Genomic DNA, 54,783 nt, shown 5'->3' with positions numbered 1-54,783 from the left:
GAACGCCGCCGGAAACCACGGCTCGTTCTTCCGGAGCTGCGCGAGCTCGCGCCGTGTCTCTCCCGTGATCGCTACGTCGACAGCTCGGGGACTGGGGCCGATGAGGGCGAGCTTGCCGACCTTCTCCGGGTGCCGGGCCGCGTATTGCGTCGCAATGTTGGTGCCGGCGGAGTGGCCGAGCAGGTCTATCCGCGGAAGGCCGAGGCGCTCGCGCAGCGCCTCGACATCGTCGACCAGGCGATCGCACCGGTAGGAGGAGGTGTCCTGGGGAATCGCGGACCGGCCGGTGCCCCGAAGGTCCAGGACGAGCAGCTGGCGGTATGCGGACAGGCCGCCGAGGTCGCCGAGGTAGACGGAGTCCGTAGGGCCTCCCGGGATGCAGACGACTGGGTCGCCATCACCGATCACGCGGTATGAGAGCTGGGTTCCGTCAGGCACGGGGAAGGTAGGCATGAGGCGGATCCTGTCAGTCATAACCTGGTAGTACAACCTGGTTATGAGCGAGCTGTTCTGGTGTATAACCGGGTGATGGCAGGCGAAGAGAGCACGCACCAGATCCCCGAGGCGCTGACCGAGGAGCAAGCCGAGCAGATACTCGCCGGCATGAACGAGGTCATCCGTGCGGGCGAGGAGATGCGCAAGCTGCGCGCCGAAATGATCAAGGTGTTTGCAGGCTTCGGCTGGACGCAGGAACGCATCGCACAGCTCACTGACATGAGCCAGCCCGCCGTCTCCAAACAGATGGCGAAGCACAAGGCCGATGAGCTACGGACCCCGATGGAGGTGTCCCTCGATCAGCGCGACGCCCCCTGGCTCGAAGGGCGACTTTGGGGCCTCGCTGAGGAGATCTCTGAGACTCTCGACGAAACCGCGCACTGCACCCGCTACGTCAACGCGCTCACCCGGGGGAGGAAGCGTTTCACGCCCCAGAATATCGACGAACTGCGGCGTCTCGTCGAGGAGGACCTGAGGCTGCACCGGACAGAGCTGTCCGACAGTTACCAGGCCGCGTACGACGAGATCAGCCGCGGCCTCGACCTTCCCTCGAAGGTCACCACCACCACATCAGCATCGGTACGCCGCTCTATCGCTCACCAGATCCAGCGCGGTCTACTCAGGGGTTGACGCGTTAAGCCACTCTCATAAACGAACGTTTATGAGAGTGGCGGCGTGCGTCAGTCTCCGAAGTCGGCTGCGCAGATGACTGGAGTCGGGTGCTCTGAGTACGGCCTCCGCTCGCGGGCCGTCGGCCCTGGGGCTTCTCAGTCGGGTGGGACGGCTGGTTCGATGATCCGGTACCCCACGCCGGGTGTGGTGGCGATGACCGGGGGGTCGCCGAGTTTGCGGCGCAGGCGGCTGATGGTCACCGTGACGGTGTTGGTGAACGGGTCGGCGTGTTCGTCCCAGACCTGTTCGAGGAGGTCCTCCGTGCTGAGGAAGGCGGGGCTCGCGTTCAGGAGGGCTTCGAGTACCGCGAATTCCTTGACAGAGAGGTCGAGTTGCTGGCCGTCGCGGCCGGCGGTGCGGCGCATCGGGTCGAGTTCGATGCCCGCCGCGCGCAGGGTGCGGGACCGGGCGGCGGGGCGGCGGCGGGCCAGGGCGCGGATGCGCAGGACGAGTTCGGGAAAGTGGAAGGGCTTGGCGAGGTAGTCGTCGGCGCCCAGGGTCAGGCCGCTGACGCGGTCGCCGGGTGAGTCGGCGGCGGTCAGCATCAGGACCATCACGCGGCCGTCCCGCTCGGTGATCATCTGGCAGAGGGTGTCGCCGTGGATGCCTGGCAGGTCGCGGTCGAGCACGACGACGTCGTACGTATTGACGTCCAGCTTGGCCGCGGCGTCGAGCCCGTCGTGGGCCACGTCCACGGCCATGCCCTGGTCGCGCAGTCCCTCGGCGATGACTTCGGCGAGGGGGCGGGCGTCCTCGACCACCAGAACTCTCAACGCGCCACGCCCGTCTCTGTGTCGGGGGCCTCCGCCATCGCCCTGCCGTCCGTACGGGGGAGGGTGATGGTGACGCGCAAGCCGCCGTCGGGGCGGGCGCGCAGGTCCAGGGTGCCGTGGTGGGCCTGGGTGATGGCCGCGACGATGGAGAGGCCGAGGCCGCTGCCCCGGCCGGTACCGGTCCGGTCGGCGCCAAGGCGGCGGAAAGGCTGCGTGAGCTCCGCCACCCGCTGCTGGTCGAGGACCGGCCCGCTGGATTCGACGACGAGGGACACCGCGCCCGCGTCGTCTCCTTCGGCCCGTACCGCGACACTGATCCAGCCCCCGGGGTCGTTGTGCGCGATCGCGTTGTCGACCACGTTGTCGGCCGCGCGGCGCAGCAGCGTCCGGCTGCCCCACACCCACGCGGAGTCGTCGATCCGGTTTTCGCGCACGGTCAGGCCCTTGGCCGCGATGTCCTTTGCCCGTCCGGTCAGGGCGGTCAGCGCGAGTTGGCCGAGGGCGAGGCGCGCCGAGTCGGTGAACTCGCCGTGCTGGGTGCGAGCCAGGACGAGGAAACTCTCCAGCAGCCGGTCCACCTGGTCGAGTTCGGCGCGCATCCGGGCGGCCAGCGTGGCCGTGGTCTCGGGTACCGGGCCCGGCTTGGCGAGGGCCACGTCCAGGGAGGCCCGCATCGTGGTGAGTGGGGTGCGCAGCTCGTGGGAGGCGTTGGCGACGAAGAGACGCTGGGCGTCGAAGGAGCCCTCCAGGCGGCCGAGGAGGTCGTCGATGGTGTCGGCGAGGTCCTTCACCTCGTCGTCGGGGCCGCCGATGGCCAGGCGTTCGTGCAGGCTGTCGGCGGTGATCCGGCGGGTCGCCGCTGTCATCACGCGCAGCGGGCGCAGCACCCGGCCGGCGACGAACCAGCCGAGGCCGACCGAGATCACCGCCATCACGCCGAGGGCGATGGCGGAGCCGATCAGGATCTGCCGGGACTGGGTGTCGTGCGCCTGGGCCAGCTGCTGCTCCAGCTCGTCGATGCGGCCCTGGGCCTGTGCCGCCGTGGCGGGCTGATCGGTGCCGCCATCGGGGGCGGTCTGGCTGGAGCGCGATCCACCGGATGCCACCACGGCCGCGATGGCCAGCAGCGCCGTTCCCGACAGCAGGAACAGAGTCACGTACAAGGCGGTGAAGCGGGTGCGGGCAGTGCCACGGCGCAGGCCGAGCCGGGCGGTCAGGCCCGCGAGTCGCCGGGGCGGACCCCATTTCATCCGTATGCTCCCCTCTCGCCACCGCACCAGGACACGTACCAGGCCAGGCTAAGCCGAGGCGCCTAACAGCGAGATGACAGTGACCGTTCGGCCCCTGTAACTCGCTCCGTCACAGGGTGGGGCCCATGAGCGATGAGAGTACGAAGGCGACGATCGAGGTCATCGGTCTGCGTAAACGCTTCGGGCCACAGCTGGCTCTGGACGGGATGACGTTCACCGTGCGGCCCGGACGGGTGACCGGCTTCGTCGGCCCGAACGGCGCGGGCAAGTCCACCACCATGCGCGTGATCCTGGGCCTTGACGCGGCGGAGGAGGGAAAGGCCCTGGTCGACGGGGTGCCGTACCGCACCCTGCGTCGCCCGCTTCGGCATTTGGGGGCACTGCTCGACGCCTCCGCGCTGCAGCCGAGCCGCACCGCCCGTAACCACCTGCTGTGGCTGGCCCACTCACAGGGCCTGCCGGCTCGGCGGGTGGACGAGGTCATCGAACAAGCCGGCCTGGGCACGGCGGCCCGGCGCAAGGCCGGCGGCTTCTCGCTGGGCATGCGCCAGCGCTTGGGGATCGCGGCGGCGCTGCTCGGTGACCCGCCGGTCGTCATGCTGGACGAGCCGTTCAACGGCCTCGACCCCGACGGCATCGTGTGGATGCGCGGCTTCCTGTCGTCGCTGGCCCGGCAGGGCCGCGCCGTTCTGGTCTCCAGTCACCTGATGAGCGAACTCGAAGGCACCGCGGACCACCTCGTGGTGATCGGCCGCGGCCGGGTCGTCGCGGACACCAGCGTGTCCGAACTGCTCGCCGAGGCGTCCGGCGGCCGGGTCACCTTGCGTACCTCCGCGCCTCCGCGCGCCGCCCAGGTCCTGCACGGCGCGGGCGCCACCGTTCTCGCCACCGGCCCCGACACCCTCGGCGTCACGGGCCTGCCCGACGAGGAGATCGTGGCCCTGCTCGCCCGGAACGGGGTGCCGTTCTCCCAGGTGTCCGCGCACCGGGCGACGCTCGAAGAGGCGTACATGGAGCTCACCCGGGACGCGGTGGAGTACCGGGGCATCCCGGCGGGGGAGGTCACGCGATGACCGACACCCTCACGCCTCGCCCCCCGGCCACGAGGCGCGCCGAGCGGGGCGGGTTCCTCAGGACGCTGCACGCCGAGTGGACGAAGTTCCGTACGGTACGCGGCTGGGTCCTCGCCATGGCGGGGGCGCTCCTGGTGACGATCGTGGTCGGCCTGCTCGGCACGGCCGCCCCCGCCCCCGGCGGTCGCGGCGCCGAGTCCGCCTCGTACCCGAAGGGCCCCGGCGGCGAGGCCGTCAACGACAGCTTCTACTTCGTCCGCAAGACGCTCACCGGCGACGGCACCCTCACCGTTCCCCTGCGGTCGCTGACTGGTGTGGCCGACACCGGGACCGGCAAGACGGCCCAGGGCGCCCAGCCGTGGGCGAAGGCCGGGATCATCGTGAAGGAAAGCCTCACCCAGGGATCCCCGTACGCGGCGGTCATGGCCACCGGCGGCCACGGTGTGCGCATGCAGTACGAGTACACGCACGACACGGCGGGCCCTTTCGGCAAGGTCACCCAGGAGTCCCCGCGCTGGCTGCGCCTGGTCCGCTCCGGCGACATCCTCACCGGTTCCACCTCCATCGACGGCTCCCACTGGACCGAGGTCGGCCATGCGAAGCTGCCGGGGCTTGCGCGCACCGTGCAGGCCGGGCTCTTCGCCACGTCACCGCAGGCGAAGCAGGACACCGCGGCGGGCTCGGGCTTCAGCCCCGCCGTGGCCACCGGCGCCTTCGGCCGCCCCGCCCTCACCGGCGACTGGTCCCAGAGCGCGTGGAGCGGCACACAGGTGGGCGGCGACGCGGGCACCTCCGGCAGCTACTCGAACACCACCGAGGGCGGCTTCACCCAGACCGACGACGGCGGGTTCACCGTGACCGGGGCCGGTGACATCGCACCGGTCGTCGGCGGGCCCGTCATGGGCGTCGGCTTCTCCGTCGAGAACTTCCTCGTCGGCACCTTCGCCGGGCTGATCGTGGTGATCGGCGTGGGCACGGTGTTCATCACCGGCGAGTACCGGCGCGGTCTGCTGCGTACGACCATGGCGTCAACTCCCCTGCGGGGCAGGGTGCTTGGCGCCAAGGCACTGGTGGCCGGGGGCGTCGCGTTCGCCATCGGCCTGGTGGCCGCCGCGATCACCCTTCCCATCGGGGAACGCAGCGCGCGCGGCAGGGGCTTCCATGTCTTCCCCGTCACGTCGGCGACCGAAGTGCGCGTCATGGTCGGCACCGGCCTGCTCTGCGCAGCCGCCGCCGTGCTCGCTCTCGGCGTCGGTGCCCTCCTGCGGCGCAGCGGCACGGCGGTCGCCCTGGTCATCGCGTCGATCGTGCTGCCCTTCCTGCTTGCCACCTCCGGCGTACTGCCCCCGGGAGCCTCGGAGTGGCTGCTGCGGGTGACCCCGGCCGCGGGCTTCGCGATCCAGCAGACCCTGCCGCGGTACGCGCAGGTGCTCAGCGTGTACGAGCCGTCGACCGGCTACTACCCGCTGGAGCCATGGGCCGGCCTCGCCGTGCTGTGCGGATACGCCGCGCTCGCCTTCGGTCCGGCCGTGGTGCGGCTGCGCAGGAGGGACGTATGAGTCTCCTGAGCGGTGCACGACTCACGAGCACGGCGGACGGCGCGTGGCGAGGGGACTTCGGCCGCGCCCTGCGCGCGGAGTGGACGAAGCTGCGCACCGCAGGGGACATCGGCAGGTTGCTCCTGCTCGCCGTCGCGCTGACCGTGGCCGTCGGTGGCGGCGCCGCCAAGGCCGTGAAGTGCCCGGATGCGGGGTGCGGCCAGGACGCCGTCAAGCTCGCCCTGACCGGCGTCACCGTCGGGCAGGCGGTCATCGCCGTCTTGGCGGTGCTGGCCGTCAGCGGCGAGTACGGCACCGGGATGATCCGCACCACGCTCACGGCGGTGCCGAACCGGCTCACCGTCCTCACCGCCAAGGCGACGGTCCTCGCCACGGTCGTCCTGACCTCCGGGACGGCTGCCGTCCTCGCCTCGCTCCTTGCCGGCCGCCACATCCTGCCCGGCAACGGATTCACCGAACAGCACGGCTATGCCCCGCTGTCCCTGGCCGACGGCCCGACCCTGCGCGCGGCCGTGGGTTCGGTCCTCTACCTCGTCCTGATCGCCATGATCGGGCTCGGCGTGGCGACGGCGGTACGGGAGGCGGCGAGCGCCATCGGGATCGTGCTCGGGCTGCTCTACCTTTTCCCGGTCGTCACCCAGGTGGTCAACGACCCGGAGTGGCAGCGCCACCTCCAGCAGATCTCGCCCATGACCGCCGGGCTCGCGGTCCAGGCCACCGTCCGTCTGCACGAGCTGCCCATCGGCCCATGGGCCGGCCTGGGCGTGCTCGCCGTGTGGGCCGCGGCCGCGCTGCTGGTCGGCAGCCTGCTGCTGCACAGGCGCGACGCGTAGCCGAATCGAGCCGACCACGAGCGCGGCGGCTTCGGGCCCCTCCCCGGCCCGGCACCACACCCGGTCAACGATCCAGCCGACCGGGAGCGACGCCGGGCGGGCGGGTCTTCAGGATGCCGACCCGGACCCACCGTCCGCCGCCGATCGGGCGGCCTCCGCCTCGGGCACTGTGCGGGGGCCGGGCACTACGGACGCGGCGAGGGCGAGGTGTGAGTTCATGTCCAGCTCGAACCGGCCGTAGGGGTTCACGTGGGTCCAGAACAGCGGGGACAGGGCCCGCCGGTCGGCGTCGGTGAGCCGCTTCTGCCTGACGTGCACCAGAGCGGACTGGAGCAGGTGCAGGGCGAGCATGGACACCTCCTGGGACTCCTTGTCGAGCCGGTCAGGTCACCGTCCTTGCCGTAGAACAGGTCGTGGTTGGCACTGTCCCAGTTCTCCACGACCTCGGGTGTGAGTAGTTGCGGTACAGGAAGTGCCGTTGAGATTGATCTTGCTGGTGTGCGCGGGTCCGAGAACGGGCTTCGTGGGTTCTTCAGGTCGTGTGCCAGGGCGCGTCCGGCCTGGTGGGGCGCGTGTCCGGGGCGAGTCGAAGGGCGTACACCGGTCGTTGGCCGGGGACGGGGCGGAGGTAGTGGTGGCCGGTCATGTGGCACCAGGCGGGAAGGTCGAGCGGTGCGGCCGGGTCGGTGGCGATGACGTGGACGACGATGCCCGGCGCCGCGCCGTCGATCTCCTTGCGCAGGCGCAGCAGGAGGGTGACGCAGAGCAGGCCGGTGCCGTCGACGGTGATGCCGGGCGCGGTGGTTTCAGTCATGCTCTCCTGCTGCTCGTCGGTTCCTCTTGCGTCGGGCCATTCGGCCCGGTCACTGCGCGGCAGCTGCCCGGATGAGGGCCGCTACCGCCATCTCGGTGTCCTCGGCCGTGCTCCAGCGGCCCAGGGACAGCCGCAGCGCGCCGAGCGCGCGGTCCGGGGCCAGGCTCATGGCGGTGAGCACCGGGGAGGGCGTGTGAGTGCCGGTGTGGCAGGCCGATCCCGTCGAGGTTGCGATCTGGTCGACGGCTGCGAGGAACTCGTGGCCGAGGACACCGTCGACGCTGACGTTCAGGGTGTTCGGCAGCCGGTTCTTCTCCGGGCCGTTGAGGTGCACGCGGCCGGGCAGGCCGGCTGTCAGCCGTTGGTGGAGGTCGTCGCGCAGGGCCGCGATGCGGGCCGGGGTGCCGGAGGCCAGTTCGTCGGCCGCGAGTTGTGCGGCGGTGAGCGCGACGGCCAGGGCGACGTTCTCCGTGCACGCACGCAGGCCGCGCTCCTGCCCGCCGCCGTAGACGACCGGCTCCAGCCGAACCCCGTCACGCAGGGGGTACAGGGCTGCCGCGCCCTTCGGCGCGTACATCTTGTGCCCCACGACCGTGAGCAGGTCCACTCCCAGCCCGCCGACGTCGAGGGGGATTTTGCCCACGGCCTGGGCGGCGTCACAGTGGAACAGCGACCCGTTCTGGTGGGTGAGCGCAGCGAGTTCCGTGATCGGCTGGAGGGCACCGGTCTCGTTGTTCGCCGCCATCACCGACACCAGCACCGTGTCCTCGGTCAAGGCTGCGGCCAGGGCAGTCGGCTCGACGAGCCCTTCACCGTCGACCGGCAGCACGGTCAGCCGCGCGCCGTGCAGCCGCTCAAGGGTCCGGCACGTCTGAAGGACGGCCGGATGATCGGTGACCTGAGTGATCACATGCGGGTGCGGGCGTCCGGAGGCCAGGACCGCACCGCGCAGGGCGAGCAGATCGGCTTCGGATCCGGATCCGGTGAACACGATCTCGCCGGGCGCGGCGCCGATCAGGTCGGCGACCTGGGCGCGTGCTCCGGCGAGCGCCGGCTCCTGGGAAAAGGGGTGACTGCTGGAGGGGTTGCCGAAGAAGTTCGCCAGGTACGGCCACATCGCTGCGGTGACGCGTGGGTCGACCGGGGTGGTGGCGTTGTAGTCGAGATAGACCGGTCCGCCTGCCAGTGCCGGATGCGGTGGGAGGTCGCCGCCTGGGGCGGTCACGTCAGGTCCGAGGCGTCGACGGGCAGCTCCGACAGGCGCCACTCCAGCATGCCGTCGTTGAGGCGGATCGCGCGGCGGCCGAGGTCGGTGAGAAGCCGTACGGCGTCGTAGGCCAGGACGCAGTACTCGCCCCGGCAGTAGACGACGATCTCGGTGTCCTCGAGCAGCTCGTTGATCCGGTCGGCCAGCTCGTTGACCGGGATGGACAGGGCGCCGGGGATGTGTCCGGCAAGGTACTCCTCCACCGGCCGCACATCCAGCACCACGACATCACCCTCCGCGACGCGGGCGCGCAGTTCCTCGTGGCTCATCTCGCCGGTGGTGTCCTCGCCGAGGTAGGCGTCGCGGGCGGCGGGCACGGCGGCCTGGTGGGCTTCGGCGACCTTGCGCAGCAGCGCGAACAGCTGGGCGACGTCGTCGCCGGCGAGCCGGTAGTGGATGCGCACGCCTTCACGGCGGGTGGCGACGAACCCGGCCTGCTTGAGGGTCTGCAGGTGCGCGGAGGCGGTGGTCAGGTTCAGCCCGGCCGCCTTCGCGAGCGCGTCGACGGTGCGCTCTCCCTGGGCCAGCAGATCCAGCAGTTCCAGGCGCTTTCCGCTGGCCAGTGCCTTGCCGCTGGTCGCGAAGGCGTCGTAGAGGGCGGCCTTGGCGCCGCTTGTGGTGGCATCCCGCATTGCTTCCTCCAATAATCTATGGATTATTGTAACTGAAGGCTGGCAGCGATGACTGCCGCCAGGTTGTTCCGTTGGAAGGACACAGGATGGGCTTCGCCGACGACCACCTCATACCTCTGGTCGACCAGGGGCTGGGCAACAGCGCCTACCTCGTCGATCTCGGCGACGGCCGCGCGCTCGCGGTGGACGCCAGCCGCGATCTGCGGGCCCTGAAGGCAGCGGCAGCCCGGCGCGGTCTCACCGTCGCGTTCGCCGCCGACACCCACCTGCACGCCGACTTCCTCTCCGGCGCCGTCCAGCTCGCCCACGACGACGGAGCCGAAATCCTCGCCTCCGCCGCCGGGCGGCGGGCCTTCGGCCACCGGGGCCTCGCAGACGGCGACGAGGTCGATCTCGGCGGCCTGACCCTGCGGGCCCTGGCCACCCCCGGCCACACCGACGAGCACCTCTCCTTCCTCCTCCACGACGGCGGCCGCGAACTCGGGGTGTTCACCGGCGGCTCGATGATCGTGAACTCCGCCGCCCGCACCGATCTCCTCGGCCCGGACCGCACCGAGGAACTCGCCCGCGCCCAGTACCGCTCGCTTAAGCGCCTGATCACCCTGCCCGACGCCACCGCCGTCTGGCCCACCCACGGCGCCGGCTCCTTCTGCTCCGCCGTACGCGGAAACGAGCGCACCTCCACCATCGGCGCGCAGATGCAGACCAACCCCCTGCTCGCCGCCGCGGACGAGGACGCCTTCGTCAAGCAGCTGGTGGCCGGCCTGGGCAGCTACCCCGACTACTTCGACCGCCTCGGCGAAGCCAACCGGCGAGGCCCCGCCGTCCTGAGTGCCGCCCCGCTGCTGCCCGCGCTCGACACCGGACAGGTCAAGGCGCTGCTCGCCGACGGCGCCCAGGTCGTCGACGTCCGCCCGGCAGCCGACTACGCGGCCGGCCACATCCCCGGCTCCCTCTCCATCCCGCTGCGCGGACAGTTCGCCACCTGGCTCGGGTGGCTCCTGCCGGACACCGACCCGGTCGTCTCCGTCACGGGCGACGGACAGGACCTCGCCGAGATCGTGTGGCAGTCGTACAAGATCGGCTACGAGCGTCTGGCCGGACGGCTCGCGGGCGGCATGGCGGCCTGGATCGCCGACGGCAACCCGCAGACCACCACCGCCTTCCTCACCCCCGGCCATGCCGAGGGTCGCCCCTACGTCGATGTGCGCCAGGACGCGGAGTTCGCCGCCGGGCACGTCCCCGGCGCCCTGAACATCGAACTCGGTTCCCTCGCCGCAGCCGCCGTCGACGCCCCCGAGGGCGCGGTCGTGGCCTGCGCCCACGGCGAGCGCGGCATGACCGCGGCCAGCGTCCTGGAACGTGCCGGCCACACCGACATCGCCGTCCTAGACGGCGGAGCCGCCGAGTACGCCCAGGCCCACGGCCAGCAGCTCATCCAGGGAACCGGGGACACCACCTCGTGAGCACCACGCACCCCACCCCGACGACCGACGCCCACGGTCAGCCCGTACGGCTCGGCCTGCGCGAGAACCGGCTGCAGTTCACGCTGCTGGTCATCGTCAACATCTGCGTCGGTGGCCTGGTCGGCCTCGAGCGCACCACCGTCCCGCTGATCGGCTCCGAGACGTTCGGCCTGACCAGCGACCTGGCCGTCTTCTCCTTCATCATCGCCTTTGGTCTCACCAAGGCGTTCACCAACCTCGCCGCCGGCGCCCTCACCGCCCGTTTCCGCCGCAAGCAACTGCTGGTGGCCGGTTGGGTCCTCGGCATTCCCGTCCCCTTTGCCCTGGCCTACGCGCCGTCCTGGGGCTGGATCGTCGCCGCGAACGTGCTGCTGGGCCTGAACCAGGGCCTGACCTGGTCGATGACCGTCAACATGAAGATCGACCTCGTCGGCCCCTCCCGCCGCGGCCTGGCCACCGGCCTGAACGAGGCCGCCGGCTACACCGCGGTCGGCGTCACCGCCCTGCTCACCGGCTACCTCGCCACCAGCTACGGCCTGCGCCCCGTACCCGAACTCATCGGCGTCATCTTCGTCGTCGCAGGCCTCGCCCTGACCCTGGTCGTCCGCGACACCGCCGCCCACGTCGCCCTCGAACTCGCCAACCACACCAAACCCCTGCCCACCGGCGAGGACACCGGCCTCAAAGCCACCTTCACCCGGACCTCCTGGCACAACCGCTCCCTGCGCGGCGCCAGCCAGGCCGGACTGATCAACAACCTCAACGACGGTCTCACCTGGGGCGTATTCCCTCTCCTGTTCACCGACCACGGCCTGGGACTGGCCGCCGTCGGCCTCATCAAGGGGCTCTACCCGATCCTGTGGGGGCTCGGGCAGATCCCCACCGGCCACCTCGCTGACCGCATCGGCCGCAAGCCTCTGATCGTCTACGGCATGCTCGTCCAGGCAGTCGGCTTCGTCCTCGCCCTCGCTCTGCTGGAGCGCCCGCTGCTCGCGGGCGTCATCTCCGCGGTCTTCCTGGGCCTGGGCACGGCCATGGTCTACCCGGCCCTCATCGCGTCCATCTCCGACCATGCCCACCCCGCCTGGCGGGCCAACTCCCTCGGCACCTACCGCTTCTGGCGCGACATCGGCTACGCCGCCGGCGCCCTCGTCGCCGGCATCCTCGCCGATGCCCTCGGCCTCAACGCCACCGTCATCGCCGCAGCCGTCCTCACCGCCGCCTCCGGCCTGCTCGCAGCGCACTGGATCACCGAACAGCCCAGCAAATCCCCGGCCACCAGTGCGGACGACAGCTGACACGGAGCAGTGCCCGCACCTTGATGGGAATCTCTGAAAGCAGAAAGCGGCAACGTCCCAACCCAGGTCTCTCCCCACCCAAAGCCGCATCCCAGACTTGCAACCGATACCCAGGTACAGGTTTACCGTCGGAGGTGTCCCCGGCCTGCGGTGACGTGATGACGGGAGTGAGCGCGATGAGTGATCTGGCGTGGGTGCCGCAGTCCTGCACGCTGCCCACCGAGGAGTGGCCCCTGCGGGTCGCCGAGTGGGACGCGCTGTTCGCCGAGCGGCTGACCTCGCTGTCCCGACCCCAGCCGTTCCACCTGCGTCTTGACCTGGCTGGCGGGCCGGGCGTCGAGGAGCAGCTCCGTGACCTGGTGGAGCGCGAGAGCGGCTGCTGCTCGTTCTTCACGTTCACCGTCACCCTCGGCCAGGACCTGATCCGGCTGGACATCTCGGTGGACCAGGCTCACGAGCCGGTCCTGGACGCCCTCGCCGCCCGGACCGCTGCCGCTGGGGAGCAGCGGTGAGCACGGGTCTGCGCAGCGGGCAGGTCGCCGAGGCGGCCGGAGTGAACATCCAGACCCTGCGCTACTACGAGCGGCGCGGCCTGCTGGCCGAACCGGAGCGCAGCAACGGCGGCCACCGCCTGTACGGCGAGGAGGCCGTGACCGCGCTGAGGGTGATCAAGGCCGCCCAGCGGCTCGGGTTCACGCTGGAGGAGGTCGCCGAGCTGCTGGAGGCTGGCCGCCACCGGCACGGCCGCCCCGTCGCGGGCCTCCAGGACCGCGCTGCGGCCAAGCTCGCCGAGGTCGACGCGAAGATCGCCGACCTCGCCACCATCCGCACCGCCCTGGCCGCCGCCGTCGAGGCCGGCTGCGACGACCTGACCGTATGCGCATCCAGCACGTGCTGCCCCATCCCCTTCACCGACCTCGCCAAGGAGCGTCATGCCGGACCCTGCTGTTGACCCCCGCCCCCAGCGCGCCCCGAAGACGCTCGGGGGACTCGCCGCGCTGGCCTGTGTGGCGTGCTGCGCGCTGCCCGTCCTGATCACAGCCGGGGTCATCGGCGCCGGGGCCGGGGTGGTGGTGGGCTGGCTGCCCGCCCTCGCCGTCGTCCTGGCCGTGCTCGCCGCCGGTACCTGGTGGCTCGGCCAGCGCCGCCGCTCATGCTCCAGCTCGCCGAAGACCGCAGGTGAGGGTAACTGCGGCTGCAAGACGGCCGGGGACCCACTGAAGATCGGCGGCGCGGGCCGCCAGTAGGGTCACCAGCATGGTTGTCGCCCGCTCCGTTGCCCTGTTCGTCGTCGCCGCTCTCTTCGAGATCGGCGGCGCCTGGCTGGTCTGGCAGGGCATCCGCGAACACAAGGGATGGATCTGGATCGGCGCCGGCGTCATCGCGCTGGGCCTGTACGGCGTCGTGGCGACCTGGCAGCACGACGACAACTTTGGGCGCATCCTCGCCGCCTACGGCGGGATCTTCGTGGCCGGGTCGATCGCCTGGGGCATGGTCGCCGACGGCTACCGCCCCGACCGCTGGGACGTCATCGGATCCCTGGTGTGCCTCGCGGGCATGGCCATGATCATGTACGCACCCCGCAGCCACTGAACTGCGCCTCGTCCACACTGGCGGTGAGCCGCTGCTGTCCACTCACCACGTAACGGGCAACTCGATGAGGCTGCCGGTCAGCACGTCACTACGGACCCGCAGGTCCTCGACCGGCACGGCAATCCGCATGCCGGGCAGGGGTGCGCTGATGCAGTAGCGCACGCCGTGCCCGAAAGTCCGGTGCGCTGTCGCCCACCGGATGACATCGAAGCGGTCGGGCTCGGCGAAGACGCCTCGTCATGGTTGGCGGCGCGACCTGCCTCCAGCCCCGGCCAAAGCGCGGACGAAGTCGCGGTCGAAGGCCAAAAGCGATGGCTCGCTGAAGGAACAACAGAGGCCCGACGATTCAGGCTTATCTGAATTCAGGATCACGTGTACTGTTGTGGTGTGCTGACTGTTGCCTCCGACATCGAGGTGCTGGCCCGGTTCGGCCGCGCGCTCGCCGACCCGATCCGCTGCCGCATCCTGCTCGCCCTGCGCGACGCCCCTGCCTACCCGGCCGACCTCGCCGACGCGATCGGCGTTTCCCGTACCCGGCTGTCGAACCATCTGGCTTGCCTGCGGGACTGCGGTCTGGTCGTCACCGTCCCCGACGGGCGCCGTACCCGGTACGAGCTCGCCGACGAACGCCTCGGCCACGCGCTGGACGACCTGCGCACTGCCGTCGTGGCCGTCGAGACCGACCGCACCTGCCCGGACGCCGACGAGAAGGGCTGCTGCTGACCATGACCGCCGAGATATCGATATCCCTCGGTCCTTCCCCGGCCCGCCGCGACGTACTCACCCGCCGGATACGCTTGCTGGTCGCCGCGACGATCACCTACAACGTCGTCGAGGCGATCGTCGCCATCACGGCCGGCACGCTCGCCTCCTCCACCGCCCTGATCGGCTTCGGCCTCGACTCGATCATCGAAGTGTCCTCCGCCGCCGCGGTCGCCTGGCAGTTCTCCGCCGCCGACCACGCCGTCCGCGAAGCCCGCGAACAGCGCACCCTGCGGATCATCGCCGTCTCCTTCTTCGCGCTCGCCGCGTACGTCGCCGTCGACGCCGTCCGCGCGCTCACCGGCACAGGCGAGGCCGAACGCTCCATCCCCGGCATCGTCATCGCCGCCCTGTCCCTGGCGATCATGCCGTTCCTCTCCTACGCCCAGCGCAAGGCCGGCCGCGAACTCGGCTCCGCCTCCGCGGTCGCCGACTCCAAGCAGACGCTGCTGTGCACGTACCTGTCCGCCGTGCTGCTGGTCGGCCTGGTTCTCAACGCCACGCTCGGCTGGTCCTGGGCCGACCCGATCGCCGCCCTCGCGATCGCCGCCATCGCGGTGAAGGAGGGCCGCGGCGCCTGGCAGGGCAAGGGCTGCTGCGCCCCCACCGCCCACACGCCGGCCCCCGTCGGAGCGGCCGCGGCCGAGGCGGACGCGTGCGGCTGCAAGCCGGACTGCACCTGCTGCTCGTGAACATCTCATTGCCGCCCCGCCCTCCCTCTGGGTGCTCCATCGATACTGACCCGGCAAACACGAAGCGGCGGGGGCAGCGGTGGAGTCGACGATCTGGGCCGGGTTCGCGGCCGGCCTGCTGATCTCGACGGTGACTGCGCCGGTCGGCGTGTCCGGGGCGGTCTTCCTCTTACCGGTCCAGCTCAGCGTCCTCGGAGTCCTGAGTCCCGCCATCACACCGACGAACCTGCTGTTCAACGTGGTGGCCGGGCCGGGCGCACTGTGGCGCTACCGCCGCGACGGCGCTCTGCGCGGCCCACTGGCCCGCCGCCTCATCGCCTGGACCCTGCCCGGCGTCATCGCCGGCGCCGCCATCCGCGTCTTCGCCCTCCCCGGCCCCGACGTCTTCCGCATCCTGGTCGCCGCGCTCCTGCTGCCGCTCGGCACGTGGCTGTGCCTGCGCACCCTGCGCCCCGCCCGGCGGCGGCCGGACGCGGCCGAACCGTCGGCGTCCACACTCGCCGCTCTCGCCCTGACGGTCGGCATGGTCGGCGGGATCTACGGGATCGGCGGCGGTTCCCTGCTCGGGCCAATCCTCGCCGCGCGCGGCATGCCCATGGCCCGCCTCGCACCGGCCACCCTCGCCGCCACCTTCACCACATCCGTGGCCGGGGCCGCCGCATACGCACTGTTGGCCCTGGCAAGCCCCGGCCCTGTCTCCCCCGACTGGGCGCTGGGTCTGGCCTGCGGCGCCGGAGGACTGATAGGCGGCTACCTCGGCGCACGGCTTCAGCCCCGCCTTCCCGAAACCGTGCTCCGGCTCCTGCTCGGAACCCTCGCAGCTGCCCTCGGCACGGTGTACGCCGCCCAGGCCCTGGCTTGATCCCCGAGGCGGCCGACTCACACGACGAAGGCCCCGTGAGCGGACTACGGCTCCTGACGGGGTGCTTTCAGATAGGTCAGGAGCAAGGCTCATCGCGACACGTTGACTTGACAGGGAACCACATAGGGCGTCGCCGGCAAAGGCCTCAGGGCCCCGTGATCGCGGATCGCGCGGTGCCCGATCACCTCACCGTGGGTTCCGTGAGACTTCGCCCGGCGCAACGGCACCCAGGCGTTGAAAGCGTCCAGCTCCTCGATGGAGGAAAAGGACCGTCCCGCCAGGACATGGTCGCGGACGATCAGGACCTGCCGCTCGACCCGGCCCTTCCCGGTAGGGCGGTAGGCGGCCAGCACGTCGATGTCGAAGTCGTAGTGACCCGCGAATCCAACCGCTTCCGGGTGCAGTGGCACCGCCTCGCCCGGGGCGACGTGGCGTCGGACCACGGTCTTGGTTCGGTCGTAGACGATCGACATCGGCACCCCGCCGAAGTGGGCAAACGCTTGTCGGTGGCAGTCGAAGAAGGTGGCCAGGTCCTGGCTGGTAGTGAAGCAGCAGAACGGATCCCGCGAGTAGGACAAGGTCATGTGGAACGAGTAGACCTTCGGGATGCCGACGTGGGCGAGGATCTGCCCTTCGTCTCCCCAGTCGACCTGGGCCTGCGCTCCAGGAACGACCCCGAACCTGCGGTGCAGCCCGGCCAGCTCGCCCGGGCTGATGCCCATTTCCTCCGCGATCCGCGGCCGGGCCTCTTGCATGTAGAGCTTGACCCGCTGGTAGGTGCCGGTGAAGCCGTACTCGGCCACCAGCCGCTCGTGAACCACGGCACCCTTGATCAGAATCTCGGACCGCAGCATCGCGTCGATCAGAGGCGCAACCTCATCCACCATCCGCCGACGGCCATGTCCGGGCGCAACCCGACGAGGCGGCGCAACCGGGCCTTCAGGGGAGAGGTACTGGCGGACCGTGCGGCGGTTCAGCCCGGCCTCCTTGGCGATCTCCGACAGGCTCATCGCCCCGGACTCGAACAGCCCGCGGAAACGTCGAAGCTCCATCCACCGTTGCGGGTCCAAGACCACGGTCAGCCGCCCTCCGCCACCCTTCACAGGCCGGCAGCAGACTGCCCACGATCAACCCTCGGTACGTCCGGAGGTGGGCACGTTCATCAGCTCTGTCGCTGATCTTGTGATGCCAGCAGATAGAGTCGCCGAACAGATTGAGAGGTGTGACCGGTGAGCTCAACAGGGTTGTGGGTTGTCGGTGTCATCCCTGATGAGGAGGCCCGGGCACTACCGGATCGCTACATCCATCTCATACGGCAAGGCGACTGGGACAGGCCGCCGGGTTTCGGTGACACGCTTGCGTGGTGGTCGAACGGCAGTGACCAAGAGCCCTTCTTCGAGCACCCCGCAGATCCTTCCGGACCCTTGATACCCACGCCGGCCGCCCGGCGATTCGCGGACTTCGTCGACGACGCCAACGCACCCACAGAGGCAGCGGAAGCCATGCGGGATGCGAGCATGGCACTCATGCCCGAGACAGATGGCGCCGGTCTCTTCGTCGCGACTGCCCGCAAGGCGAACCCGGCTGCAGCCCTGTGCTACGGCCTCGGCGCAGAACGATCAGCGATGCTCCCAGGCTGGTTTGGCGATTTCCTGCTGTCCGCCGATGAAGTTCGGACCGCCCTGCCCCGGGCCGAGGAAGCCCTCCTCCTCTCCGACACACAGCGAAGCGAGGTCCTCACCCGGATCACCGCCTGGATGGCCGCGGTGGGCGACGCCCCCGACTTCGATGCGGCGGGACTCATCGACGCGCCACTGCGGGTTCTTCGGCTCGCTGCGGAGACCGGATCCGGCGCTACCGCATTCAGCCGCTGGTACTGACCGCGGATCTCGTGATCGGCTCCTAAACGCACGAAGCGTGTCATCACCCATCCCACGTGAGTACACAACGTCGTCACAAGATCAGCGACAGAGCCGATGAAGGCTCTGGCTCAACTTCTGTGGTGTGGCCACGCTGGTTTGATCAGCGGATGCCTGGGGGCACTGCGTGTCCCTGAGTCAGAACGGTGGGTCTTCGGAGTAGCCGCCTGTCCCGTCGGCCGCCCACCAGGAATCACGTTCCGCCTTGAGACGGGCGTAACGCTTGCGGGCTGCGATGTCGTCCGCGTTCTCCAGGTCGCTGGTCTCGTGGCCCCATGCCGTCATCGCGTCCAGGACGCGGTCTCGGTTGTAGCGGTCGGTGCTGGTGGCCAGCAGACGACGGGCATGGCCGACCAGCTCAGCCCGTTGCGCGGTGAGCACGGGGTGTTCTGCGAGGGGGATCGCGGCGACGAAAGCCGCCTCGCGTACCTCCGCGTTGTCGTGGCCGAGAAGAGGATGGACAGCGGAGAAGATCGCCGGGCGCAGGTCCCGGAACGCGCTCATCTCCTCGTACTCGTTGAGGAACTCCTTGCCAAAGTGGCGTTCGCCGATGGCGGCGCACTTGTCGCCGGCGTCGTAGGCGGTGGCGCTGAGCCACTCAAGCAACCTCACGAGGGTGGGGCGACGCGGTGGTGTGTCGGCATCATGGCCGAAGTCGCCTGCCTCGATTGAGCCGCGCCGATGTCATATGTGTCCGCGACCTTGGCCTTCCAGTTCACCTCGAAGCCGTCGAGCAGGTCAGGTGCGTGCGCGGCTATCGCCGCGTGCAAAGCGGGGATGCTGCGCTCTGGCATCGGGGGGACACGGTGGGGGTGTCCCGGGGCGGTTGTCACGGCGGTCCCTCCAGGGTCGGCACGCCTCACGATAGTAAGGTGCCCGTTCTGCGGAACGGTTTTGCGCGAAGAGCGTCGCAGGGATCGGCACCCGGAACTGCTCGGGGCCCGCGGCCCGGGGACGTGCCCGCAACAGCAGCGTGCTGTGTGGTCGTCCGACCCGGCTGCTGCGGCCTTGACTGTCCGGTTTGCCGCCTCGTCGCTGTTCCTCCGCCGTGGTGCCGCCGCCTCCGCTGTCCCTGGGTGGTGGGCCCCGCCCGCCGCCGTGCAGCCCCGCTGGTCAGTCGACTGCCGGTCACCGTCCGCCTCTCGCCCCCAGCAGCTCTCCCGCCGCTTGGCCGCCAAACCGGTTGGTCGGCCGTTAGCGCGGATCGTCGCGGCTGTGCAGAGCACCTGCCCCGGGTCAGGGCGCGACGTGCTCCTACTGCTGCCGCATCGTGGGAACCGGACGGTGCTGCCGTTCTGCCCTGCCCCCTACGGACAGGACTCCTCGCACTTCACAGCCTTCATGGACACTGGCCGTCCCGTCAGTTCGGTCCTGCTGCCTCTCGAACTGCGAGGCATCGGTGGGCCGACGGGAACGTTCATGCACGCGCGGGGGCGGCGCACCCCCTAGGCTGTGCGTGGGGGGCTCCAGGTGAGGGGACCCAGGGGGGCGGGAACAGGATGTCCGTAGAACGTCATATAGCGGGGATGCTCCAGCAGATCGCCCGTCAGCAGGACATCGTCGAGATCGCCCCCCAGGGCTCCACGCCGAAGGCGGCCGCCCTGGCGCACGTGGCAGAGCAGTACGGCTACACATACGGCATGGCGTACAGGACCGGGTTCAAGAACTCGCTCGTCCAGGTCCGGATGTACCGGGACTCGCAGCCCGACGCGCGCGTCCGCGAGGCGGCCACCATCACCGCCCATCCGCAGGCGGGCAACCGCGGGACAGTGCCAGGGTTGCAGCAAGGCTCCCTGAAACCGCGCCCCGAAGCGGTCGCTGCCGTGGCCGTGCTGAAGGACCTCATCGCCTTCGACGTCATGGCCCAGTACGTGGCCAACCGGAGCCAAAAGGTGGGCAGCTACCTCGCCTGCGCGGTTCTAACTCTCCTTCTGCTCATCGACAGGTCGCCGGTCGAAGCAATCGCCTCCGGCGGGGCGGTCGCGTTGCTCTTCACCGTGGCGTTCAGCGTGGGCGCGATCCGCCGCAGGAAGATCGCACAGCGGCTGACGGACGCCGGATTCCTCGCCGTGCGTGACGAACAGGGCGGCCAGCGGTTCCTGCGCCCGGGCCAGCAGTTGCCCGGCCACACCAACCCGTTCGCCGCCTGAGGCTTTGTTCTGCGGCGCAGGCAGCTGAACCCGGGCCATCTGGGTTCTTGGGATCCACACTGCACTGTCGTGGCTCCCGGGGTTTTGCGGCGGCGTACGCCGCTCCGGCGACGCAGGCCGCCAAGGAGTACGTGCCTCTCTACATCCCCGTCCAGCCCGGCCGCCATCCCCGTCCAGCCCGGCCGCCGCGGCCGGGCGTCACACCTGTGGGTCAGCACGCAGGACCACGCGAAGTACCTCGACGCCACCAGCGACTCCGTAGCAGATCCGCAGCCGGGAACCGTTGACGACAGCGACCCCGCCGCACCGGAACGCCTCCCGCTGAGCCGCCAATGCTCCTACCAACAAAGGCAGCAGGAGAAGGAGGGCCGCAGCAGCACGCCCCGGGACACCGTCGCCATCCTGCCCGCCGGCATCACCGTGCCGGATCCGGGCGCGCTCATCCCCTCTCAGACTTTCGGCGGCGACGCACGCCACTTCGGCCGTTACGGTCCCGGCTTCCGCGCCAGCACTGCCGCGTCCGGCCGGCCCCCCGCAGAGCCCACTGCCGCGGGGGCCGCATCGCCATTACCGCCGAACCACGGTCCAGCCCTTGAGTTGCCCGCCGAACACGTCGGACCGTGCGCGTCCTGCCGAGAGCCCACCCACCATGCACCCCCTGGCTCGCCTGCGACCTCACGTTCCGGCCCTCGGTCGACGGTCCACCATGGGCCCTGATGGACGACAAGCGCCCCCGGGTGCTGGAGCTGTGCCAGAACATTGCCCGCGACAAGTCCCTGGCATGGCTGGGAGAGCGGGGCAGGGTGAGGACTTCGTCCCAGGTCAACTTCTCCCGCCAGGCGAGGAGCGCTGCCGCTGTTCGCCTTCAGGGTCTCAGCGCCCACCAGGCTGGTACCCGGAAACGGACGGTGCTGACTACCTGCGCGGCCTACGGCGGGTCTGGCGGGATCTAAGCGGGCCCGCGTCGGTTGCACCGGCCGGGACGAGGTTGCGAGGTTGACGCAGACGGAAGGCGTCGCGTACGGGGTGGAGAAGTACGTGATCGACTTCTGGCCGAAGGTCTGACGTGCGGCCGGCGCCCGGCGCGCCGCTGCGCGGTCACGTCCTCGTTGGCGAGGCGCTCGAAGGACAGGTCGTAGTCCCTCATGTGTTCCCACGAGCCAGGTTTCTGGTCGCGCATCAGCGAGCGGGACATCAACAGCAGCCGCGCCAGATCATGGTGTCCGACGCGCACGGTCCGCGTGTCGTGGTCGTAGCCGTACGGGCTCTCGGTGCCGGTCTTCTTGGGCATCGCGCTTTTCCTCATCCGCTGACGGTGCCGAGAAAGGGAGCCTTGCGGCTGCGGCGAGTGGTGACCATCTGCCGGGCCTCCCCGATGCCGAGGGTGTTGTCCTCAAGGGCTGCCTGCTGGTCAGGAGTCAGTTTCAGGAGCGCAAGGCGCTGAGAGGCCGTCGCCGGGCTCCACCCCAGACTTCGGGCGAAGGCGTTCTGGCTTTGCGTCTGTCCCGGCGCGTTGAGCGCGGCATGGAACAGCTGTGCCTCGTCGAGCGACCCCAGGTGGTCGTCGTGACCATGTCTGCGCAGGACGAAGGCAGCGATGGAGTCAGGAGGCATGCTGCGGACCCATACGGGGACATGGGGCAGTCCGAGGGCCCGCGCGGCCTCCAGCCAGTGGTAATCGCTGATCGCTACGTAGGAGAAACGCCGCGGGACAGAGTTGGTCTGAGTCGGCAACCTCTGCAGGTAGTCGTCGCGAGAGACCACCGTGACGGGGTGCTCCACCCCGTACTTGACCACCGACTCCATGAGCCGCGCTGCCTTGGCCGGGTTGTGGCGGGGGCGCTCAGGCCACGAGATCACCTCGGATACGGGCTGCTCTTCGATAAGTCTCGTCACGCCGTGGCCAACGAGCAGGCCCTGCCCCTTGTCTTAGGCCATCCGGGTCTGCCTCACTTTACGGCAGGGACGATGTACGGTTCGTTACCGTGCCAGAACGTGGCTCGGAGCCTTGGTGGTCGTGATCGTGGCGGGCGCGATGTTCGTCTTGCGGGACCGGAAGGAAGCGGTGGAGCGGGAATCGCTTCGCCTCGCCGCCGAGAGCATCTTCCAGGCCAGGGCCGACAAGAAGGATGCGGAGTGGCGGCGGCATGCCGCCCCAGCCGGACGTGTGTGGAGTGAGGCACGGGCGAAGGTCACATTGAACCGGGTGGAGATGCAGGGGAAGCACGCCAAGGTCTGGGTCCAGGAAATCACCACGCCCTATACGACCAACAGCTCCGGCGCCGATCTGCGGCCGGACGTTCCCTACGCGGGGCAGTACATCTATGTCTTTGAACCGGCCGGCGACACCTGGACGCTTGTCAAGGACGTCACAAGGCAGGAGTTCATCGACAACGGACCAAGGGCTCGAGAATGCACCCGAAGCGACAGGGCATCGCACCGGCATCCGGGCCCAGCCGAGGACCGTGGACGGTGCAGACGTTGCCGCGGCGGGCATCGGTAGGCTGCGGCGGAGCCGGAGGAGGTTCCGGGAGGGCGGCTGTCACCAAGTGGCTAGCCGTGGGCTTGTTCCTTCGGATTTTTCATTCTGGGGAGGAATGGTATGAACGTGAAGTTGGCCGTGGTGGTGGGTGCTGCGGTAGCGATGGCTGCATCACTGCTTGCAGGGCCGGCAGCAGCGGCAACGGCCCCTGGATGGCGAGACTTCTCTGGACCGGCGGACGGTTACGGTGAACTCGTCGTCATCAACCCGGACAGCAGTGCCTCGTTCTTCTGGGGGAATGGTGCCGGTGGGCTGCGCGCCCACCCCGTCTACTGGGGCGAAGGAGTGGGCTTCAACCATTTCGTTCCCTTCAGCGACCTCACCGGGGATGGGTGCAACGACCTTCTCAGCCGACGGACGAACGGCGACCTGTACCGGGAGGAGATTCTCTGCTCACCCGGCATGCGCGGGCAGGTGGAAACGAGCCGACGCCTGGGCACCGGCTGGAACCAGTTCAACGTCCTCACTTCGCCAGGAGACATGACGGGCGACCGCCGAGCCGATCTCATCACGCGCCAGACCACGACCGGTGACATGTACCTGTACGCGAACGACGGGACAGGCGGGCTCAAGGCCAAGGGCCGCATTGGTACGAACTGGAAGCTCTACCGTGCCGTGCTGGGAGCCGGCGACCTCAATGGGGACAACATTGGCGACCTCCTCGCGGTCGACCGGAACGACTCACTGTGGCGCTACGACGGAACTGCCGCCGGAACACTCAAGCCCCGCGCCCTTGTGTTCGGCAACCGGTGGGCCACCGGCCGCAACGCGTTCGTGGGCGTCGGCGATATCACCGGAGACGGACGGCCTGACCTTATCTCCCGGAACGCCGCAGGCCAGTTGCTGCGCAATACCGGCAGCGGAACCGGTACATTCCGCTCCACCGTGAAGATCGCCACCGCCGGCTGGGACCGTTACAAGGCACTGTTCTGAGCACAACAAGTCGTCGTGCGGGGCCAGCCGGTTCCGCACGCGGCTGACACCCGCCTGACGGGACTGAGCACGCACCCAACACCGCCCGCGCATGCTGGACTCCGAGCCGACAGCGACTCGGCGGACCCGCCACTCATCGATCGCGCACGCGAAACGGGCGCTCGGACGGCGCCCCGGTATCGCCGATCTCGTCGGCGTCCGGTGAACCTGCCGCCGGCGGCTCCGCCTCCCGGCGTAGCCTCGCCCGTCCGTCCTGAAGCTGATTGCCCCGAGCGTGTCCGTCGCCGTGCCTCCGCCTTGACCGTGCCCGTCGCCCGCCGCCCGCCGTCCGCCGTTTGCCTGACGGGCCGTTGCCCCGTGCACCGGAGCTGGCGTCCGACCTGCAGACGATGTGCGGATCGGGCAACCGGTGCGGCACAGCGCCACGATGAGGCTCATTTGGCAGAACGCTCCGGTATCGGCAGGATGCTCAAGTCCGCCGACAGCGTCCTGGAGCTCTCCTGTGTCCCAGCCTTTTCCGCACACGCCCCAATACGGGGGTTTCCCGCCCCCTCCGTCCGGTCCTCCCCGTCCGGTGCCGTCGCCCGAGCCGCCGCGGCGGCGGACACCGGCAGTGGTGGCGTCCGTCGTCGCCGGGGCGCTTCTCGTCGGCGGTGTGGGGTGGGCTGTCAGTGACCGCGGGCGGGCGGATGCCGACGCGTCCTCCGACAAGCCTGCGGCGGCCAGTCCCTCCCCCAGCGTCCCGGCGGGACCTGTTCGTGCCGCGCCGGCGTGGGAGGTGCCTGCGCCCAAATTCGGTCCGGACGAGCGACCGGTCTCCGCTCATGGGGCGTGGTACGTCGACGGGACGTACGTCACCGGGGTCATGCGCGGCGTGAAGGGGTACGACCCGGCTTCCGGCGCGGTGAGGTGGACCGTGCCGCTCACCGGTGACCTGTGCGCCGCGTCGCCGACAGCCACCAGCAGCGGGCAGATCGCCGTCTCCTATACCGCCGATACCGGAGTGAAGTCGCCGTGCTCGGGCTTCGCCGTGATCGACGCGGCAGCCGGAAAGGTGGTCTGGAAGACCAAGCTTCCGGGCGTGCGAATCCGGGGACTCGGACTGAGCGTCGCGATCAGCGAGACCACCGCGGCCGTCGGCTGGCCGCGCTCCAGCGACGCCGAGGGCGGGGGGTCGTTCGGGTTCGACCGCGCCAAGGGCACGGTGATCTGGGACAAGTCCGCACCTGGCGGGGACGGCGAGGAACACCGCAGCGCCGGCCAGGGGCTCGTCACCCACAGCTTCGGCCCGGAGCACGAAGACCTCGCGATCCCGCGCGAGCAGCGGTTCGGTGTCCGCGATGCCGTGACCGGTAAGGCGACGTGGCAGTACACGACGCGCGGGCTGGGGGCATGGATCGTCTCGGCCGATCCGCTGATCGTGGCCGTCGACACCGGCTTGCAGGACTACCCCTACGATCCGAACACGCTGCGGTCTCTCTCCGCGGACGGGACCGTCCAGGCGGAGTGGACGCTGCGCACGAAAGCGCTCGGCAGCGACCGCTACATCCTGGGTTGCGGAGATCACAGCTACCGCGCCTGTGCCAGCGCGGTGACCGCGAACGGCATCCTCTACCTCGCAACGGACAACCCGGTCGGCACCAAGGGCGAGATCCATGCCTTCGACGCCCGGACGGGCAAGCGCCTGTGGGCGTTCACTCCTGAAACCGATCACCGCAGTGTCGGGCTGGTCCCGCTGGCGGCGGACGCCGAGAGCGTGACCGTCATGACCCGCCCGGACAGCATGCGCGGCACGAAGGTGTACCGCGTCTCGGCGCGGGACGGATCGGCACGTCTGCTGTTCGAGACCATGTCCTCGACGTCCGGCTCACTGCCCGAGGAAGACATGTACGGAAAGTACACAGAAGACCCGGTCATCTACGCCGACGGACGCCTGTTCTTCCACCGCAACGACTTCCAGGACCTCATCGCCGCGCCCATGACCATGGCCCTCGCGGCCACCGACGATCGCCGGTAGGCCGTGCGGACGGTGACCGCCCGCCGGCGGTCTGCCGGGCAAGGTGACCGCCTGCCGACCGTCCGCCGGGCACCACGCCACCATCCGGTTGATCCGCCGCCGGTCAGGGTCGCGAAGAGCTCGTAACAGGATCACGTGCTGTGACTGAGCGTCACAGTTGGCCGGGTTGGCCAAGCAGCGCGCTCAGGGCGCCAGCTTGGCCCGCCCTGAGTTGCTCGATGCCCGAGTCATGCGGTACTGAGATCGGTCGGCCAACCTCCCTCGATGGCCGGATCGCTGCCCGCGGGGACGTTCACGGCCACCAATGCTGCGGCCTCGCGAGCACTGAGCCGAGTTCCGAGCACATATGACTGAGCCACCAGCTTGTCCAGCGCGCCACCCGCGACACCCTCACTCCCAAGGCAGCAGGGACGGACGATCCTGTTGGCTGATGCTGGCGACACCGTGGCCGGGACGGCGGATTGCATCGTCATACCGAACCTCACGCGCGGCGGCCGGGCCATCATGCTCGTGGAGAACGTCGTGGTGGCCAGCTCTTTCCAGCGGCGTGGTGTCGGCCGTCAGCTGATGGAGTCCGCCGTCCAACTGGGGGAGTCGGCTGGCTGCTACAAGGTCCAGCTGCTGGCGGCGGATGACGAGTACGTCCACACCTTCTACGAAGCGTGCGGTTTCAAATCCCTGGCAGAGGGCTTCCGCCGCTACATCTCTCAGAAGCCTCGCCGTTGAGGCGAGGCCTGCCGACGAGGCCCTGCTCTCATTTTCTACACCTGCCACCGCCTACTGCTTGCCTCGCAGTCGCGCGGCGTGTACGCGGGCTTCCGCCGCTTGCTCGGCCGCCCCCGGGGGTGCCGTCCTCCAGGGCGATCCGCTCCAGGAGGTTCGCCTTGCGCTCGATGACTGCGGCTCGTTCGGCGTCGCTGGCGTCGGAGTCCATCAGGCGCTGGATGGCGGCGAGAACCTGGTTCATCTCTATGACGGCCCTTCGGAGGGCCAGACGCTTCCGCTAACGCCAATGTGTCCGTGGGCGAAGCCAGCGGAGCGCAGCTTCGCCCTGAGCCCGCTGAAATCCACGCAGGGTTGGCAGCCCCGGCGGGGCGACCTGGACGGACTGGCGAAGGAAATAGCCAGCCATGGCGATCAGGACTGTGGTGACGTCCTCTGGATGAGCACCTTGGGCGTCAAGGTGCTCATCGAGGAGGTCGATCGCGTCCGGGGCACTCTGCATGATCACACTCGGACCCATAGCGAGCACGTCGAACCACGCGGCTCCGACCGCGGCCCAGGGCCACGACCATGACCTGGTCCACGGTCAGCAGCACGTTGTCCGCCCGCAAATCTCCGTGGACCAAGGCACTACCAGCTGCGGCTGCAACCCAGCCGCCTTCTCGCTCGACGAGACGTTCGAGATTGCGCCGCGCCCAAGGGTCGAGCCAACTCAGGTCGTCAGCCCCCTCCTTAGGCGCAGCCGACAGACGGCGCCAGCCCTGGAACTTCTCACGGAATCGATCAGCGACTGTTGGCGCCTCATGGCCAAGCTCTCCTTGCCCGGCCCCGACCCCGCGGACATCGACGTCCCCCGCCTGCACCAGCTCGTCCGGCAGCGCAGGCACCCCGTCCACCATGCCGCTCAGGTCCTCGGCACGACCATCGACGCGGTCCGGCACGTTCTGGATGAACACCCTGCCCCCGAACTCCCACCGACGGAGAACGCCGTCAGAGCCACCGGCCGCATCCGCCAGCAAGCCCGCCAACGCCTCCCGAAAGAACACTTCGCCCAGCTCTACCTCGATGAACACCTCTCCATAAGATCGCCACCCTCCCAGGCTTCTCCCGCAAAGTGCTGACCGAACTCGCCAAAGAGTACGGAATCGCCCTCCGCAACGGTCTGCAGGACTACAGGCACCGAAGGATCATCGAACGGGACTGGCTGATCGAGCAGTACGTCCACCGCCGCCGAACCTTGCCCGACCTGGTCGGGGAGACCGGCATGAGCACCGCGAACATGGCCCGATGGGCCCATACCCACAATATCCCCCTCCGCCCCCGCGGCAGAGCCAGCCACCACACCGCTCTTCGCCTCTCCGACTGGGCCGCAGACCTCCCCACAATCTTGCGAAAAGCGTTCACCGGCCCCCACGCAGGCCAGCGACTCTCCCGCTTCCTCGCCGTCTACTCCTACCCCACCCTCACTGAAGCCGCCCGTGACCTCGGCATCCACGAGACCACGCTGGTGATCCAGATCAACCGGCTCGAACGAGACCTCGGCCAGCCCCTGCTCGAACGAGCTCAACGTGGCACGGCCATGAAGCTGACCCGCTTCGGAAAGCGCGTCGTCACGGCGGCCCGGAAGATTCCGGCTGAGACGGACCTGTTGCACGGCGCTAGAGTCCCACAAGTGGAGGAGGGAAGATGGCGCTGAACAAGAAGGGTTCCCGGCGCATAACCGTTGACGGGATCGAGTACCGCTGGCGGATCCGCAGGAAGCCCTCCTACATGCAGGGACTCTGCTGGACGGCAATGACCTACGCAGTCGAAGCGGCCGGCGCCAGCCAGCCGGGCACGACCTTGATCGTCACCAGCGGCCAGGCCCACCCCAGTAACTGGGTGGGCGTCGAGACGGAGCCCATTCGTCCAGCTTACGTTGCTGCCAGCATTCGAGAAGCACGGGATCAAGGCTGGAATCCAACCCGGGTCGGCTCTCCTTTCCAGCTCGACCGATCCGCTGGATTCATCGCTCAACCATGAGACAGAGCGGAGTAGCGCAAGGCATCTGGCGCGGCATCATGGCCAGGTGACCACATGGATGCGCTGCTACTGGGACGAGGACGACACCTGGTTCTACTTCGAGGTCGACGCCGACGGCTGGGTGATCCGGCAGGTCGAACTCGAAGGGCCTGAACTGATCCCGATCGCAGCTGCCTCCCTCGCCGAATGGCAGGGGGCCTGCGACGCAGGCCGCCTCGACGGGTACGACAGCAGGTTCGGGATCACAGCCGAGCTGCCCGTCTCGGAATGGGAAGGCCACGACCCCGAACTACTCACCTCCGAGGAGTTCGAGGAAGTCTGGGGGACTGCCCGTCGCCAGGTTGCATCCCCGCCCGGCTGACCGCTCGGCCCCGCGGAGGCTTCTTGGCATCATCGCGGCATGAGCCCGACCCTTCCCCGCACCGTCCGAGCCGTCGACACCGCTCAGCTCCTGGACCTGGCCCAAGAGGCCGCCATGCATGGCTTCAGCCAGCGGCTCCCGGTCGACTGGCTAAGAGAGCACCTCGCCGCAGAGGCGACGCACTACCTGTTCCCGACGCTCGTGCAGCGGCTCACGCACCGTCCCGAGATGCCGCTGCAGTGGAGGTGCCAGCAGCTGCTGACCGTCAGCACCGGCGAACAGATCTGGGGTCTCCTCGACGTCCTTCCCGACACCTTCGACAAGATCCCGGAGACCCTGGACACGGCCTCCAAGAAGGACATTGTCAACCGCATCGAGCAAGCAGTGAAGGTGCGGGAGTGGATGGAACGGACGGTCGCCGATGCAGGTTCATGAGGTCCGGCGCAGCTGGCTGGACGGTCTGAGGAAATGACACCGCTCTGAGACAGCCGTTAGCCGACACAGCGTGAGACTGAACGGAACGTCCAGGTCGCAGCGTCGGCGCATGACACCGAAAGTGAGAACTTACAGGAGACCGTGTAGCGTCTCAAATTTCGTGGCACAGTCTCATTCGATCTTGGCACATGGCGGCACATCCATGAGACGAGCAGGTCAGGAGCCTCTGCCCTCTCGAAGCCGTTGAGGAAGTGCCACGTTTCGTGAGACTGAGCCGTGGGCCATCGCTGTGAGACAGCTTGAAATCGCTGGTCATAGGCCCGGCCTGCGCCACGGACCGCGAGATCCTACAGACCTGTAAAATCCGTGATTTCGTGCGGACTGTCGGCGGATCACGAGCACCGTTCGAGCAAATCCGGGCGACCATGAGCGATGCTGATGTTCCGTAGTGGTGAGGAGCCGGAGGCGGCTGCGGCGGCTGCCGATCCGTGCGTCCCTGGCCGGCGCTCGCCCGGCGTTACCGGGCCACTGGGCTTCGCGAGCTTGATTGAACAGTGCTGCTGCTTCACCGAATACCTGTGGGCGCACGACTTCGCCCCGCTGGATAGCCGACGGGGCGAAGTCACGAGGCGCGAATCGACCAGCGTCCGTGGTCAGGTCAGGCCCCTGCGAGGTTACTACGAAGCGCCGATCAGCGAGGGGGCGATGCCACGTGCTCGTTCCGCCATTCGCGTTGGATCACCACCGCGACTCCCAGTACAGGGCATGGCCAGCCGCATGCACGGGGGGTGCCCCATTCGTCGTGTGCTTCCAAGACGACCCGAAGTTCGAGTAGTACAGGGATTTGGCACCAGTGGACAGCACACGCAGCTCGCTGTGATCGATTTTTTCGGACTTGGCGTAGCGCACGAGGTGTTGCGCGCCGTCGGTCGTCGGGGCAGCGCTACGGAAGTTACGGATCCCCACAGTGGTGTCGGCGTTGGACCCGATGAGCGTCCAGTCGGTCCCCTGGGCAGATTGCGGCAGCTTTTCGGATTGCAGCCAGTTTATGAACCCGGAGCCGATCTGCATCTCCTTGCATTGCAAGGACCACGACCAGCAATCGCTGCGTAACCCGTGGTGCGGAGTTCCAAGGGTCACTGCGTCCTCGACGAAGATGTAGTCAGGCCACCTTTCCGTTGCTCCGTAGCGCTTGACACCGAGCAGGGCGGCCCGCACGATCAGTCCACCCATGGAGTGGCCCACCAGGTCAACACTCTTCCCCTGGCTGGAGTAATTGTCGTAAATATCCCAGGCCAGGCGGCGGCCGAGCTCCTGCAGGGAAACGTCACGAGTGCCGTCAAACCGCGCTAGGTTGACGTCGCAGCCGGTGTCGAACCGGTAGAAGCCGACTTTGCGAAACTGAGACTCTTGTGCCCACCCCCCCCGACCTCATCGCTTCGGTGAAATCGTCCCACCGGCTCGGGCAGCTAACACCCGGCGGCAAGAACTGCGCGGGAAAGAAGCCCTTAACGAGATAGACCGTCTCGTTGGAGCTGTTGTTGCGCGGCGGTGGCGTCGGGCCGGGAGCCGCGGTCGCGCCATCGTTCCAGCAGTACTCCGGCCCTTGGGCTCGCGCATACATCGACCGGCCATGCAGCGCGGGCCGAGAAAAGAGTTGTCCGGGGCGTAGGGCGCTAGGTCGTGTCTCCCAACTCTTCTTGGGCACTGAGGCATGACGGTCTTCGCCGTGCTCGTAGGCTTATGACGTGGCATTCATGAGCACCCCGCACTGCTGCTTCCTGTGAGGGGAAGGCGCTGAGAGCGACGCCGGATGGCGTCGCCCTCCTTGGTGTGCCTGCTGCGCGAACCGCGTCCCGATGCTGCCGTTCCTTTCTGAGGCAGTGACGCTTTGATCGCGCAGGCACGATCCCTTCCCTTCACCTCTTGCCAGGAGTGTCTCGTGCCCGTGTCGCTTCCCCCTGCCTTCGATCTGTCCCTCGACCTGCTGCGTTGCCCGGCGTGCCGTATGCGCCGCCTGTACCCCGACCACGGTGCACTGCGTTGCCCGGTGGGCCATACTTTCGACATCGCCCGGCACGGCTATGCCAGCCTGCTGACGGGCACCCGCGTCACCAGTGGACGTGGGGTGCGGCACGGGCTACTACCTGGCCGGCATACTCGACCAGCTGCCCGGCGCCCGCGGTCTGGGGATGGACACATCGGGGCGCGCACTGCGCTTGGCAGCCCGTGCCCACGACCGAGCCGCCGCGGTGGCCTGGGACGTCTTCCGTCCCTTCCCGCTGGCCGACGAGGCGGCCGATGTCGTGCTGAACGTGTTCGCCCCACGCAACCCGGCCGAGTTCCGCCGCGTCCTGCGCCCGACCGGCAGGCTGATCGTGGTCCGACCCACCGGACGGCACCTGGCCGAGCTGCGTGGGCAGGTGCCTGCGATGGTCACGATCGACCCGGCCAAGGAACAGCGCCTGGATCGGGCGCTCAACCCGTTCTTCGAGGTCGCGGTTACCGAACAGGTGGAGTACTGCGCGTCCTTGACCAGGCTGGATGCCCTGAACCTGGTTGCGATGACACCGAGCGCACGCCACGTGAGTCGTGCAGACCTGAATGACAGCAGCGTCCTGCCCGACCAGGTCACCGTCTCCGTGCTGGCCACCGCTTACCAGCCTCGGTGACCACGAGCGGGCGCATGCGCCTGCTGACCGACGAGCAATGGGCACGCCTGGCGCCCTGCCTTCCCCGCAGCGCGGGGAAGGCAGGGCGCCCGTTCGCCGACCACCGTCGCATCATCGAAGGGATCATCTACCGATACCGCACGGGCATTGCCTGGAGAGATCTGCCCCGCGAAGCATTCGGTCCCTGGCAGATGGTGTGGAAGCGCCATCGCAGGTGGGCGGCCGACGGCACCTGGGACACGGTTCTGGCTCGACTGACCGCCCAGGCGGACTCGATCAACGGGATCGACTGGAGGGTCTCGGTCGACTCGACAATCAAGCGGGCCCACCAGCACGCCACAAACACGGCTCGGCCTGAGACGGACACCAGCGCCGCCACCTGCCGCAGCAAGAGCGAAACTCCTGCCACCGGGGGCGAGCCAGCCGTCCACGCCATAGGCCGATCCCGTGGCGGCCTGACCACCAAGATCCATCACGCCCTGGACGGCAACGGCCGCCCGCTGGCCGTCGTAGTCACCCCTGGCCAAGTCCACGACGCACAGGTCCTCCCTCTCTTGCTGGGCGACATCCGAGTCCCGCGACTTGGGCCTGGCAGGCCGCGCACCACACCAGAGGCGCTGCTCGCAGACAAGGCGTACTCCTCCAAGCAGGTCCGCGCAGACCTTGCAGGCCGTGGCATCCGCATGGTGATTCCTGAGCGTGCCGATCAGCAGGCCAACCGCAAGAGGAAAGGCCGCGCGGCGGACGGCTCCGGACTCTGGACACGGAGACCTACAAGCGCAGGAACGTCGTGGAACGATCAGCCTGCTCAAGCAGTGGCGGGGTTTGGCCACCCGTTACGACAAACTCGCGATCGTCTACCGCTCCGCAGCCGTGCTGGCGGCGATCATCGTCTGGTTACGGAGCTGAGAGACACGACCTAAGCCCCACCACCGGAGCAGCCGAGAGGCTGGTCCGGCCGCCCTCGTGAAGGAAAGGATTGCCATGGCGAAACGTAGGAGCATCCCCAGGAAGTGGCGGTGCAAGCTGTGCCGGAGTGGGCGGTACGTCGTGCCTGCGTGGCGCATTGGAGCAAGTGCACCCTGCCACGGGTATATCTGTAATCGCTGCGGTCATTTGCGGTCGGCAAGTGAGATTGAAGAAGGCCAGTAAGGGCCTCTCCTTCTTCAGTACTGGGCCCCGAAACGGGCCTTTTCTCTTGGCCCGGTGCCGTCGCCGGGCTCGTCCCGCAGCCGGGCAAGATCGCGCCGTGCTGGGCCCTATGAGTGCACCTGCCACCAGCGGTCCGCCTCAGCGCGAGCCACTTCGGCGTCGTACTGACTCGCGTCGAAGTGGAGCTCTGGCGGAGGGTAGGGCATGTCGGTGTGCGCCGCCCATGGAACCTCCCGCTCCGACCACTGCACGATTTCCCCGCACCGCTGCACGACCACGGTCAGGAAGCCGCAGCACCCGCCGGTGCACTCGCGCTCCCCCAGCTCCAAGCGGCGAGCCTCATCGGTCGCCCGCAGAGGGCTGGGCTGCCCCACCGGCAGCAGATCGGCGGCGTACGGTCCGCGGCCGCCCTCGTCGACCGCCTCCGTCCACTTTCTTAAGCTCGACAAGGAAGTCCCGGCCGCTTGAGGTCCACCTGGTCCTGGACAACTACGCCGTCCACGAGACCCCGGCGATCAAGACCCGGTTGCTGGCGCATCCCCGGTTCCACCTGCACTTCACACCGACTGGATGGTCCTGGCACAACCTGGTCGAGCGATGGTTCGCCGAGCTGACGAACGAACAGATGCGCGGTGCACTCGGGCACCAAACTCCGGACAGCTGTGGTTATGGGAGGGTGTCTTGGGCCCAGAGCAAGAGGAAGGACTCGGCGCCTGTCCCTATCTTGAAAGCGGCCCCGTACAGAAGGTAGGCAACGGCTGCGCGCGGGGACGGTCGCCTGAAAGCTTCTCGCGCGTGCTGTGGTGCTGGCGCCGGTGCGGGATCGGGGGCGGAGTTTGTGGTGTCTTCGGGCATGGCAATGGCTTCCTTCGTGAGAGGTGGTGGCTGCCGCCTTGCGTGTGCTGGTCCGCGCGCGGCCGCAGGCCTGGGTCACGCGTAGGTGAAGCCGCCGGTCTTGGTGGCGCTGCCGCCGGCGGTGGTGACGATGACGTCCTTCGCGCCGCTCGTGCTGGCAGGGGTGGTGACGGTCAGCTCGGTGTCGCTCTCCACCGACAGGCCGGTCCCGGCCGCGCCGCCGAAGGTCACGCCGGTCGCGCTGCCGAGGTTGGTGCCGACGATCGTGACGACGGTGCCGCTGGTGATCGAGCCCGTGCTGGGGGTCACGGTGCTGACGGTCCGTGAGGACGTACCAGGGCATCCGTGTCGTCGCCACCCTGGACGGCCAACCGCAGCGGCAGGACGCTCTCCTTGGTCTTGGCGAGCTCCTTGGAAACGCCCTCCATCTGCATCGTGCGCGGGATGACGTAGCGGTAGTGCTTACCGCCGTCGATGACCTCCATGCATGCAGCGATCTCGGTGCGGCCGCCGATGCGGGGCGGGGCGAACCGGAAGTGCTGCGGACCGCCTCCTGACGGGTCACGGCCGTGATGGTGCCGCCGCCGTACACCGCCCGGAAGTTCCGGCCGGACCACTGCTGCAGGTCCACCTCGACCGTTGCCGCGTCGGTCGTCTGGAACGTGCGGGTGGGGTACGAGGACTGGGCGCTGCGGACCTGCTCGAAGTTCGGCTCAGAGTTGAACTTGAGGCTGTCCTCGGTGAACAGGCCGACCGTGTACCACCCTGCGGGCATGGCCACGGTGGCGTTGGCCGGGGCGGACCGTCCCCACGGGAGCCAGCCACATGCGGCTGAGCTGAGGGATGAGGATTTCGTTGTTGTTCGTGGTCTCGCCAGCCAGGCGGGCTTCTCCTTGGTGTCCGGTGCTAAGGCGCGGACACCTTGGAGAGCCGGGGTGGTTAACGTCGCGTCGTCACGGGTGCAGGGTGACGGACAGGTTCATCACCCACCGGGGGTGGCCGTCGACGAGGGGGCTGCACACGAGCAGCCCCGACGGCTTGATGCTGCTGATCACCGGCCGGCCGGGGACGTGGGGTGCCTCCACCAGCTCCTAGGCGGCCTTGGCGCAGCGCAGCAGGATGCGCCGCAGCTCGGCCTTGCCCGGCCATCCGCCCGGGTCGCCATACACCTCGAGGGTCACCTCGGGTGCAATGGCCCAGGTCAGGTCTCGCAGGTCCCCGCCGGGGCCGTGGTCGATGCGCAGGTGCGGCCAGGGCGCCTCTTCGATGCCGGACACACGGCCGGGGCCGCCGAGCGCGTCGGCGGCCTCCGGGTGTTCCTGCAGCCAGGCGAGGATCGCGGAGACCGGATCGGCGTCCGCCAGGGTGAGCTCGCTCATCAGACCTGGGTGGCGTAGCCGGGCGGGTAGTCGGTGCCGTCGACGGTGTGGTGGTGGGACAGCGTGACGGTGACCGGGTCGACGCCGACCGGCAGGGCGGGGCCGACGACTGCCGGGGCGGGGGCCGGCTTGGAGGCGGGGCGGGCGGTGGCGGTCTCGGTGACGGCCTCGGGGGATTCTTCCGCCGCGGCGGCGGGCTTTTTGGTGGTCAAGTTCGTAGCCATGATGCGCACCCTGGACTGATGCAGCGGCTAGTGTCGCGCCCAGTACCGCGCGATCAAGGAGACGGCCTTGTCGGGACGTTTGCGGTCGGCACGCAGGTGGTGGCTGGAGACGCCGCGGCCGATCAGACGGCTCGTATATGTCTGCATCCCGCTCGGATCCCTAGCCATTGCGCTGGGGGCGTACGGGGACGGACACGACTGGTGGGACAACCGCAACTTCTTGACGAACCTGGCCTCCAGCTTCGCGAGCCTGTTCTTCGGCGTCCCCTTGGCGCCGGGGAACCGGTAGGCCCCCTGGCGTGCGTAGCAGAGCGGGGCGCAGATGCCCGCCGAGGGGCACGTGTTGTAAGTCCGGCCGTCGGGCAGGGTCCCGGCCCATGCCGGGATCGACCTAGATCCCCTGCCGACGCATGTCTGTGTTCTGGGTGAGTAGCCACCGTTGTTTCTCAGTCATGGCCGCACGGTGGACGCCGAGCGGCCTTTGCGTCGCTGGCTACTACGAGGCTCCGTCCGCGTCCGGCGCCGGCAGCTTGGTCAACTCTCCGTCCGCAACGCGCCACCGGACATCTGCCGCATCCGTGAAAGTGATGATGGGCGGAGGGACAGCTTCTTGCCGTTCAAGTAGCCTTGGTCCCCACCTGACGGACTTGGCAATCAGTATCTGGGCGGCTGGGATGCGAGTGTCTGGTCGAACAGGCAGTGTGTACGCGCGGTTGGGTGTCCATACCGACACACCTCGGGTTCCTCTTCACCGAACAACACACGGGCCTCAGTGATTGGGTGAGGGCTCTTATTGCGGATGAGTACGATCCATCGCTCGTACGGCATCCAGGTGTTTGGCCACGTGGCCGTGTGAACCCGCGCCTCGACGGAGACTTGCAGGGCCTGTGCCCAAGTGCGGTCCCGATGGTCAAGCTGCAGCAGTGCAGTCTGAGCTTGGATAAACTGCCGCTGCTCATCGAGCTGAAGCCACTGACTTCGCATAGTGGAGACTGCCCCAACGGCGGCGACGGCGGCAAATGCGCCACCTAGCCAGGTTGGGACATCCCCCCAGTCCATTGCCCCCATAACGGTATGGGCGTGAAGCGAACGGCGTCTAGAGCGCCCCGACCCTACAGGATCCGCAGGTCGTCCCAGCCCTCCGGGCCGACGCTGAACACCAGCAGACCCGACGTCGAGACCTCGCCCGAGCGGACGGTGTACCAGTCGCTGCCGTTGTCCAAAGTCGGGGCCTGAATCCAGAGCCGCCCCGGTAACGACCTGTGATCAGGATGTCGGCGTCCGCGACGGGCTGGCGCCCGAATGTCTACCCTCTCCACCAGTCGCCGGCCTTCTCCGGCCTTGCACCCGTGGTTCCGGCGACGGTGTCCTCACCACTCAGATAAGGCCGAGGAGGCAACCATGGCATGAGGTCCCCCGGGAGACGGCAACCGTACCAAAAGCGTACGTGGTGCGTACGCAGTGCGTACCCGGGTGCGCGCGAAGTGCCCAGGGCTGGAAACACGAGTGGGCGGCCGACCGGCCTTCCCCCACCGCCTGGTGTGCCAGCGCCTCCACCTGGACAGTGGTCGTAGCCGGCCCGGCTCCCGCCTCGGATACCGTGTTGCTCTACGGGGTGCCATAACGGATGTGACGCCCCCCACCGGAGGTAGTCAGCGTATGAGTTCAAAGCGCAGCAAGAATCCAGCCCTGCCCGTACTTGACGACGCATTCCGACTCGCGTCGGTCAAGGACACCGAAGAGTCCACCCGTGACTTGGCAGCGCGGCTGGCCACCACCGAGCTGCGCCGCGTTTCCCACCCGGGCCGGGTCACCTGGGAGCCCATCGATCAGTCCGAGCCCGTACCGGTCCCGCCGACTGTGGTCGACGGTGACGGTGACCTGTGGCTGCGGGACCGGGGCACTGGCACCTGGACCATGCCCGAGTTCAACCCGAAGGAGTTCCCGGCCCGCTGTGGCGAGGTTCTGACGTGGAGCCAGCTTGCCCGTGAGTTCGGCCCGCTGACTGCATTGGCCGACGACCGCCGCGTCGGCGGCGGCCGGCGTCGCTGACCGCGCAGCCTTCTGGGATGACCGCGCCCCTGAAGCGCCCGTTACGGGTAGCTGGGAGCTCCAGCTCACCGCCGAGCTCGACGATGGCCGCGAGCAGGTGAGCGTGGTGGTGGCGTGCGACGGTCTCGAGCAGCGTGCTGCGGGCCTGGCGCCACCCGATGTCCTCGGTGCGGTCGGCGTCGGTGGACCAGCCGGGTAGCGGTCGGCGTTCAGTTGCCGTGGTGAGCGCGCGGCCCAGCTCGCCGATGACCTCATCGCCACCGCCCGCGCGGTCGACTCGATGTACATGGAGTGGCGACGCTTGCACCGCAACGGCATGCGGCAGGTCCAGGAGGACTGGCTCGCCCTCCACGAGCAGACCCGCCACTGCCGCGTCTACCTCTCCAACGTGCCGCCCGGCTTCCTCCAGACCCCGGCGTTCGCGGCCGCCCTCATGAACTAGATCACCCGCTTCCAGGGCACCCCCGACGACGTCGCCGAAGCCGTCGCCGCCCGGGTCGCCCGCTCCGCTGCGGTTCCTTTACGAGGGCGGGCACCGCTACGTCGTGCTCATGGAGGGGTCCGTCCTGCGCTTCCGCACCGCCGACCCCGAGGCGATGCGCGGGCAGCTCGCACTAAATCTCTGACCAGTGAATTCAAGTGGGCGGAGGCTCGGTGATCACCAACCGGACAGACACATCCGGCAACTGACCGCCCCACGTCAGGTCCGTTCGGAGGTATCCGGGGCGGCTCGGCTGCCGTCGCTGTTGCCCCCGTGGCCGTGCGATCGCAGTGAGGAAGTCGTCGAGCATGGTGATCTGTGCGTCTTCAGGGAATCGGCCGGGATCGAAGAGGGCCTGCACGACGAGGCCGTGTGTGAAGGCGACGGCGCCTGCCGACAGTTGTTCCGGATCGGCGTCTGCGGGCAGCTGGCCGAGGTCGCGCGCGACCTCGAAGTGGGGGCTGATGGCCGAGCGGAGGCGGGTGTATCGGTCGGCCTGTTGCCTGGCCAGTTCATCGTCGGCGAGGGAGAGGTCCCAGAAACTGACCCAGATGCGGTTTCGGGCAGTGTCGTCCGAGGTCAGCGGCAGAATGTCCAGGAGGGCGGCGCGTACGGTGGCGAGGCCGGGTCCGGGACGTGCGCGGCCGGGCCTCTGCACGGTGTCGGTGGCCCCCCGCAGTCCCGGCAGGCCCTCCCAGGAGTTGACCGATTGGAACACTTGCGGGGAAGCATTCGCTGCTGTTGCCATCGCCCACGTCCACGGATGCCTGGCCTGGTTCCTCGGGGCATCTGTCACCGTCCTCACGCCAATCCTGCACTGGCGCGCCATGCCCGCCGAAGACGGCCCCACCCTCGGCGCCGTCCCGCCGGTGCTCCAGCAGTACACGGCAGCAAAGCCGCAATCCGCCGGCTCCAAGCCGCCCTCACCCGCATCGCCGCAGCCTGACCACAGACGGCACGGCCCCGAGCTCGTTTGGGAACCGGTCAGCTATGCCCGCCGACGCGGCCCCCGCCTCGGACGGTGTTGCTATGTTCCCGCTGGTCACAGGTGCAATCCGACATGATCGGAGTTACACCGCTTCTTTTGCAGCCCCAACTCATGCGGCGGCGCGGCGCAGTGTGAACCAGAAAGTCGGGACCGGGTTCGTGCCCGGCGTCACGTCGGCCAGCTGCCACCCAGCGAACCTGGTGTTGAGTTCGTCCGCAGTGACGCCGGACCACGAGTCGTCAAACGCCCCGGGCCCGTAGCCGAACATCAGCAATCGTGCACCGGGGGCGGCGCGCTTGGTGACGCCGGCGGTGTAGGCGTCGCGGCGGTGCGGTGGAATCCCGCAGTAGCAGCTCAGGTCGAAGAACAGGTCGTACGGCCCGGGCATGCCCACCTCGTCGAGTCGGGTGGCGTCCGCGCACAGCACCGTGACGTCCGCTCCGGCCGCGGCGGCCTTCTCCCTCGCCTGCCGGACCGCGCGGTCGACCAGGTCGACGGCGGTCACCTGCCAGCCGTGCTGGGCCAGGTACACCGCGTTGGTCCCGGTGCCACAGCCGAGTTCGAGCACCCGGCCCGCCATCAACGCGCCGGGCCCCTCTATCAGGGCCACGAGCTCGGGCGGCGTGACACCGCTGTCCCACGGCGGCTTACCGTCTCGGTAGAAGTCCTCCAACACGCTGCGCACAGAAGCCTCTTGGTCGAGCTCTGCAGCAGTCCGTGTCTCACTCATCGTTACCCCTCCAAGATATTAGAGTCCATCTCTAATGTCTGACTCTAGAGATAGACTCTCGGTATGGATGTGGTCAAGGGATCCGACGGACAGAACGTCAAGCGCCCCGACAAGAGGGTTGAGCGCTCGCGGCGCACCCGCGAGAAGATCGTTGCGGCGGCGCGGGAGCTGTTCGTCGCGCAGGGGTACGGTGCGACAAGCCTTCAGGAGGTTGCGGATCGCGCGGGCGTGGCAGTCCAGACCGTGTACTTCGTGTTCCGCAACAAGCGCGCGCTGTTCAAGGACGTCGTCGACACGTCGATCGCGGGCGACGCCGAGCCGGTCGCCACGATGGACCGAGACTGGTTCCGCGCGGCGTGCGCCGAACCCACTGCGGCCGGGCAACTGCGCATCCACGTGCGGGGCGTACGCGACATCCTCGGCCGAGTCGCCCCGATCATGCCGCTGATCGCGGCTGCGGCGGCCACGGACCCGGAGATCGCCGCGCAGTGGCCCGTCCGCCCTGACCCGCGCTATACCGTCCAACACGCCGCAGCGAAGGCATTGACCTCCAAGCCCGACGCCCGCCCCGACGTCGATACCGCCCGCGCCGCCGACCTGCTGTACGGGCTGCTCAGTCCGGAGCTATACCTGATCTTTGTCCGCGACCGTGGCTGGTCCCCCGACGCCTGGGAAGAGTGGGCATGTGTGGCCCTGAGTGCCCACCTCTGCACAGACCACGAGTAGGCCACCGGGACTATGCCTTGGCGGTTCGCTCCCGTTCCTTCCCGGAGGTCGAACCGCTTCGGGCGAACCGTTGGTGTGGTTTTGGTTCGCTCTGCATACGCACTTCGTACGCGTTTGGTACGCCTCACACCCACTCTATGCCGAGTTTTCGTAGTGCGTCGAGCTGGTCGGTGCGATCTGTCGGTTTTGTGACAGTGGAGTGAGAGTGCGGCCTCTCGGTGTGGTGTCGGTGGTGGTGCTGGTGTCGTGGTTGGTGTTTTGGTGCTGGTCGGTGGGGTGTTGATGGGAGGGCTGGCATTGTCATGAGGCGAGAGACTGGTCGGTGGGGTCGCTGAGTGAGTTCATATGCGCTGAGGCGGGCCCCGCGGGTGTGATCGTGGGGTGGACCAAGAGGTAAGGATCGGCCGTGGGGCTGTGCTGCCCAGGGGATTGGTGGTGCGTCGTCTGCTGGAGCGGCAGCAGGCGGGGGAGTTGTCGACGCGGCATGTGCGTGCGGTCGCTGAGACGGTGGGTGTTTCGGAGCGTACGGTCTGGCGCTGGCTGGAGCAGACGGGGGCGACCGGGCGGGCGGAGGCGCCAGTCCGGCAGGGATACGCGGTGTCGGACGAGGTGTGGGAGCTGCTGGGTGAGGCGGGGGGAATGTCTCGGAGCTGAGGCGTCGGCTGGTGGCTGCCGGCGGTGAGGTGCCAGTTCCGTCGATGTCGACGTTGTGCCGGGTGATCCGCAGGGACCGGCGGGCGGGGGGGGCTTTACTGACCGGGCGGGAGCCTGAGGTGGCCGGGCCGCGCCGGCCGGATCCCCTCAGTGAGCTGGGCCTGAACGTGGTGGCCGAGAAAGGCGTCGGTGGGCAGGTGTTTCTGCGGGAGCAGAAGCATCTGGCGCAGGTCCCGGTTCTGGTCCCGGATGCCCAGGTGGTGCACACACCTGCCGTTCGGTCGGTGCTGCGGACGGTCGCGCACGCGGCCGCGGTCGCGGCGGTGGTGTGTCTGTACGGCGACGCCGGCCAGGGGAAGACGGTCGCGTTGCAGTACGCCCTGTCCCAGCTGCCGCACCCGGCCAGGGTCCGTCGGGTCCATGTCGGTGTGCACCCGACGGTCCCTGAACCGCGCCGGGTACTCGCGGACGCTCTTGAGCTGGGCAGGCGTCTGCCGCGCGGCGCGGGGGAGGCCGACCTGACGCTGGTGAACGCGTTGAGGCAGCCGCGCGTGCTGGTGCTGGACGAGGCACAGCGCCTTCCGGGGCCGGCGCTGGAGTTTCTGCGCGGGCTGTGGGACCACCCGGACACGGACACGGCCCTCGTGCTGGCGGGTGCGGGCAGCGAGCGGGCGCTGCGCCGGGTGCCCGCGCTGGCCTCTCGGGTGCTGACCTGGGAGTTGGTGCCGCGTCTTCGCCCGGGCGAGGTGGCAGTGGCGATGACGGCCTTCCACCCGCTGTGGGAGGACGTGAGCGAGGACGATGTCGTGTGGGTGGACGAGCATGTGGGCCACGGCAATTTCCGGACCTGGGCGAAGCTGACCTCGCACCTGACCGCCGAGATCTACGGCAAGAGCCGTGCGGTAGTGGACCGCCGGATGCTGGAGCGGGCCTGCGCACGGCTCATGGGGCCGCTGTGACCGGCACCTCCGGACCGGGAGAGGCTGGCGGCCACATGGACGGGCCGCCCGCGCGGGGAGGTCTGCCTTCCTCCTCTCTGTCGGCGCTGCGCGGCCCTGCCGTGCGCCGGCTGCTCGCTCTGCGGCAGGACCAGAAACTGACGACCCGACATGTACGGCTGATGGCGGAGTCGTTGGAAGTGACCGAGCGCACGGTGTGGCGGTGGCTTGCCGCTGCCGAGCGGGACGAGTCCGCGGCCGCGGAGCCCGGAGCGCGGGCCCAGAGTAAAGACCGCTTCTCCGTCACCCCGGAGGTGCGCCGCCTGCTGGCCTTGTGGAAGGGCAACGTCGCGGCGGTTCATCGTGAGCTGATCGCTCGCGCGGCCAGGGGCGAGGGGGATCCGCCTCCGTCGATTCCGACGCTGCATCGGGCGATCCGCCGTGATCTGTCGCCGGGGGAGCGGGCGGGGCTTGCGGGTGGGAAGCGGGCGGCGCGTAAGCATGATGTGTTCCTGGCCCGGCCGCGGGGCTGGCGGAATCAGGTGTGGGAGACCGACCACATGCAGGCCCCGGTGCTGGTCGATGTCGAGGGCAGGGCACGCCGGCCGTGGATCACCTGGTTCACCGACTGTGCCACCAACGCGATCACTGGCGTCGCGGTGACGCCGGTGCATCCGTCGCGGGAGTCGGTGCTGGCCGCGCTGCGCTCCGCGGTCCTGCGCGAAGAGCCTTACGGTCCGTTCGGCGGTTTGCCGGAGAAGGTGCGGGTGGACCGCGGCAAGGACTTTCTGTCCCGGACGGTGACGGCCGCGTTCGATCTCCTGGAGGTGACGGTGGAGGATCTGCCCGCCTACACCCCCCACCTCAAGGGCACTGTGGAGGGCCTGAACCGGGCTGTGGAGAGCATGTTCCTGGCCGCGCTGCCCGGCTACGCCCGCCAGCCGCGCCCCGGTAAGCGGGCTTCCCGCCCGAAGGACGAGGTGCTGCTCGGCTTCGAGTACTTCACCGCTCGGCTGCTGGCCTGGACGCTGTGGTGGAACACCGAGCACCGTCGCCCTTGCGGGGTCGGACCCCGCTTGAGGCGTGGCAAGACGATCCCACCCCGCTGCGGGACGTGCCGGCTGCGGATTTGTGGACGTTCACCCTGGAGGACGCCGGCACCCGCACGCTGACCACCCGCGGTATCCGCTTCAGGAAACGCGACTACGTGGGGCCTTGGATGACCGGCCAGGCCGGGATTCAGGTGCGCATCCGCTTCATGCCCCACCACGACCACCGCATCGAGGTCTACCACGCCACCACCGGCCGCTACCTCGGCCCCGCGGACCTGGCCGACCAGGCCACCGAGGAACAGGTCAGCGCCGTACGGCGGGCACGGGCGACCCGCAGCCGCCGTCTGAGGAAGGACCTGGAGGCTTCCCAGCGCGAGCGCTACGCCGCCGCTACCCGGGCCGAGCCCCCTCGGCGGCTCGGCGCGCTGACCGGTGCGCAGGCCGATGCCGAACTCGCCCAGAGTGCTGACGTCGGCCTGTCGCAGCTCGCGCTGCCCGATGTTGTCCCGCTTGCCGCGCCCCCGGCCGACTGGCGCACCCCAGCTTCCCTGGCTGCGCTGATCACGCTGGCCCGGCCCGCCCCGTGCTCGTCCAGTCGTGACTCCACCGCTACAGCTCCGGACAGCCCGGACGGACGGGCCGCACGTCCCACCACCGACGACGAAGACGGAGACGCCTCGTGACCGCGGCCACCTACCAGTACGTCGACCTGCCCGATGCGTCCGTGGTCACTACCCGCGCTCTGCTCACCGCCCGGGAAAACATCTCTGACACCGTCACGGCCCGCGCCATGATGTGCATCCACGGCGGTGCCGGCTTCGGCAAGACCCTCGCCGTCAACACCTGCCTGCACGCACTCGAACCGCACGAGGACGTCCGCAAGATCACCTTCCGGGCCCGTCCCACCGCCCGAGCGGTGCGCTACGAGCTGTTCACCGCGCTCGACCTGGCTGGGGAGCCACCGCGTCACCCCAGCGAATTCGACCGCCTGCTGAAGACCGCCCTGGCCGAACGCCCCCGTACCTTCCTCGTCGACGAGGCCCAGTGGCTCAACGGCGAGGCGTTCGAGTATTTCCGCTACCTGTGGGACGAGCCCCTCCACCCGGCTCGCGATCATTTTCGTCGGCGGCATCGTCCAGGATTTCCGCCACGGGTGTGCGCCAACCTGATGTGGACGGGCTCCACGCTCTTCCACAACCGCCATCTCAATAACGACGACGACCTGCGCGCCATGACCACGGTGCAGCTCGAAGACATCGAGAAGGTGCCTGTCGAGATGCGCGCGCATCGCGCCCCCGAGCGCGCCCCTCCCGTCGTTGATCCATCAGTCCTCTTCTCACATGGTGGTGTCCAGCCGCGGCTTGCGCTTCATGTCGGTGAGTTTCACGTCCTCCGTCTCCGGAGCCCCGAACACCTCCACGATCACCCCGCTACTGGTACCGGTGACCTCCAGGGCGGCGTGACCGCCCATGAAGCGCAGATCGACGCGAGCCCGGGGCTGGCCCCCGTGGTCCGGCATCCGGTGCACCCGCGCCGCCGGGTAGTCGAGGGCCGTCAGCTTCGTACGCATCGCGTCGTAGCCGTTCGCCTTCTTGTTCTTGAACGCCTCGACGACGCGGTCCGCGTGCCAGTCGCCGTAGCACTTCTCGCTGCTGGGCAGCGGGACCTCGACCGGCTGCTTGGGCTTGGCGGAGCCAGTGGCGGGGCTCGGCGGCTCGGGGACGTCCGAGGGAAGGAGAACGGGGGCCTCCTCCGCGTCGCCCGGAACGGCCGGCGGGGTCTCACCCGGCCCGTATGTCCGGGTGGGCTCCTCCTCGACCACCAGCCCCTCGGGCACGGCCACACCCTCGCCGCCCTTGTCGCTGGGGGCGCCCGGGGAACAGGAGTCGATCGCCTGGCCCACCAACTCGATGAACCGCACCTCCTGGTCTTCCGCGCTCAGGGGAGCCTTCGGGGAGGTCGTCGCCTTCACGGCGTTGCCCGCGGAGGTCGCGTGATCGGTGACGGCCTTCTGAGTGCCGCAGGCGGAGAGGACAAGGCAGCCGAGAGTGGCCACCAGCACGGACTTCAGGAAAGATCTCGCTTGTATGCACGCATCATGCTGACGCCGGCCATCCCGGGGCATGAGCACGCGTACTCACTCCGGCATGAGCTGCCAGCTGTGCAACAAGGGCGTCCTTTTGGCGCCGTCATACGATGTGCCGGTAGGCGTTGACCTTGGCATGCGGGGGCAGGGGTTCCCTGCGTGTGGGCTCGTCGGCGACGCGTAAGGTCGCCGCGCTCATCGCCGTGGCGCTCGTCGCCGTACTGCTGCGGAGCGCGCCGCCGATGGTGAGTGGACACCCGAGCCACCATCCCCGCCCCCTTCGTTCTGCATGCTGACCAGGACACCCTCCGCGGGCGTATCGAGGGGGACACGGACCTTGGTCCTTTCCCGTTCCGTCTCGCATACCTCGAGCCCTACGCCGAGGCGGCCCGCACGTGGCTGCAAGGGGAGGCCGAGGTCATCGACACCACGCACCTCACGCCCGCTCAGGCCGCCCTGTAGATCGTGGAGGCGGACCACAGCCGGTGGCGTTCATAGACGGTCTTCCACGGGCCGAACCGTTCGAGCAGGACACGCCACTGAACGCCCGTCCGCACCCTGTGCAGAATCCCGTCGATCACCTGCCGGTGGGTCTCGCCACCGGCTACAGCGCCTGTTACTGACCGGCAGGAACGGCCGCAGCCGCTCCCGCTCGGCATCCGTCAGGTCACCCCGCCTCATGTCCACATCAACGACGCCGACATGAAGTGGACATGACCGACCGGTCGGCTTCTGGGGGCGGGGGTCCGATCAGGTGGCGGGGCTGGCGATGCCGGTGTGCCTGAGTCCCGCCGGCCGGATCCGACCTAGTTTGGTAGGGAGATCAAAGGAGGCTGCCATGGCCGATCACCCGAGTATCGGGGTGTTTCACCGGGCTTTGGAGGCGTTTTCGGCTGGCGATATGGAGGCGCTGGCGGAGGTGTTCCACCCGGATGTGGTGTGGCATCTCGGCGGCCACGGTCCGCTGGCCGGCGACTACCGGGGGCGCGACGCCGCCTTCGCCTTGTTCCAACGGGAATTCGAGCTGACAGGCGGCACCTACCGCCCCCAGCTCCACGATGTGCTCGCCAACGACGAGCACACGGTTGCCCTGCTGCACGTCACGGCGTCACGCGAGGGCAAAGAGCTGGACATGAACGAGACGATCATCTTCCACATCCGGGAGGGCCGGATCACCGAAGCCTGGGGGCTGTGGTCCGACCAGAAGGCGTACGACGCGTTCTGGTCGTAGAGACGCCGCCCGTTTGCCACGCGCAGGACCGCCCCCGGGACGGCGGCGGTCCGGCGTTCGCGGAAGTCCGGTACCCGCGCCAGGCGTCGTAGACCCGGCCAAGATCCTCCGGACGACGGTGCGGGCAAGGACGGCTGCGGAGCGGGGGTACGGCGCGCAGCATCAGGAGTACAAGGACCGACGTTCGCTCCGGTCGGCGCGCGGCTGATCGGGCAGCCGCGTGCCCGCCTCTCCGGCGCCCACGAGCAGGACGCGCGGCGTACTGAGCGTCTACGGTCGGCCCGGGATGCGCTGCAGATAGTCCTTCGACCGGCAGCCGTCGTCCGGGTCATCTGTCGGGCACAGGGCCGGGTCGGCTGCGTCGCCGAACACGTAGGCGTGCACGGCGCACTCGCTGCCGGTGACGGTCAGTGACAGCACGGCGCCGCGTGCGGCGGTTTCGCCAGCGGTGCCGTCGTCAAACGCCCAGCGGCCCGATGTCAGCTCCGGGCGCGCGACGGGCGGCAGGTTGTCGCAGTCCGAGGCGACGGGCAACGTGTCGAAGTGCTCGCTGGTAAAGGTGTGATCAGCGTGGAACGTCAGTGATGTGCCCGCCTCGCTGGCCCATCGCCCCGCTACCTGATCTGCTGAGATCTCCGTGGCGTAGATTGCCGCCGCGTAGCCGCACGACACCGTCAGCGTCACCGCTGCCACCGCCAAAACTGCCAACCGCCACACCTGCCTGACCACCCCCACCCCTCCCCAAGGCACCCGGGCAACCACCCGAATGCAGGCCGGTACCGGCCCGCACCGACACTGTATTGAACACGCTCAAACCGGTGGCGGCGGCCCACGCCCACGACAGCGATGTGCTGCCGTGGGCAGCACCGGTCGGCCGGACGGAGCTCAAGCCGATACTCCAGCGCACTCCCGCTTTACCCAGGGCGTGCCCCGCTCGGCGGGATGCCACGGTGGACGGCTCCCTTCTGTCTCCCGCGTGACGGAGCGTTTTCGGCTGTCCGGCTGGTGGACCCCGCCGGCAGGGGCATCCTTGCCGTCAGCCGCCGTCCGCCGGCCGCGCGGCGCTCCACCGCCGAGCAGAAGGTCCCCCTCTTGATGAGCGAGCTGAACACGACCCTTCCCGACGACTGCCCCGCCTGGCTGGCCGTGCGGGGAGCCGACACGTATGCCCTGCTGTGGGTGGCCAGGGGCAGCGAGACGGGCATCTGGGAGAGGGAGGAGCGCCGGGTGGGGGAGACGGGAATCGCGCGCCGGGGCGCGGACCTCACCCACGCTGAAGGAGGTCACCCACGGCAGTCTTGAGGCTCTGCACCGCTGGCTCCAACTCGACGACACTGCAGGGCACCTGGGAATCGTCACCGCCGAGCCCGGCGGCCTGCGCGCGCACACCCCCGGGCCACTGGCCGCCGAGCTGATGCACGACCCGGCCTCCGACGAGACCCGGCTCACCGGCCTGCTGGCCAGCTGGTTCCACCGGCGCCATACCGAGGTGCGACAGGGCTCGGCGAGGCCCGAGGCCGGATGGGTCCCGGCGGCAGATTGGCGCGTACGTGCCCTTCGGAGTGGCGAACACCAGTTTTGCGGTGTCGCGCGACGGAAGCCTGCGGCGGCGGATCGTCGGTCAGGTCCGGGGTAGTGAAACGTCCTGGCTAGCTTCTGTGCGGGCGATCTTCTCGGGGTGTGAAGCGGGCCTGGGCTGCCAGGACGGCTTCGGTGTAGCGTCCCGCCCACGCGCCCATCGCACGGATCGGGCCCAGCAGCGCGAAACCCGCCTCGGTGAGTGAGTAGTCGACGCGTGGTGGGGCCTCGGCGTACGCCTGGCGTGCGACCAGGCCGTTGTACTCAAGGCGGCGCAGGGCCTCGTTGAGGACTTTGGGGCTGATCCCGCCGATGCGGGTGATCAGCGTGTGCGGCCTCATGGGCCCGCTCTCGCCGAGGACGTACACGATCACGCTGTCCCAGCGGTTCGACAGGACTTCGAAGGCCACCCTCGCCTGGCAGTCCGCGGCGTATTCGTCACCGCCCAGGTCATCGCCCAGTCCTTGTTCGGCTACCTCTGCCGCCGTGTCGCTCATGCGATCATCCTGCCTGGCCCGATGCACACCATGTGGTGTGCATCGGCACGCCTAGCGTCCTTTCCGTCACACCTCGCACGTCTCGCGACACGGACGACAGGAGCAAACACATGCGCATTGGCATTCTTGGTACAGGGGCGATGGCCACGGCCCTCGGCGCGGCCTGGGTACGCGCCGGCCATGACGTTCGGGTGGGCGGTCGGGACACCGAAGCGGCCTCCCGCACCGCCCTGTTCACCGGAGCCTCCGAGCACGGCACCCTCGCCGAGGCCGCAGCTCACGGGGATGTGGTACTCGCCGCCGTGCCAGCGGGCGCCGCGCCACAGCTGGCCAAGGAGCTGGCCACCCTGCTCGCCGGGCGGACGGTGATCGACTGCAGCGTTCCCATGGCGCCGGGCGAGGACGGCCCGGCCCTGACCACGGGCGGCGCCACCTCCGTCGCCCGGCTCATCGCGGACGCCGCCCCAGGCGTCCATGTGGTGAAGGCGTTCGGGTTGTGCCACGAGAGCATCTGGACCCTGGACCGGCCAGCTTTCGAAGGGTCCCCACTGGCGGTCCCGTTCTGCACCGACCAGCCGGACGCCGCCACGCGGGTGGCGGAGATCATCACCTCCATGGACTGCACGCCTTTGCCCTGCGGCGGGCTCGATCGCGCTGCCCTGCTAGAGGCCACTGCCGTCTTCGCCGTTGGCGTCTGGTGGTCGGGCGCCGAGGCCCGCTTCGCGTTCCCGGCCCCGGCCCTGGCCCCGGGGGCCGTGGACGACTAGCCAGGACCTTTCCGGCCGATCCCGCGCGGGAATGTGGACCGAGTGGCTCCTGCCAAGCCCGTTGCGTTGCGCATGTGAGGCGTGGGCTGGAGAAGTGGAGCAGGGCCGCTTCGGCAGCGGCCTGCGTGTCGTCGTCCTCCTGGTCCTCGCCGTCGCCCTCACCGCTGGCCCCGACGATCCGCCCGTCCTCGTCACGCCGGACGTGGATGTCCTATTTTGGCCCGATTACGCTTGAAGAGTACGCCGCTCTCTCGTTGCGCCAGGCGTCGGAGCCACCATGTTGAGCCGTGCCAACAACGTATCCATCAGATTTGAGCCCATCAGATTCGTGAAGCCTACGGGCCTGGCGTGGTTGCTGCGCATGGGACGCAAGGAAGCCGTTCCTGTTCCCATGGGCCGGGGGTGGCTCCGCATCGGGCGCAAGGAATTCCCGGGCGCCATGGTCACCGAGGAGGAGTACCTCAAAGAAGAGCAGCAGCAACGACGTGAACCGATCCTCATGGGGGTCATAGACGACCGTCAGCTGTGGTGGTTCCAGGACAGGTTCTACTGGGACAACGACTACATGGACGGCGACGATGTCCACGCGTTGCTGCTCACTAGGCACCAGCGGGAACGGCAGCGCATTGACCGAGCACGAGCCATGGTGGCCATGGGCGAAGAGCCTCGCGTCCGCGAGCGCGGGCACATACCGGACGACGTCAAGCAACTTGTATGGATACGTGATCAGGGACGATGTCGAGTGTGCGGCGCTACAGCGGAGTTGCAGTTTGACCACGTTATTCCGGTAACCATGGGTGGTTCCAGTGAGGTCGAGAATCTTCAGCTGTTGTGCGGGCCGTGTAACCGCCGCAAGGGAGCTGGCCTGACGTAGGCGAGTTCTGCATCATGCACCGCCTTCACCGTGGGGGGCCGGTCTCGCCGCGGGACCGGACGCGGTACGCGCACACGACATCTTCGGCAAGCGGGCGGCCCTCCTGGCGCAATCACGACTGGGAGGCCGATCACGTCCAGGCACCGCTGCTGGTCGATGCCGACGGCGACCTGGTGCGCCCTTGGGTGACCTGGTTCATCGACACCGCCACCAAAGTCATCACGGGCACCGCGATCACCCCAGGTGTCCCTTCTAGCCACTGGAGCAGGTTCCGGTCGGGGGGTGGGTGCGCGCCGGGGTAGGGGCGCGTTCGGTACGCCTTATGTCCCGGACCGTACGCCTCCCAGACGCACCCAGTTAGCCGCCGATCAATCTCAGCGGGTTCAGCGCGCCTGGACGGCGGCCGTTGTATCGCGCTACTGCCCGACCGGCCGCCGCGGCCCCTGGCGGTCCCTCCGGGCCCGTGCAGCCTCTCCGCCGGGCTCAGCGACCACCGCGCCGCCTGGTTCGGGCTGACCGGGCCGCGCTCCTGGTCCGGCCCTGCCTCGTGCGGTGCTGCGCCTGGAGGGTTCTGCACGCGTTAGGTACGTCCTTCGTACGCTTTTGGTACGCTTCACGCCCAGTCGATGCCGAGCTTCCGTAGTGCGTCGAGTTGCTCCTGGGTAAGCCGGTCCCGCCTCGTTTTGGTGTTGGAGATCCATACGCCCAGTCGTACAGGCACCGGCTCGGTTTCGCCGTCGACCTCGACCTCGACGACTGCGCCGCGCGGGACCGGCCGGTGGGCGCCTTCCTGCTCGATCCACTGCGCCAGGGCCGCAAGTCCCCGTCGGAACGCCGCCTGGGCCTTGCTCGGCCCCGCAAGAGCGGCTGCCGGGGCGGGGGCCGGGGTCTGGTCGGGCTTGACGCCCAGCTTCGACAGCCGCTGCTGCTGCTCGGTCGACAGCTGCGCCCAGGTGCCCGGGTTCTTCTGCCGCTGGAGCCACTTGCCCAGATCATCGCCCTCGAACAGCACCCCCGGTTCGATGGCCGGCAGGACACCGCCGGGTTCGTCTTCGGCGAGGTGGGTGAGGACGCGGTAGTGGCGTTGCCAGTTGAGCGGCCAGGGGCAGTTCCAGTCCTCGTCGATCGCGGCCAGCTGCTGCGCGCGCTCCGCCGCTCGCTCCGGGTCTTTACCCAGTCCGCCCTTCCGGCGGAGGTTGGCCATGTGCTGTCCGATGGGCACCATCGCTTCGCCCTCGCCCCACACGGCGTCCTGCCGCGGCGCGAGGTGCCCCATGGCCCGCCGGTAGGACCTGAGCGCGGCGAGCTTGTTCTCCCACGCTTCCTCGCCCGGTTCCCACACCATCCCGGCCTCGGGTGCGTCCAGCAGCGTCTTGCGCCGCTCCTCCAGCTCCCCGGCCCGCAGCGCCTTCCTCTGTTGGTGGACCCATCGCCCGAGCGGAAACGCCTTCGTCGCCCCGACCTCGACCTCGACGTCATACGGAACGGCGTAGAGGCCGGTGATCTCGTTCTCCCTGCGCCACCGGATGAGGGCTTGGTAGCCCTCCAGCCACACCAGGGACTCGGGCCGGTAGACCCGGGTGCGCAGGAAGGCCGCGATGGTCGCCGGGTCGCGCGGGCTGGAGAAGTGGAGCAGGGCCGACTCGGCAGCTGCGCCGGTGCCACCCTCCTGGTGCTCTCCGTCCCCTTCGCCGCCGGGGCCGACGATCCGCCCTTCTTCGTCACGCCGGAGGTGGATCTTGCGCTTGCCGCTCGTCAGCGCCCGCGAGGCCAGTTGTTCCACGAGTCGTTCATCGTGCGAGCGCAGGCCTTGGAGTACGGCCACGAGCGGCTTGAAGCTCGCGGAGGCGACCATGTCGGTGGGGTCCTCGTTCGGCTCCAGGAACACCGGCACGATGATCCTGGCCACCTTGGTGGAGCCGTCGCGGTTGGGTCGGAGCGCGCGGCCGATGTTCTGGACGATCTCGACCTGGGAGGCGCGGGTGTCGGCGAAGCAGACGGCCTCGACTCCCCGTTCGCCGGTGATGTCGACGCCTTCCCCGAGCACACGACAGCTCGCCAGGAACGCCCGGTGCACCCGGCGCCCGGCCGCGTCGATCCCGCCTGCGAACTGGCGCAGGACCTCGCGCCGTTCGGTGACGAGGTGGTCGCCGCACAGCCATGCCGACCACACCCGGCCAGGGGGTACGTGGCGGCCGGCCTCCAGGTCGTAGAACTCCGCGTCGATCGACGACGCTGGCAGCCTCTCCGCGGCTGCCAGGTCCTCCTGCGGGGCGTCGTTTACGTACAGCGTGGCAGCGGTCCTCGGCAGCTTCTCCGCGAACGCGGCGGCCTCCTCGACCTTCTGGTGGAAGGTCATGACGGTACGCAGGTTCCAGGCGGCGGCGTGTTCCAGGAGCGCGGTCTGCAGCAGCGCCAGGCGCCGGCCGCGCCGCGCCTCCTCCGACTCCCCGATCACGGGGAAGGGGTCGCGGATCTCCAGCACGTCGATTTCGAACCCCGCGAGGATCTCGCGCTCGATCGCCTCCGAGAGCCCGAGCTCCGCGAGCCACGCGCCGTAGGTGCCCTCCGGGTCGTCGGCCATGGTCGCGATCTCCGCCTCCTGGCCCTCCGCGCCCTTCCGCGGCCGGGGAGCGGCGAGGATGCGCGGGGTCGCGGTCAGGTACAGCCGGAAGTCCGCCGGAATCCGCTGGTTGTCGTGGATCGCCGCCCACGGCCGACCAAGATCACCAGCAGTTCCATGGGCCTCGTCCACGATCGCCAGGTCGAAGCCCGCCATCCGCTGGCCGTAGAGCCGCTCTCCGCCCGCCAGGGCGGCCTCCAGCGGCCCGCGAACCTTCCGCCGACCCGTCGGGTCCTCCGGGTCCTCCCGGTCCACCAGGGAGGCGTAGGTGGCGAACACGACCACCGGCCCGGAACCCGCCCACAGGGCAAGCTGGATCGGGTTGGTGGTGGTGCGCACCCCGAGCTCGTCGAGTACGGGATCGTTCTCGAGCGAGCACACCGCGACCATCGGGGCCCGGTGACCCACCAGACGCCACGCCTCGGCCGTCTGCACCAGCAGGTCCAGGGTCGGCACCATCACGAGGATCCGACCGTTTCGGAAGCACTCGAGCGCGCAGGAGGCCGCGGTGATCGTCTTACCCGATCCCGTCGCGGACACGATAGTGCCCCGTACCCCCTTCGCAGGGACAGGTGATCTTGCGGGAAATCCAGCCCACTCACGGAAACTCGTCTTCTGGTCGACCTGGTGTTCCCTGAGCTGGACCCCGAACATTTTCCTGCCTTCCCTTTTATCGATACGGTCGCGGAATTCCAGGCCAGCGGGTACGGCCGGCTGGAGCCCGCCCGAAACCCCAGGTGCGCCGATCGCGTCGTGTACCAGCCGTCGGGCTCCAGCCCGCAGCGGACTGGAGCCCGAGGGCCTCATGGCGGCCTTGCTACGGCAGACCACGGTCTCCTCCACAGGACAGCCCCCAGGGGAGGAGCACTTCACACCCGGCCGTATGCTCACCGGCATGATTCACCCCGTCTCAGGGCCCTCCACATGGAGGCACCCGGTCTCCGCCGTAGTACTCGCCTCGCTGGTTGCACTCTGCTGGTACGCCACGCGGCCGGTGTATGCGGACTGCGTATATTTCGGCAACTATTCCATCGAGGAAGCTGTCGAATCCGGACAATGCGACCCTCCTCAGACGCGATGGAGGACATGGACGGGATGACCAGATGACCCGCAGGGTGTCACGTATTTCTGCCAAGGCTACATGCTGCATCATCCTGATGCAGACAAAGCCAGAATCCACGCCGCAACGCTCGCCCGACCAGCATCCACCCACACCACCAGCTCGGCCCAGCGAGCGTCAGCAGCCCTTGGGGAACAGAAGACGCAGCCGGAGAGCCCGGGTCAGCCCGGCGCAGCCTCAGCGGCCCTCAGACGCAGCCCGAGTCCGGGCCGGCACCCCCCAGACACAGCCGGAATACCCGCGTCAGCACCCCCAGATGCAGCAGGAAAGCCCGGATCAGTGGCCCCCGGGCGCAGCTGGAGGACCCCGCACCCGCGTCAGAGCGTGGACGCTCGGACGCCCCGCCCGGTGGACTGTGCGGGTGGGGGTACACGGGGGGCATGGCACCGAAGAGTGAACACCTGATGTCCCTGCGGGCCGTACGGCAGCTGCGCCGAGTCCGCGCTTTCTATGCGGCAGGTGTCCTGCTGTGGGCGGCTGCCGCGGCTTGGACGGGTTGGGCCCATTCCGGGGGCCGGCAGATGTGGGTCTCCCTTCTTCTCCTGGTCGTCTTCACTGGCCTGCTTGCCACCGCCTCCCTGTGGTTGCACCGCCTCCAAGCCATCCCAGGACACCAGCCGGCCCATCACGCGGCACCCCGACGAGCCGTCACCCCACGTCACGCAAACGCCTGAACCCCACAGCATCATCCCTGTAGCCAGCCCGGCCCGCGCCAGCGGGCCCAAATGGTCCTGAAGGCGCAGCCGAAGGACCGTCAGGCGGGGGAGCGCAGCGAACCCGCCACAGCCGGCCTGGAGCGAAGCGGAAGCCCGGCTGGTGGGGCACCGCCCCACCAGCTCCGAGAGCGCAGCGAACGGAGCGTCAACCCGAGCGCGCAGCGCTCGGGTTGAGTGGGACGCGCAGCGTCCCACCAGCGCTCCCGCGGAGCGGGGGCGCAACACCCGAGCGCAACCGGGGTGTT

The 54,783-nt window shown here is 69.0% G+C and carries 56 protein-coding genes and 10 pseudogenes (1 of these 66 only partly in view); 39 read left to right on the top strand and 27 right to left on the bottom strand.

Annotation, left to right across the window (positions count from 1 at the left end):
- Positions 1-453 carry the 5' portion of an alpha/beta fold hydrolase gene (locus tag ACZ6C1_RS35095; protein WP_469246898.1) on the bottom strand. 378 nt of this gene lie to the left of the window's left edge, so 453 of the gene's 831 nt are visible here — the first part of the coding sequence; the start codon lies at positions 451-453; its stop codon lies off the left edge, out of view.
- Between the two features lie 75 nt (positions 454-528).
- Between ACZ6C1_RS35095 and ACZ6C1_RS35090 the strand changes: the two genes are divergently transcribed.
- On the top strand, positions 529-1,125 hold the full coding sequence (locus tag ACZ6C1_RS35090; protein WP_469246885.1) for a sigma-70 family RNA polymerase sigma factor: 597 nt from the start codon (positions 529-531) through the stop codon (positions 1,123-1,125).
- Between the two features lie 137 nt (positions 1,126-1,262).
- Here the strand turns inward: ACZ6C1_RS35090 and ACZ6C1_RS35085 are convergent, their stop codons facing one another.
- Both ACZ6C1_RS35085 and ACZ6C1_RS35080 read right to left on the bottom strand, forming a co-directional pair.
- Complete coding sequence (locus ACZ6C1_RS35085) at positions 1,263-1,940, bottom strand: response regulator transcription factor (RefSeq protein ID WP_469246884.1); 678 nt, start codon at positions 1,938-1,940, stop codon at positions 1,263-1,265.
- The gene (locus tag ACZ6C1_RS35080) at positions 1,937-3,190 is read right to left on the bottom strand and encodes a sensor histidine kinase (protein WP_469246883.1); all 1,254 of its coding nucleotides are present in this window, start codon (positions 3,188-3,190) and stop codon (positions 1,937-1,939) included. Before ACZ6C1_RS35080 ends, ACZ6C1_RS35085 begins: the two co-directional genes overlap by 4 nt.
- A 125-nt stretch (positions 3,191-3,315) precedes the next feature.
- Here ACZ6C1_RS35080 and ACZ6C1_RS35075 point away from each other — a divergent pair, with 125 nt between their 5' ends.
- From ACZ6C1_RS35075 to ACZ6C1_RS35065, 3 genes are read left to right on the top strand one after another with little or no spacing between them, the layout of a single operon-like run.
- The gene (locus ACZ6C1_RS35075) at positions 3,316-4,263 is read left to right on the top strand and encodes an ATP-binding cassette domain-containing protein (protein ID WP_469246882.1); all 948 of its coding nucleotides are present in this window, start codon (positions 3,316-3,318) and stop codon (positions 4,261-4,263) included.
- On the top strand, positions 4,260-5,822 hold the full coding sequence (locus tag ACZ6C1_RS35070; protein WP_469246881.1) for an ABC transporter permease subunit: 1,563 nt from the start codon (positions 4,260-4,262) through the stop codon (positions 5,820-5,822). The genes ACZ6C1_RS35075 and ACZ6C1_RS35070 overlap by 4 nt, the downstream gene beginning before the upstream one ends.
- Positions 5,819-6,655, top strand: coding sequence for an ABC transporter permease subunit (locus tag ACZ6C1_RS35065; protein ID WP_469246880.1), 837 nt, complete (start codon positions 5,819-5,821; stop codon positions 6,653-6,655). Before ACZ6C1_RS35070 ends, ACZ6C1_RS35065 begins: the two co-directional genes overlap by 4 nt.
- A gap of 108 nt (positions 6,656-6,763) precedes the next feature.
- Here the strand turns inward: ACZ6C1_RS35065 and ACZ6C1_RS35060 are convergent, their stop codons facing one another.
- The 4 genes from ACZ6C1_RS35060 to ACZ6C1_RS35045 form a co-directional block, all read right to left on the bottom strand.
- A complete protein-coding gene (locus ACZ6C1_RS35060; RefSeq protein WP_469246879.1) occupies positions 6,764-7,012 on the bottom strand; it encodes a hypothetical protein in 249 nt (82 codons plus the stop codon).
- A gap of 175 nt (positions 7,013-7,187) precedes the next feature.
- Complete coding sequence (locus ACZ6C1_RS35055; RefSeq protein WP_469246878.1) at positions 7,188-7,469, bottom strand: sulfurtransferase TusA family protein; 282 nt, start codon at positions 7,467-7,469, stop codon at positions 7,188-7,190.
- A 49-nt stretch (positions 7,470-7,518) separates the two neighbouring features.
- Complete coding sequence (locus ACZ6C1_RS35050) at positions 7,519-8,694, bottom strand: cysteine desulfurase family protein (RefSeq protein ID WP_469246877.1); 1,176 nt, start codon at positions 8,692-8,694, stop codon at positions 7,519-7,521.
- Positions 8,691-9,368: an ArsR/SmtB family transcription factor gene (locus ACZ6C1_RS35045; RefSeq protein WP_469246876.1), complete on the bottom strand. Its 678-nt coding sequence runs from the start codon at positions 9,366-9,368 to the stop codon at positions 8,691-8,693. Before ACZ6C1_RS35045 ends, ACZ6C1_RS35050 begins: the two co-directional genes overlap by 4 nt.
- Before the next feature lie 86 nt (positions 9,369-9,454).
- Here ACZ6C1_RS35045 and ACZ6C1_RS35040 point away from each other — a divergent pair, with 86 nt between their 5' ends.
- From ACZ6C1_RS35040 to ACZ6C1_RS35000, 9 genes are all read left to right on the top strand, one after another.
- On the top strand, positions 9,455-10,834 hold the full coding sequence (locus ACZ6C1_RS35040; protein WP_469246875.1) for an MBL fold metallo-hydrolase: 1,380 nt from the start codon (positions 9,455-9,457) through the stop codon (positions 10,832-10,834).
- Positions 10,831-12,132, top strand: coding sequence for an MFS transporter (locus ACZ6C1_RS35035; RefSeq protein WP_469246874.1), 1,302 nt, complete (start codon positions 10,831-10,833; stop codon positions 12,130-12,132). The genes ACZ6C1_RS35040 and ACZ6C1_RS35035 overlap by 4 nt, the downstream gene beginning before the upstream one ends.
- 176 nt (positions 12,133-12,308) lie before the next feature.
- Positions 12,309-12,644, top strand: a complete 336-nt coding sequence (locus tag ACZ6C1_RS35030; RefSeq protein WP_469246873.1) for a hypothetical protein — start codon at positions 12,309-12,311, stop codon at positions 12,642-12,644.
- Positions 12,641-13,084, top strand: coding sequence for a MerR family transcriptional regulator (locus ACZ6C1_RS35025; RefSeq protein ID WP_469246872.1), 444 nt, complete (start codon positions 12,641-12,643; stop codon positions 13,082-13,084). The genes ACZ6C1_RS35030 and ACZ6C1_RS35025 overlap by 4 nt, the downstream gene beginning before the upstream one ends.
- The gene (locus ACZ6C1_RS35020) at positions 13,065-13,379 is read left to right on the top strand and encodes a hypothetical protein (RefSeq protein WP_469246871.1); all 315 of its coding nucleotides are present in this window, start codon (positions 13,065-13,067) and stop codon (positions 13,377-13,379) included. The genes ACZ6C1_RS35025 and ACZ6C1_RS35020 overlap by 20 nt, the downstream gene beginning before the upstream one ends.
- A gap of 10 nt (positions 13,380-13,389) precedes the next feature.
- Positions 13,390-13,725 carry a YnfA family protein gene (locus ACZ6C1_RS35015; protein ID WP_469246870.1) on the top strand — a complete coding sequence of 112 codons (336 nt, stop codon included), beginning with the start codon at positions 13,390-13,392 and terminating at the stop codon, positions 13,723-13,725.
- A 387-nt stretch (positions 13,726-14,112) separates the two neighbouring features.
- Positions 14,113-14,448, top strand: a complete 336-nt coding sequence (locus ACZ6C1_RS35010; protein WP_467725704.1) for an ArsR/SmtB family transcription factor — start codon at positions 14,113-14,115, stop codon at positions 14,446-14,448.
- A gap of 2 nt (positions 14,449-14,450) precedes the next feature.
- On the top strand, positions 14,451-15,179 hold the full coding sequence (locus ACZ6C1_RS35005) for a cation efflux transmembrane domain-containing protein (protein ID WP_469246869.1): 729 nt from the start codon (positions 14,451-14,453) through the stop codon (positions 15,177-15,179).
- A gap of 79 nt (positions 15,180-15,258) precedes the next feature.
- A complete protein-coding gene (locus ACZ6C1_RS35000; RefSeq protein ID WP_469246868.1) occupies positions 15,259-16,041 on the top strand; it encodes a sulfite exporter TauE/SafE family protein in 783 nt (260 codons plus the stop codon).
- Positions 16,042-16,130: 89 nt separating this feature from the next.
- Here the strand turns inward: ACZ6C1_RS35000 and istA are convergent, their stop codons facing one another.
- Positions 16,131-17,093, bottom strand: a complete 963-nt coding sequence (istA, locus tag ACZ6C1_RS34995; RefSeq protein WP_469246867.1) for an IS21 family transposase — start codon at positions 17,091-17,093, stop codon at positions 16,131-16,133.
- Between the two features lie 177 nt (positions 17,094-17,270).
- Between istA and ACZ6C1_RS34990 the strand changes: the two genes are divergently transcribed.
- The gene (locus ACZ6C1_RS34990; protein ID WP_469246866.1) at positions 17,271-17,921 is read left to right on the top strand and encodes a hypothetical protein; all 651 of its coding nucleotides are present in this window, start codon (positions 17,271-17,273) and stop codon (positions 17,919-17,921) included.
- A gap of 177 nt (positions 17,922-18,098) precedes the next feature.
- Here the strand turns inward: ACZ6C1_RS34990 and ACZ6C1_RS34985 are convergent, their stop codons facing one another.
- Entirely contained in the window at positions 18,099-18,566 is a 468-nt protein-coding gene (locus tag ACZ6C1_RS34985; protein WP_469246865.1) for a hypothetical protein, read from the bottom strand.
- 893 nt (positions 18,567-19,459) lie between these two features.
- Between ACZ6C1_RS34985 and ACZ6C1_RS34980 the strand changes: the two genes are divergently transcribed.
- Entirely contained in the window at positions 19,460-20,110 is a 651-nt protein-coding gene (locus ACZ6C1_RS34980) for a hypothetical protein (protein ID WP_469246864.1), read from the top strand.
- A gap of 1,302 nt (positions 20,111-21,412) precedes the next feature.
- Here ACZ6C1_RS34980 and ACZ6C1_RS34975 read toward each other — a convergent pair.
- A complete protein-coding gene (locus ACZ6C1_RS34975) occupies positions 21,413-21,916 on the bottom strand; it encodes a ParB/RepB/Spo0J family partition protein (protein ID WP_469246863.1) in 504 nt (167 codons plus the stop codon).
- A gap of 202 nt (positions 21,917-22,118) precedes the next feature.
- On the opposite strand from ACZ6C1_RS34975, the gene ACZ6C1_RS34970 reads away from it, so the two are divergent.
- The 4 genes from ACZ6C1_RS34970 to ACZ6C1_RS34955 all read left to right on the top strand — a co-directional run bounded on the left by ACZ6C1_RS34970 (position 22,119) and on the right by ACZ6C1_RS34955 (position 26,328).
- Complete coding sequence (locus ACZ6C1_RS34970) at positions 22,119-22,613, top strand: hypothetical protein (protein ID WP_469246862.1); 495 nt, start codon at positions 22,119-22,121, stop codon at positions 22,611-22,613.
- A 99-nt stretch (positions 22,614-22,712) separates the two neighbouring features.
- Positions 22,713-23,585, top strand: coding sequence for an FG-GAP repeat domain-containing protein (locus tag ACZ6C1_RS34965; RefSeq protein ID WP_469246861.1), 873 nt, complete (start codon positions 22,713-22,715; stop codon positions 23,583-23,585).
- 427 nt (positions 23,586-24,012) lie between these two features.
- Positions 24,013-25,602, top strand: a complete 1,590-nt coding sequence (locus ACZ6C1_RS34960) for an outer membrane protein assembly factor BamB family protein (protein WP_469246860.1) — start codon at positions 24,013-24,015, stop codon at positions 25,600-25,602.
- 363 nt (positions 25,603-25,965) lie between these two features.
- Entirely contained in the window at positions 25,966-26,328 is a 363-nt protein-coding gene (locus ACZ6C1_RS34955; protein WP_469246859.1) for a GNAT family N-acetyltransferase, read from the top strand.
- A gap of 461 nt (positions 26,329-26,789) precedes the next feature.
- Here the strand turns inward: ACZ6C1_RS34955 and ACZ6C1_RS34950 are convergent, their stop codons facing one another.
- Positions 26,790-27,398, bottom strand: a complete 609-nt coding sequence (locus ACZ6C1_RS34950) for a hypothetical protein (protein WP_469246858.1) — start codon at positions 27,396-27,398, stop codon at positions 26,790-26,792.
- A gap of 41 nt (positions 27,399-27,439) precedes the next feature.
- On the opposite strand from ACZ6C1_RS34950, the gene ACZ6C1_RS34945 reads away from it, so the two are divergent.
- Genes ACZ6C1_RS34945 through ACZ6C1_RS34930 form a run of 4 tightly spaced genes read left to right on the top strand, consistent with a single transcriptional unit; the run spans position 27,440 to position 29,143 of the window.
- On the top strand, positions 27,440-28,021 hold the full coding sequence (locus ACZ6C1_RS34945) for a LysR family transcriptional regulator (protein ID WP_469246857.1): 582 nt from the start codon (positions 27,440-27,442) through the stop codon (positions 28,019-28,021).
- Entirely contained in the window at positions 28,012-28,347 is a 336-nt protein-coding gene (locus tag ACZ6C1_RS34940) for a hypothetical protein (RefSeq protein WP_469246856.1), read from the top strand. The genes ACZ6C1_RS34945 and ACZ6C1_RS34940 overlap by 10 nt, the downstream gene beginning before the upstream one ends.
- Positions 28,348-28,405: 58 nt before the next feature.
- Positions 28,406-28,708: a hypothetical protein gene (locus ACZ6C1_RS34935; protein ID WP_469246897.1), complete on the top strand. Its 303-nt coding sequence runs from the start codon at positions 28,406-28,408 to the stop codon at positions 28,706-28,708.
- A 39-nt stretch (positions 28,709-28,747) separates the two neighbouring features.
- Positions 28,748-29,143: a hypothetical protein gene (locus tag ACZ6C1_RS34930; protein ID WP_469246855.1), complete on the top strand. Its 396-nt coding sequence runs from the start codon at positions 28,748-28,750 to the stop codon at positions 29,141-29,143.
- Positions 29,144-29,881: 738 nt separating this feature from the next.
- Here ACZ6C1_RS34930 and ACZ6C1_RS34925 read toward each other — a convergent pair.
- Complete coding sequence (locus tag ACZ6C1_RS34925) at positions 29,882-30,463, bottom strand: esterase/lipase family protein (RefSeq protein ID WP_469246896.1); 582 nt, start codon at positions 30,461-30,463, stop codon at positions 29,882-29,884.
- 622 nt (positions 30,464-31,085) lie between these two features.
- Here ACZ6C1_RS34925 and ACZ6C1_RS34920 point away from each other — a divergent pair.
- A pseudogene (locus tag ACZ6C1_RS34920) lies at positions 31,086-31,815 on the top strand (methyltransferase domain-containing protein).
- A 14-nt stretch (positions 31,816-31,829) separates the two neighbouring features.
- Positions 31,830-32,724 (top strand): annotated as a pseudogene (locus tag ACZ6C1_RS34915) (IS5 family transposase).
- Between the two features lie 350 nt (positions 32,725-33,074).
- Here the strand turns inward: ACZ6C1_RS34915 and ACZ6C1_RS34910 are convergent.
- A complete protein-coding gene (locus ACZ6C1_RS34910; protein ID WP_469246854.1) occupies positions 33,075-33,416 on the bottom strand; it encodes a hypothetical protein in 342 nt (113 codons plus the stop codon).
- A 14-nt stretch (positions 33,417-33,430) separates the two neighbouring features.
- Here ACZ6C1_RS34910 and ACZ6C1_RS34905 point away from each other — a divergent pair.
- Positions 33,431-33,598 (top strand): annotated as a pseudogene (locus tag ACZ6C1_RS34905) (transposase); the annotation flags it as partial.
- Between the two features lie 299 nt (positions 33,599-33,897).
- On the opposite strand, the gene ACZ6C1_RS34900 reads toward ACZ6C1_RS34905, so the two are convergent.
- The 7 genes and pseudogenes from ACZ6C1_RS34900 to ACZ6C1_RS34870 form a co-directional block, all read right to left on the bottom strand.
- Positions 33,898-34,131, bottom strand: a complete 234-nt coding sequence (locus tag ACZ6C1_RS34900) for an IPT/TIG domain-containing protein (RefSeq protein ID WP_469246853.1) — start codon at positions 34,129-34,131, stop codon at positions 33,898-33,900.
- Positions 34,128-34,307: a phage tail tube protein gene (locus ACZ6C1_RS34895; protein ID WP_469246852.1), complete on the bottom strand. Its 180-nt coding sequence runs from the start codon at positions 34,305-34,307 to the stop codon at positions 34,128-34,130. Before ACZ6C1_RS34895 ends, ACZ6C1_RS34900 begins: the two co-directional genes overlap by 4 nt.
- 140 nt (positions 34,308-34,447) lie before the next feature.
- A pseudogene (locus ACZ6C1_RS34890) lies at positions 34,448-34,597 on the bottom strand (hypothetical protein); the annotation flags it as partial.
- A gap of 178 nt (positions 34,598-34,775) precedes the next feature.
- Positions 34,776-34,907, bottom strand: coding sequence for a hypothetical protein (locus tag ACZ6C1_RS34885; RefSeq protein ID WP_469246851.1), 132 nt, complete (start codon positions 34,905-34,907; stop codon positions 34,776-34,778).
- Between the two features lie 6 nt (positions 34,908-34,913).
- Complete coding sequence (locus tag ACZ6C1_RS34880; protein WP_469246850.1) at positions 34,914-35,201, bottom strand: hypothetical protein; 288 nt, start codon at positions 35,199-35,201, stop codon at positions 34,914-34,916.
- Positions 35,201-35,425 carry a hypothetical protein gene (locus tag ACZ6C1_RS34875; protein ID WP_469246849.1) on the bottom strand — a complete coding sequence of 75 codons (225 nt, stop codon included), beginning with the start codon at positions 35,423-35,425 and terminating at the stop codon, positions 35,201-35,203. Before ACZ6C1_RS34875 ends, ACZ6C1_RS34880 begins: the two co-directional genes overlap by 1 nt.
- 267 nt (positions 35,426-35,692) lie before the next feature.
- Positions 35,693-35,879: pseudogene (locus tag ACZ6C1_RS34870) on the bottom strand (GP88 family protein); the annotation flags it as partial.
- Positions 35,880-37,084: 1,205 nt separating this feature from the next.
- Between ACZ6C1_RS34870 and ACZ6C1_RS34865 the strand changes: the two are divergent.
- Both ACZ6C1_RS34865 and ACZ6C1_RS34860 read left to right on the top strand, forming a co-directional pair.
- A complete protein-coding gene (locus tag ACZ6C1_RS34865) occupies positions 37,085-37,477 on the top strand; it encodes a hypothetical protein (RefSeq protein WP_469246848.1) in 393 nt (130 codons plus the stop codon).
- 235 nt (positions 37,478-37,712) lie between these two features.
- A pseudogene (locus ACZ6C1_RS34860) lies at positions 37,713-38,088 on the top strand (Scr1 family TA system antitoxin-like transcriptional regulator); the annotation flags it as partial.
- Positions 38,089-38,112: 24 nt separating this feature from the next.
- On the opposite strand, the gene ACZ6C1_RS34855 reads toward ACZ6C1_RS34860, so the two are convergent.
- A complete protein-coding gene (locus tag ACZ6C1_RS34855; RefSeq protein WP_469246847.1) occupies positions 38,113-38,706 on the bottom strand; it encodes a TetR family transcriptional regulator C-terminal domain-containing protein in 594 nt (197 codons plus the stop codon).
- Between the two features lie 349 nt (positions 38,707-39,055).
- Entirely contained in the window at positions 39,056-39,631 is a 576-nt protein-coding gene (locus tag ACZ6C1_RS34850) for a class I SAM-dependent methyltransferase (protein ID WP_469246845.1), read from the bottom strand.
- 108 nt (positions 39,632-39,739) lie between these two features.
- Here ACZ6C1_RS34850 and ACZ6C1_RS34845 point away from each other — a divergent pair, with 108 nt between their 5' ends.
- The 5 genes and pseudogenes from ACZ6C1_RS34845 to ACZ6C1_RS34825 form a co-directional block, all read left to right on the top strand.
- Entirely contained in the window at positions 39,740-40,402 is a 663-nt protein-coding gene (locus ACZ6C1_RS34845) for a TetR/AcrR family transcriptional regulator (protein WP_469246843.1), read from the top strand.
- A 435-nt stretch (positions 40,403-40,837) separates the two neighbouring features.
- Positions 40,838-41,056 (top strand): helix-turn-helix domain-containing protein, encoded by a 219-nt coding sequence (locus tag ACZ6C1_RS34840; RefSeq protein ID WP_469246841.1) that lies wholly within the window; start codon positions 40,838-40,840, stop codon positions 41,054-41,056.
- A 119-nt stretch (positions 41,057-41,175) separates the two neighbouring features.
- Positions 41,176-42,015, top strand: a complete 840-nt coding sequence (locus ACZ6C1_RS34835; protein WP_469246839.1) for an AAA family ATPase — start codon at positions 41,176-41,178, stop codon at positions 42,013-42,015.
- A 101-nt stretch (positions 42,016-42,116) separates the two neighbouring features.
- Positions 42,117-43,729: pseudogene (locus ACZ6C1_RS34830) on the top strand (transposase).
- A 107-nt stretch (positions 43,730-43,836) separates the two neighbouring features.
- Positions 43,837-44,076 (top strand): annotated as a pseudogene (locus tag ACZ6C1_RS34825) (AAA family ATPase); the annotation flags it as partial.
- 306 nt (positions 44,077-44,382) lie between these two features.
- On the opposite strand, the gene ACZ6C1_RS34820 reads toward ACZ6C1_RS34825, so the two are convergent.
- Entirely contained in the window at positions 44,383-45,108 is a 726-nt protein-coding gene (locus tag ACZ6C1_RS34820) for a hypothetical protein (protein WP_469246899.1), read from the bottom strand.
- A gap of 303 nt (positions 45,109-45,411) precedes the next feature.
- Here ACZ6C1_RS34820 and ACZ6C1_RS34815 point away from each other — a divergent pair.
- Positions 45,412-45,594 (top strand): annotated as a pseudogene (locus ACZ6C1_RS34815) (ATP-binding protein); the annotation flags it as partial.
- Positions 45,595-45,602: 8 nt separating this feature from the next.
- Here the strand turns inward: ACZ6C1_RS34815 and ACZ6C1_RS34810 are convergent.
- A pseudogene (locus ACZ6C1_RS34810) lies at positions 45,603-45,813 on the bottom strand (transposase); the annotation flags it as partial.
- Positions 45,814-45,970: 157 nt separating this feature from the next.
- Here ACZ6C1_RS34810 and ACZ6C1_RS34805 point away from each other — a divergent pair.
- The gene (locus tag ACZ6C1_RS34805) at positions 45,971-46,363 is read left to right on the top strand and encodes a nuclear transport factor 2 family protein (protein ID WP_469246838.1); all 393 of its coding nucleotides are present in this window, start codon (positions 45,971-45,973) and stop codon (positions 46,361-46,363) included.
- Positions 46,364-46,633: 270 nt separating this feature from the next.
- Here the strand turns inward: ACZ6C1_RS34805 and ACZ6C1_RS34800 are convergent, their stop codons facing one another.
- A complete protein-coding gene (locus tag ACZ6C1_RS34800) occupies positions 46,634-47,047 on the bottom strand; it encodes a hypothetical protein (RefSeq protein ID WP_469246836.1) in 414 nt (137 codons plus the stop codon).
- 411 nt (positions 47,048-47,458) lie between these two features.
- Between ACZ6C1_RS34800 and ACZ6C1_RS34795 the strand changes: the two genes are divergently transcribed.
- Positions 47,459-47,665, top strand: coding sequence for a hypothetical protein (locus tag ACZ6C1_RS34795; protein ID WP_469246834.1), 207 nt, complete (start codon positions 47,459-47,461; stop codon positions 47,663-47,665).
- Positions 47,666-48,012: 347 nt separating this feature from the next.
- On the opposite strand, the gene ACZ6C1_RS34790 is transcribed toward ACZ6C1_RS34795, so the two are convergent.
- Positions 48,013-48,438, bottom strand: coding sequence for a winged helix-turn-helix transcriptional regulator (locus ACZ6C1_RS34790; RefSeq protein WP_469246832.1), 426 nt, complete (start codon positions 48,436-48,438; stop codon positions 48,013-48,015).
- Between the two features lie 32 nt (positions 48,439-48,470).
- Here ACZ6C1_RS34790 and ACZ6C1_RS34785 point away from each other — a divergent pair, with 32 nt between their 5' ends.
- From ACZ6C1_RS34785 to ACZ6C1_RS34775, 3 genes are all read left to right on the top strand, one after another.
- A complete protein-coding gene (locus ACZ6C1_RS34785; RefSeq protein ID WP_469246830.1) occupies positions 48,471-49,205 on the top strand; it encodes an NADPH-dependent F420 reductase in 735 nt (244 codons plus the stop codon).
- A gap of 94 nt (positions 49,206-49,299) precedes the next feature.
- Complete coding sequence (locus ACZ6C1_RS34780; RefSeq protein ID WP_469246828.1) at positions 49,300-49,440, top strand: hypothetical protein; 141 nt, start codon at positions 49,300-49,302, stop codon at positions 49,438-49,440.
- A gap of 126 nt (positions 49,441-49,566) precedes the next feature.
- Positions 49,567-50,079: an HNH endonuclease gene (locus ACZ6C1_RS34775; protein ID WP_469246826.1), complete on the top strand. Its 513-nt coding sequence runs from the start codon at positions 49,567-49,569 to the stop codon at positions 50,077-50,079.
- Between the two features lie 613 nt (positions 50,080-50,692).
- On the opposite strand, the gene ACZ6C1_RS34770 is transcribed toward ACZ6C1_RS34775, so the two are convergent.
- Complete coding sequence (locus tag ACZ6C1_RS34770) at positions 50,693-53,356, bottom strand: helicase associated domain-containing protein (RefSeq protein WP_469246824.1); 2,664 nt, start codon at positions 53,354-53,356, stop codon at positions 50,693-50,695.
- Positions 53,357-54,783 lie beyond the last annotated feature (1,427 nt).

Source organism: Streptomyces sp. NPDC041796 (assembly GCF_055590785.1).
This window is presented reverse-complemented; position numbering and strand designations above follow the sequence as displayed.

Bases quoted from the DNA above. Each gene is read 5' to 3' on its own strand.
- ACZ6C1_RS34790 (WP_469246832.1), bottom strand. From the start codon at position 48,438: ATGAGCGACACGGCGGCAGAGGTAGCCGAACAAGGACTGGGCGATGAC.
- ACZ6C1_RS34940 (WP_469246856.1), top strand. From the start codon at position 28,012: ATGGCGCTGAACAAGAAGGGTTCCCGGCGCATAACCGTTGACGGGATC.
- ACZ6C1_RS35075 (WP_469246882.1), top strand. From the start codon at position 3,316: ATGAGCGATGAGAGTACGAAGGCGACGATCGAGGTCATCGGTCTGCGT.
- ACZ6C1_RS35015 (WP_469246870.1), top strand. From the start codon at position 13,390: ATGGTTGTCGCCCGCTCCGTTGCCCTGTTCGTCGTCGCCGCTCTCTTC.
- ACZ6C1_RS35030 (WP_469246873.1), top strand. From the start codon at position 12,309: ATGAGTGATCTGGCGTGGGTGCCGCAGTCCTGCACGCTGCCCACCGAG.
- ACZ6C1_RS35065 (WP_469246880.1), top strand. From the start codon at position 5,819: ATGAGTCTCCTGAGCGGTGCACGACTCACGAGCACGGCGGACGGCGCG.
- ACZ6C1_RS34795 (WP_469246834.1), top strand. From the start codon at position 47,459: ATGAGCGAGCTGAACACGACCCTTCCCGACGACTGCCCCGCCTGGCTG.
- ACZ6C1_RS34935 (WP_469246897.1), top strand. From the start codon at position 28,406: ATGCGCTGCTACTGGGACGAGGACGACACCTGGTTCTACTTCGAGGTC.
- ACZ6C1_RS34865 (WP_469246848.1), top strand. From the start codon at position 37,085: ATGAGTTCAAAGCGCAGCAAGAATCCAGCCCTGCCCGTACTTGACGAC.
- ACZ6C1_RS35045 (WP_469246876.1), bottom strand. From the start codon at position 9,368: ATGCGGGATGCCACCACAAGCGGCGCCAAGGCCGCCCTCTACGACGCC.
- ACZ6C1_RS34975 (WP_469246863.1), bottom strand. From the start codon at position 21,916: ATGGAGTCGGTGGTCAAGTACGGGGTGGAGCACCCCGTCACGGTGGTC.
- ACZ6C1_RS34805 (WP_469246838.1), top strand. From the start codon at position 45,971: ATGGCCGATCACCCGAGTATCGGGGTGTTTCACCGGGCTTTGGAGGCG.
- ACZ6C1_RS34875 (WP_469246849.1), bottom strand. From the start codon at position 35,425: ATGGCTACGAACTTGACCACCAAAAAGCCCGCCGCCGCGGCGGAAGAA.
- ACZ6C1_RS34855 (WP_469246847.1), bottom strand. From the start codon at position 38,706: ATGGCAACAGCAGCGAATGCTTCCCCGCAAGTGTTCCAATCGGTCAAC.
- istA (WP_469246867.1), bottom strand. From the start codon at position 17,093: ATGGAGCTTCGACGTTTCCGCGGGCTGTTCGAGTCCGGGGCGATGAGC.
- ACZ6C1_RS34980 (WP_469246864.1), top strand. From the start codon at position 19,460: ATGTCCGTAGAACGTCATATAGCGGGGATGCTCCAGCAGATCGCCCGT.
- ACZ6C1_RS34775 (WP_469246826.1), top strand. From the start codon at position 49,567: ATGGGACGCAAGGAAGCCGTTCCTGTTCCCATGGGCCGGGGGTGGCTC.
- ACZ6C1_RS35070 (WP_469246881.1), top strand. From the start codon at position 4,260: ATGACCGACACCCTCACGCCTCGCCCCCCGGCCACGAGGCGCGCCGAG.
- ACZ6C1_RS34895 (WP_469246852.1), bottom strand. From the start codon at position 34,307: ATGGAGGTCATCGACGGCGGTAAGCACTACCGCTACGTCATCCCGCGC.
- ACZ6C1_RS34880 (WP_469246850.1), bottom strand. From the start codon at position 35,201: ATGAGCGAGCTCACCCTGGCGGACGCCGATCCGGTCTCCGCGATCCTC.
- ACZ6C1_RS34845 (WP_469246843.1), top strand. From the start codon at position 39,740: ATGGATGTGGTCAAGGGATCCGACGGACAGAACGTCAAGCGCCCCGAC.
- ACZ6C1_RS35020 (WP_469246871.1), top strand. From the start codon at position 13,065: ATGCCGGACCCTGCTGTTGACCCCCGCCCCCAGCGCGCCCCGAAGACG.
- ACZ6C1_RS34930 (WP_469246855.1), top strand. From the start codon at position 28,748: ATGAGCCCGACCCTTCCCCGCACCGTCCGAGCCGTCGACACCGCTCAG.
- ACZ6C1_RS34770 (WP_469246824.1), bottom strand. From the start codon at position 53,356: ATGTTCGGGGTCCAGCTCAGGGAACACCAGGTCGACCAGAAGACGAGT.
- ACZ6C1_RS35040 (WP_469246875.1), top strand. From the start codon at position 9,455: ATGGGCTTCGCCGACGACCACCTCATACCTCTGGTCGACCAGGGGCTG.
- ACZ6C1_RS35080 (WP_469246883.1), bottom strand. From the start codon at position 3,190: ATGAAATGGGGTCCGCCCCGGCGACTCGCGGGCCTGACCGCCCGGCTC.
- ACZ6C1_RS35005 (WP_469246869.1), top strand. From the start codon at position 14,451: ATGACCGCCGAGATATCGATATCCCTCGGTCCTTCCCCGGCCCGCCGC.
- ACZ6C1_RS35055 (WP_469246878.1), bottom strand. From the start codon at position 7,469: ATGACTGAAACCACCGCGCCCGGCATCACCGTCGACGGCACCGGCCTG.
- ACZ6C1_RS34965 (WP_469246861.1), top strand. From the start codon at position 22,713: ATGAACGTGAAGTTGGCCGTGGTGGTGGGTGCTGCGGTAGCGATGGCT.
- ACZ6C1_RS35090 (WP_469246885.1), top strand. From the start codon at position 529: ATGGCAGGCGAAGAGAGCACGCACCAGATCCCCGAGGCGCTGACCGAG.
- ACZ6C1_RS34960 (WP_469246860.1), top strand. From the start codon at position 24,013: ATGAGGCTCATTTGGCAGAACGCTCCGGTATCGGCAGGATGCTCAAGT.